At 68.5% G+C, this 55,777-nt stretch carries 58 protein-coding genes (2 of these 58 cut by a window edge); 36 read left to right on the top strand and 22 right to left on the bottom strand.

The annotated features are described in order from the left end of the window. A protein-coding gene (locus ABD197_RS01640) for a ParB/RepB/Spo0J family partition protein (protein WP_344050926.1) crosses the window boundary here: on the top strand, window positions 1-623 show its 3' portion. The gene continues 337 nt to the left of window position 1, outside the view; the window shows 623 of its 960 coding nt (coding positions 338-960); its start codon lies off the left edge, out of view; its stop codon occupies window positions 621-623. A gap of 56 nt (window positions 624-679) precedes the next feature. Next, window positions 680-1,024, top strand: a complete 345-nt coding sequence (locus ABD197_RS01635) for a tryptophan synthase subunit alpha (RefSeq protein ID WP_344050924.1) — start codon at window positions 680-682, stop codon at window positions 1,022-1,024. A 67-nt stretch (window positions 1,025-1,091) separates the two neighbouring features. Here the strand turns inward: ABD197_RS01635 and trxA are convergent, their stop codons facing one another. From trxA to ABD197_RS01615, 4 genes are all read right to left on the bottom strand, one after another. Next, window positions 1,092-1,415 (bottom strand): thioredoxin, encoded by a 324-nt coding sequence (trxA, locus tag ABD197_RS01630; protein ID WP_344050922.1) that lies wholly within the window; start codon window positions 1,413-1,415, stop codon window positions 1,092-1,094. A 77-nt stretch (window positions 1,416-1,492) separates the two neighbouring features. Then, window positions 1,493-2,515, bottom strand: coding sequence for a thioredoxin-disulfide reductase (trxB, locus tag ABD197_RS01625; protein WP_344050920.1), 1,023 nt, complete (start codon window positions 2,513-2,515; stop codon window positions 1,493-1,495). A 70-nt stretch (window positions 2,516-2,585) separates the two neighbouring features. After that, on the bottom strand, window positions 2,586-4,190 hold the full coding sequence (gene murJ, locus ABD197_RS01620) for a murein biosynthesis integral membrane protein MurJ (RefSeq protein ID WP_344050918.1): 1,605 nt from the start codon (window positions 4,188-4,190) through the stop codon (window positions 2,586-2,588). Continuing rightward, window positions 4,187-6,379 (bottom strand): DUF6049 family protein, encoded by a 2,193-nt coding sequence (locus tag ABD197_RS01615; protein WP_344050915.1) that lies wholly within the window; start codon window positions 6,377-6,379, stop codon window positions 4,187-4,189. The genes murJ and ABD197_RS01615 overlap by 4 nt, the downstream gene beginning before the upstream one ends. A gap of 170 nt (window positions 6,380-6,549) precedes the next feature. Between ABD197_RS01615 and ABD197_RS01610 the strand changes: the two genes are divergently transcribed. Then, window positions 6,550-8,070, top strand: a complete 1,521-nt coding sequence (locus tag ABD197_RS01610; RefSeq protein ID WP_344050913.1) for a DUF7059 domain-containing protein — start codon at window positions 6,550-6,552, stop codon at window positions 8,068-8,070. A 143-nt stretch (window positions 8,071-8,213) separates the two neighbouring features. Continuing rightward, on the top strand, window positions 8,214-9,677 hold the full coding sequence (locus ABD197_RS01605; protein ID WP_344050911.1) for a CCA tRNA nucleotidyltransferase: 1,464 nt from the start codon (window positions 8,214-8,216) through the stop codon (window positions 9,675-9,677). Here ABD197_RS01605 and ABD197_RS01600 read toward each other — a convergent pair. Then, complete coding sequence (locus tag ABD197_RS01600) at window positions 9,667-10,701, bottom strand: NAD(P)-dependent alcohol dehydrogenase (RefSeq protein ID WP_344050909.1); 1,035 nt, start codon at window positions 10,699-10,701, stop codon at window positions 9,667-9,669. The genes ABD197_RS01605 and ABD197_RS01600 overlap by 11 nt on opposite strands. 142 nt (window positions 10,702-10,843) lie before the next feature. Here ABD197_RS01600 and ABD197_RS01595 point away from each other — a divergent pair, with 142 nt between their 5' ends. The 8 genes from ABD197_RS01595 (at window position 10,844) to ABD197_RS01560 (ending at window position 21,569) form a co-directional block, all read left to right on the top strand. Beyond that, complete coding sequence (locus ABD197_RS01595; protein ID WP_344050907.1) at window positions 10,844-12,184, top strand: GAF domain-containing protein; 1,341 nt, start codon at window positions 10,844-10,846, stop codon at window positions 12,182-12,184. A 373-nt stretch (window positions 12,185-12,557) separates the two neighbouring features. After that, window positions 12,558-14,105: an acetaldehyde dehydrogenase ExaC gene (gene exaC, locus ABD197_RS01590; RefSeq protein WP_344050905.1), complete on the top strand. Its 1,548-nt coding sequence runs from the start codon at window positions 12,558-12,560 to the stop codon at window positions 14,103-14,105. Window positions 14,106-14,263: 158 nt separating this feature from the next. Then, complete coding sequence (locus tag ABD197_RS01585) at window positions 14,264-14,674, top strand: DUF779 domain-containing protein (protein WP_344050903.1); 411 nt, start codon at window positions 14,264-14,266, stop codon at window positions 14,672-14,674. A 49-nt stretch (window positions 14,675-14,723) separates the two neighbouring features. Then, window positions 14,724-15,872, top strand: a complete 1,149-nt coding sequence (locus tag ABD197_RS01580) for a cohesin domain-containing protein (protein WP_344050901.1) — start codon at window positions 14,724-14,726, stop codon at window positions 15,870-15,872. Window positions 15,873-16,072: 200 nt separating this feature from the next. Next, window positions 16,073-17,710 carry an ABC transporter substrate-binding protein gene (locus ABD197_RS01575; RefSeq protein ID WP_344050899.1) on the top strand — a complete coding sequence of 546 codons (1,638 nt, stop codon included), beginning with the start codon at window positions 16,073-16,075 and terminating at the stop codon, window positions 17,708-17,710. 105 nt (window positions 17,711-17,815) lie between these two features. Beyond that, window positions 17,816-18,892 (top strand): ABC transporter permease, encoded by a 1,077-nt coding sequence (locus ABD197_RS01570; RefSeq protein ID WP_344050897.1) that lies wholly within the window; start codon window positions 17,816-17,818, stop codon window positions 18,890-18,892. Beyond that, window positions 18,892-19,878 (top strand): ABC transporter permease, encoded by a 987-nt coding sequence (locus ABD197_RS01565; RefSeq protein WP_344050895.1) that lies wholly within the window; start codon window positions 18,892-18,894, stop codon window positions 19,876-19,878. Before ABD197_RS01570 ends, ABD197_RS01565 begins: the two co-directional genes overlap by 1 nt. Before the next feature lie 11 nt (window positions 19,879-19,889). After that, window positions 19,890-21,569, top strand: coding sequence for a dipeptide ABC transporter ATP-binding protein (locus tag ABD197_RS01560; protein ID WP_425561026.1), 1,680 nt, complete (start codon window positions 19,890-19,892; stop codon window positions 21,567-21,569). Between the two features lie 185 nt (window positions 21,570-21,754). Here the strand turns inward: ABD197_RS01560 and ABD197_RS01555 are convergent, their stop codons facing one another. Then, complete coding sequence (locus ABD197_RS01555; protein ID WP_344050891.1) at window positions 21,755-22,954, bottom strand: hypothetical protein; 1,200 nt, start codon at window positions 22,952-22,954, stop codon at window positions 21,755-21,757. 174 nt (window positions 22,955-23,128) lie between these two features. Between ABD197_RS01555 and ABD197_RS01550 the strand changes: the two genes are divergently transcribed. Both ABD197_RS01550 and ABD197_RS01545 read left to right on the top strand, forming a co-directional pair. Continuing rightward, on the top strand, window positions 23,129-24,322 hold the full coding sequence (locus ABD197_RS01550) for an acyl-CoA dehydrogenase family protein (RefSeq protein WP_344050890.1): 1,194 nt from the start codon (window positions 23,129-23,131) through the stop codon (window positions 24,320-24,322). Continuing rightward, on the top strand, window positions 24,319-25,437 hold the full coding sequence (locus ABD197_RS01545) for a CaiB/BaiF CoA transferase family protein (protein WP_344050888.1): 1,119 nt from the start codon (window positions 24,319-24,321) through the stop codon (window positions 25,435-25,437). The genes ABD197_RS01550 and ABD197_RS01545 overlap by 4 nt, the downstream gene beginning before the upstream one ends. Here the strand turns inward: ABD197_RS01545 and ABD197_RS01540 are convergent. Next, on the bottom strand, window positions 25,427-26,074 hold the full coding sequence (locus ABD197_RS01540; protein ID WP_344050886.1) for a TetR/AcrR family transcriptional regulator: 648 nt from the start codon (window positions 26,072-26,074) through the stop codon (window positions 25,427-25,429). The genes ABD197_RS01545 and ABD197_RS01540 overlap by 11 nt on opposite strands. Before the next feature lie 67 nt (window positions 26,075-26,141). Between ABD197_RS01540 and ABD197_RS01535 the strand changes: the two genes are divergently transcribed. From ABD197_RS01535 to rplI, 5 genes are all read left to right on the top strand, one after another. Then, complete coding sequence (locus ABD197_RS01535; protein ID WP_344050885.1) at window positions 26,142-27,437, top strand: glycosyltransferase; 1,296 nt, start codon at window positions 26,142-26,144, stop codon at window positions 27,435-27,437. 177 nt (window positions 27,438-27,614) lie between these two features. Continuing rightward, on the top strand, window positions 27,615-27,974 hold the full coding sequence (gene rpsF, locus ABD197_RS01530) for a 30S ribosomal protein S6 (protein WP_344055773.1): 360 nt from the start codon (window positions 27,615-27,617) through the stop codon (window positions 27,972-27,974). A 5-nt stretch (window positions 27,975-27,979) separates the two neighbouring features. Next, window positions 27,980-28,480 (top strand): single-stranded DNA-binding protein, encoded by a 501-nt coding sequence (locus tag ABD197_RS01525; RefSeq protein WP_344050884.1) that lies wholly within the window; start codon window positions 27,980-27,982, stop codon window positions 28,478-28,480. A 74-nt stretch (window positions 28,481-28,554) separates the two neighbouring features. Beyond that, the gene (gene rpsR, locus ABD197_RS01520) at window positions 28,555-28,809 is read left to right on the top strand and encodes a 30S ribosomal protein S18 (protein ID WP_091701232.1); all 255 of its coding nucleotides are present in this window, start codon (window positions 28,555-28,557) and stop codon (window positions 28,807-28,809) included. A gap of 8 nt (window positions 28,810-28,817) precedes the next feature. Then, window positions 28,818-29,270, top strand: a complete 453-nt coding sequence (gene rplI / locus ABD197_RS01515; RefSeq protein WP_344050882.1) for a 50S ribosomal protein L9 — start codon at window positions 28,818-28,820, stop codon at window positions 29,268-29,270. Between the two features lie 120 nt (window positions 29,271-29,390). Here rplI and ABD197_RS01510 read toward each other — a convergent pair whose 3' ends face one another. Together ABD197_RS01510 and ABD197_RS01505 are read right to left on the bottom strand one after the other, a co-directional pair. Continuing rightward, a complete protein-coding gene (locus tag ABD197_RS01510) occupies window positions 29,391-30,818 on the bottom strand; it encodes a chaplin family protein (protein WP_344050881.1) in 1,428 nt (475 codons plus the stop codon). An 86-nt stretch (window positions 30,819-30,904) separates the two neighbouring features. Next, window positions 30,905-31,882 (bottom strand): hypothetical protein, encoded by a 978-nt coding sequence (locus ABD197_RS01505; protein WP_344050880.1) that lies wholly within the window; start codon window positions 31,880-31,882, stop codon window positions 30,905-30,907. Between the two features lie 575 nt (window positions 31,883-32,457). On the opposite strand from ABD197_RS01505, the gene dnaB reads away from it, so the two are divergent. The 4 genes from dnaB (at window position 32,458) to ABD197_RS01490 (ending at window position 38,122) form a co-directional block, all read left to right on the top strand. After that, on the top strand, window positions 32,458-33,834 hold the full coding sequence (dnaB, locus tag ABD197_RS01500; RefSeq protein ID WP_344050879.1) for a replicative DNA helicase: 1,377 nt from the start codon (window positions 32,458-32,460) through the stop codon (window positions 33,832-33,834). A gap of 497 nt (window positions 33,835-34,331) precedes the next feature. After that, entirely contained in the window at window positions 34,332-34,991 is a 660-nt protein-coding gene (locus tag ABD197_RS01495) for a hypothetical protein (RefSeq protein ID WP_344050877.1), read from the top strand. 48 nt (window positions 34,992-35,039) lie between these two features. Then, complete coding sequence (locus tag ABD197_RS16700; protein WP_425560992.1) at window positions 35,040-35,246, top strand: helix-turn-helix domain-containing protein; 207 nt, start codon at window positions 35,040-35,042, stop codon at window positions 35,244-35,246. 404 nt (window positions 35,247-35,650) lie between these two features. Beyond that, entirely contained in the window at window positions 35,651-38,122 is a 2,472-nt protein-coding gene (locus tag ABD197_RS01490; RefSeq protein ID WP_344050875.1) for a hypothetical protein, read from the top strand. A 148-nt stretch (window positions 38,123-38,270) separates the two neighbouring features. Here the strand turns inward: ABD197_RS01490 and ABD197_RS01485 are convergent, their stop codons facing one another. After that, on the bottom strand, window positions 38,271-38,639 hold the full coding sequence (locus tag ABD197_RS01485; RefSeq protein ID WP_344050873.1) for a Rossmann-fold NAD(P)-binding domain-containing protein: 369 nt from the start codon (window positions 38,637-38,639) through the stop codon (window positions 38,271-38,273). A gap of 307 nt (window positions 38,640-38,946) precedes the next feature. Between ABD197_RS01485 and ABD197_RS01480 the strand changes: the two genes are divergently transcribed. From ABD197_RS01480 to ABD197_RS01470, 3 genes are read left to right on the top strand one after another with little or no spacing between them, the layout of a single operon-like run. Beyond that, window positions 38,947-40,059, top strand: coding sequence for an ABC-three component system protein (locus ABD197_RS01480; RefSeq protein WP_344050871.1), 1,113 nt, complete (start codon window positions 38,947-38,949; stop codon window positions 40,057-40,059). Further along, window positions 40,059-40,535 carry an ABC-three component system middle component 2 gene (locus ABD197_RS01475; RefSeq protein WP_344050869.1) on the top strand — a complete coding sequence of 159 codons (477 nt, stop codon included), beginning with the start codon at window positions 40,059-40,061 and terminating at the stop codon, window positions 40,533-40,535. The genes ABD197_RS01480 and ABD197_RS01475 overlap by 1 nt, the downstream gene beginning before the upstream one ends. Continuing rightward, window positions 40,532-42,406, top strand: a complete 1,875-nt coding sequence (locus tag ABD197_RS01470; RefSeq protein ID WP_344050867.1) for a hypothetical protein — start codon at window positions 40,532-40,534, stop codon at window positions 42,404-42,406. Before ABD197_RS01475 ends, ABD197_RS01470 begins: the two co-directional genes overlap by 4 nt. 212 nt (window positions 42,407-42,618) lie before the next feature. On the opposite strand, the gene ABD197_RS01465 is transcribed toward ABD197_RS01470, so the two are convergent. Both ABD197_RS01465 and ABD197_RS01460 read right to left on the bottom strand, forming a co-directional pair. Then, window positions 42,619-43,053, bottom strand: a complete 435-nt coding sequence (locus tag ABD197_RS01465; protein WP_344050865.1) for a YkvA family protein — start codon at window positions 43,051-43,053, stop codon at window positions 42,619-42,621. 114 nt (window positions 43,054-43,167) lie between these two features. Then, window positions 43,168-43,608: a MarR family winged helix-turn-helix transcriptional regulator gene (locus ABD197_RS01460; protein ID WP_344050863.1), complete on the bottom strand. Its 441-nt coding sequence runs from the start codon at window positions 43,606-43,608 to the stop codon at window positions 43,168-43,170. A 58-nt stretch (window positions 43,609-43,666) separates the two neighbouring features. On the opposite strand from ABD197_RS01460, the gene ABD197_RS01455 reads away from it, so the two are divergent. After that, on the top strand, window positions 43,667-44,035 hold the full coding sequence (locus tag ABD197_RS01455; RefSeq protein WP_344050861.1) for a VOC family protein: 369 nt from the start codon (window positions 43,667-43,669) through the stop codon (window positions 44,033-44,035). A gap of 167 nt (window positions 44,036-44,202) precedes the next feature. On the opposite strand, the gene ABD197_RS01450 is transcribed toward ABD197_RS01455, so the two are convergent. Continuing rightward, window positions 44,203-44,841 carry a TetR/AcrR family transcriptional regulator gene (locus ABD197_RS01450; RefSeq protein WP_344050858.1) on the bottom strand — a complete coding sequence of 213 codons (639 nt, stop codon included), beginning with the start codon at window positions 44,839-44,841 and terminating at the stop codon, window positions 44,203-44,205. Window positions 44,842-44,923: 82 nt separating this feature from the next. On the opposite strand from ABD197_RS01450, the gene ABD197_RS01445 reads away from it, so the two are divergent. Then, a complete protein-coding gene (locus ABD197_RS01445; RefSeq protein WP_344050856.1) occupies window positions 44,924-45,622 on the top strand; it encodes a DUF998 domain-containing protein in 699 nt (232 codons plus the stop codon). A 252-nt stretch (window positions 45,623-45,874) separates the two neighbouring features. Here ABD197_RS01445 and ABD197_RS01440 read toward each other — a convergent pair whose 3' ends face one another. Both ABD197_RS01440 and ABD197_RS01435 read right to left on the bottom strand, forming a co-directional pair. Further along, on the bottom strand, window positions 45,875-46,162 hold the full coding sequence (locus tag ABD197_RS01440; protein WP_344050854.1) for a hypothetical protein: 288 nt from the start codon (window positions 46,160-46,162) through the stop codon (window positions 45,875-45,877). A gap of 516 nt (window positions 46,163-46,678) precedes the next feature. Further along, complete coding sequence (locus tag ABD197_RS01435; protein ID WP_344050852.1) at window positions 46,679-47,041, bottom strand: iron chaperone; 363 nt, start codon at window positions 47,039-47,041, stop codon at window positions 46,679-46,681. 116 nt (window positions 47,042-47,157) lie between these two features. On the opposite strand from ABD197_RS01435, the gene ABD197_RS01430 reads away from it, so the two are divergent. Further along, window positions 47,158-47,694 carry an alpha/beta fold hydrolase gene (locus ABD197_RS01430; protein WP_344050850.1) on the top strand — a complete coding sequence of 179 codons (537 nt, stop codon included), beginning with the start codon at window positions 47,158-47,160 and terminating at the stop codon, window positions 47,692-47,694. Between the two features lie 53 nt (window positions 47,695-47,747). On the opposite strand, the gene ABD197_RS01425 is transcribed toward ABD197_RS01430, so the two are convergent. Then, window positions 47,748-48,782 (bottom strand): RNA polymerase sigma factor, encoded by a 1,035-nt coding sequence (locus ABD197_RS01425; RefSeq protein ID WP_344050848.1) that lies wholly within the window; start codon window positions 48,780-48,782, stop codon window positions 47,748-47,750. Continuing rightward, window positions 48,782-49,165 (bottom strand): YciI family protein, encoded by a 384-nt coding sequence (locus tag ABD197_RS01420; protein WP_344050846.1) that lies wholly within the window; start codon window positions 49,163-49,165, stop codon window positions 48,782-48,784. Before ABD197_RS01420 ends, ABD197_RS01425 begins: the two co-directional genes overlap by 1 nt. Before the next feature lie 143 nt (window positions 49,166-49,308). Between ABD197_RS01420 and ABD197_RS01415 the strand changes: the two genes are divergently transcribed. Then, on the top strand, window positions 49,309-50,151 hold the full coding sequence (locus tag ABD197_RS01415; protein WP_344050844.1) for a MerR family transcriptional regulator: 843 nt from the start codon (window positions 49,309-49,311) through the stop codon (window positions 50,149-50,151). Between the two features lie 24 nt (window positions 50,152-50,175). On the opposite strand, the gene ABD197_RS01410 is transcribed toward ABD197_RS01415, so the two are convergent. Further along, a complete protein-coding gene (locus tag ABD197_RS01410; protein WP_344050843.1) occupies window positions 50,176-50,316 on the bottom strand; it encodes a hypothetical protein in 141 nt (46 codons plus the stop codon). Window positions 50,317-50,383: 67 nt separating this feature from the next. Here ABD197_RS01410 and ABD197_RS01405 point away from each other — a divergent pair, with 67 nt between their 5' ends. Then, window positions 50,384-51,364, top strand: coding sequence for an alpha/beta fold hydrolase (locus ABD197_RS01405; RefSeq protein WP_344050841.1), 981 nt, complete (start codon window positions 50,384-50,386; stop codon window positions 51,362-51,364). A 35-nt stretch (window positions 51,365-51,399) separates the two neighbouring features. Next, entirely contained in the window at window positions 51,400-51,792 is a 393-nt protein-coding gene (locus ABD197_RS01400) for a DUF1801 domain-containing protein (protein ID WP_344050838.1), read from the top strand. A 58-nt stretch (window positions 51,793-51,850) separates the two neighbouring features. Here ABD197_RS01400 and ABD197_RS01395 read toward each other — a convergent pair whose 3' ends face one another. Both ABD197_RS01395 and ABD197_RS01390 read right to left on the bottom strand, forming a co-directional pair. Further along, entirely contained in the window at window positions 51,851-52,147 is a 297-nt protein-coding gene (locus ABD197_RS01395) for a hypothetical protein (protein ID WP_344050836.1), read from the bottom strand. Window positions 52,148-52,200: 53 nt separating this feature from the next. Next, on the bottom strand, window positions 52,201-52,668 hold the full coding sequence (locus ABD197_RS01390) for a DUF6326 family protein (RefSeq protein ID WP_344050833.1): 468 nt from the start codon (window positions 52,666-52,668) through the stop codon (window positions 52,201-52,203). Between the two features lie 124 nt (window positions 52,669-52,792). On the opposite strand from ABD197_RS01390, the gene ABD197_RS01385 reads away from it, so the two are divergent. From ABD197_RS01385 to ABD197_RS01370, 4 genes are read left to right on the top strand one after another with little or no spacing between them, the layout of a single operon-like run. Beyond that, entirely contained in the window at window positions 52,793-53,467 is a 675-nt protein-coding gene (locus tag ABD197_RS01385) for a TetR/AcrR family transcriptional regulator (protein WP_344050831.1), read from the top strand. A 32-nt stretch (window positions 53,468-53,499) separates the two neighbouring features. Further along, on the top strand, window positions 53,500-54,051 hold the full coding sequence (locus tag ABD197_RS01380) for a thermonuclease family protein (RefSeq protein WP_344050829.1): 552 nt from the start codon (window positions 53,500-53,502) through the stop codon (window positions 54,049-54,051). A 9-nt stretch (window positions 54,052-54,060) separates the two neighbouring features. Beyond that, a complete protein-coding gene (locus tag ABD197_RS01375) occupies window positions 54,061-54,288 on the top strand; it encodes an RNA-binding S4 domain-containing protein (RefSeq protein WP_344050827.1) in 228 nt (75 codons plus the stop codon). A gap of 38 nt (window positions 54,289-54,326) precedes the next feature. Continuing rightward, window positions 54,327-54,899 (top strand): YdeI/OmpD-associated family protein, encoded by a 573-nt coding sequence (locus tag ABD197_RS01370; protein ID WP_344050825.1) that lies wholly within the window; start codon window positions 54,327-54,329, stop codon window positions 54,897-54,899. Between the two features lie 12 nt (window positions 54,900-54,911). Here ABD197_RS01370 and ABD197_RS01365 read toward each other — a convergent pair whose 3' ends face one another. Together ABD197_RS01365 and ABD197_RS01360 are read right to left on the bottom strand one after the other, a co-directional pair. Beyond that, entirely contained in the window at window positions 54,912-55,529 is a 618-nt protein-coding gene (locus tag ABD197_RS01365; protein WP_344050823.1) for a hypothetical protein, read from the bottom strand. Between the two features lie 33 nt (window positions 55,530-55,562). Beyond that, on the bottom strand, window positions 55,563-55,777 hold the end of the coding sequence (locus tag ABD197_RS01360; protein WP_344050821.1) for an SDR family oxidoreductase. It continues 541 nt past the right edge of the window; 215 of the gene's 756 nt are visible here — the last part of the coding sequence; the start codon falls outside the window, past its right edge; its stop codon occupies window positions 55,563-55,565.

The following is a 55,777-nucleotide window of genomic DNA, read 5'->3' as shown; positions in this document are numbered from 1 at the left end:
AGCGTCGTACACGCGCCGCGCGTGAGGCCGGACTGGAGTCGATCCCCGCGGTCATCCGCGACACCGCCGACGAGCATCTCCTGCGCGATGCGCTCCTCGAGAACCTGCACCGCTCCGAACTGAACCCGCTCGAGGAGGCGTCGGCCTACCAGCAGCTGCTGTCGGACTTCGGGATCACCCAGGAAGAGCTCGCGACCCGCATCGGGCGGTCGCGACCGCAGATCAGCAACACGATCCGGCTGCTCAAGCTGCCGATCCCGGTGCAGCAACGCGTCGCGGCGGGCGTGTTGAGCGCCGGCCATGCGCGGGCGATCCTGTCGCTCGAGGACGCCGACAGCATGCAGCGGCTCTCGGACAAGATCGTGAACGAGGACCTCTCGGTGCGCGCGGCCGAGGCCGCGGCCAAGGCGCCGGAGTCGGGTCCGACACGACCGAGACCTCAGGCCGGTGCCCGCCGAGCGCACCTCGACGAGGTCGCGGAACGGCTTGGTGACCGCTTGAGCACTCGCGTGAAGATTTCGCTCACCGCAAGAAAAGGCCAGATCATCGTGGATTTCGCGAGCATCCAGGACCTCAACCGCATCCTCGAGGAGATCGGCGAGTCCGGCTACTCGCAACTCTGAGGCCCGGCTGTCCACGTCCCGGGCAGCGCACCGGAAATCCGACGTACGCTGGATTGATGGCGACGCACGACGAGAACCCGCGCAGACGCGCGAGCCTCGAGCTCCTTCGCGCGGAAGCCGCGGACGAGCTGTCGGTCCTCGTCGACGAGCGGCTGCGCGCGGGTGAGGATCCATGGGACTTCATGGAGGATCTGCCGACCGTCGACGAGTTGGTCGTCTTCATCCTCCGCGCGGAGAACATCGCCGCGAACGGCGGCGCGCGACCGAACTCGTCCCGGCACTACCGGGTGCTGCGGCAGATCGCGTTGGACTACCCACCGCTGACGAAGGCGGTCTGGCGCCTGATCGGCGACGAGACCACCCATCGGCGCTGGGACGCCGCCCGCACGGACGCGTCGTAGCGGCATCCGATCGCACGAAAAAGCCCCGATGAGACCGTGATCTCATCGGGGCTTCGATATTCGAGGATCAGCCGAGGTAGGCGGCGAGGTCCTGCTCGATCGCGAACTTCGGCTTCGCACCGATGATCGTGGTCTCGACCTCGCCCTTGTTGAAGACCTTCATCGCCGGGATCGACGTGATCTGGTACTTCATCGCCAGATCCGGGTTCTCGTCGACGTTGAGCTTGAGAACGGTGATCTTGCCCGCGTTCTCGGCCTGGATCTCGTCCAGCACGGGGGCGACCATGCGACAGGGGCCGCACCAGGCCGCCCAGAAGTCCACGAGGACGGGGCCCTCAGCCTGCAGCACGTCCTGCTCCCAGGTCGCGGATGTCGTCGCCTTGGCGGTCATGTCATTTCTCCTTGATTGAGGTAGGTATTGGGGAAAACGCGGGGGCATGCCGGATTGTTCCGGTGCCCGGGTGACTCTCAGGCAGCCGCAGAGCCGGTTTCGGGCTCGTCGGTCGCCGGGTCGGGGATGTCGGTCGCGACCTCGATGTCCTCGGCCACCTGCGGGTCACCGCCGGCCTGCTCGAGTGCGGCGAGGAAGTGCTCGGCATCCAGCGATGCCACGGTCCCGCTGCCGGCGGCCGTGACAGCCTGGCGGTAGGTGGGGTCGATCACGTCACCCGCGGCGAAGACGCCGGCGACGGACGTCCGGGAGGACCGGCCATCGACCCAGATCGTGCCCTCGGGGGTCAGTTCGAGCTTGCCGTGGACAAGATGCGTACGCGGGTCGTTGCCGATCGCGACGAAGAGCCCGTTCAGGGCGAGTTCGCGGGTCGATCCGTCGACCGTCGAGCGCAGCAGGACGCCGTTCACGGCCTCGTCGCCCAGGATGTCGGCGACCTCGGTGTTCCACAGGAACTCGATCTTCTCGTTCGCGAACGCGCGCTCCTGCATGATCTTCGAGGCGCGCAGCGAGTCCTTGCGGTGGATGACGTAGACCTTCGAGGCGAAGCGGGTCAGGAAGGTCGCCTCCTCCATCGCCGAGTCGCCGCCGCCGACGACGGCGATCGTCTGCTCGCGGAAGAAGAAGCCGTCGCACGTGGCGCACCACGACACGCCGCGACCGGAGAGACGCTCCTCTCCGGGCAGACCCAGCTTGCGGTACGCCGAACCGGTCGCGTAGATGACCGACGACGCCTGGTGCACAGCGCCACTGCCGAGGGTGACCGTCTTGACGGGGCCCTCGAGGTCGAGCGAGACCACGTCGTCGTACAGGATCTCGGCACCGAAGCGCTCGGCCTGCGCCTGCATCTTCGCCATGAGCTCAGGACCCTGGATGCCCTCCGGGAAGCCCGGGAAGTTCTCCACATCCGTCGTGTTCATGAGCTCGCCGCCGACCTCCACCGAGCTCGCCACCACGAGCGGGGCGAGGTTCGCCCGTGCCGCGTAGATGGCGGCCGTGAAGCCTGCCGGACCCGATCCGATGATGATGACCTGACGCACGAGCGCCTCTCTTTCGTTGCTCCGGATGCTTCAACACATGGTAGTCGCGCGGCATTCCGCCGCCCCGGCCTCAGCGGCGGCCGGGCAGCACGCGGCGCGCGATCTCGAGCGCCGGCTTCAGTTCAGGAGCGCGCAGCAGCGCGAGGAAGGCCCCGTAGACGACGAGGGACGCGATCCCGATGATCGCGGCGCCCACCGCGCCGAGGAGCTTGTCGGAGACGGTCCACCCGTCGACGCCGCCGAGCAACTGGAAGGTCAGCCAGCCCGCTCCGGCGGCGGGGACCGCGGCGAGGACGAAGCGTCCGAGCGACAGCATCCATGCACCCACCCGGAGTCCGCCGAGGCGTCGATTCAGCAGCCAGGTGGCGATGATCACCTGGACGATGCTCGCGAACGACTGACCGAGCGCCACACCCGCGGCGAGGAATTGCAGCGGGAGCGTCGCGGACGCCACGACCGCGGTCACCACGACCAGGACGCACTGGAGGAGCGTGAAGAAGAACGGGGTGCGGGTGTCGTTGTACGCGTAGAACGTGCGCTGGATCACGAACAGGACGGCGAGCGGCACGAGGCTCACCAGGAAGCACAGCAGGACGACGGAGGCCTCGACGGCGGCGTCGCGGGAGTTCGTGAAGATGCGGGAGGCCGGCACGGCCGCCACGGCCAGGGCGGCGGTCGCGATCACGATGAACAGACCGAGGGTGCGGATGCTGCGTCCGATGTCACCGCGGACCTCGTCGTCGCGGCCGGCGGCGGCGTGCTCGCTCAGCTGCGTGAAGTAGGGGGTGCCGATCGAGAGCACGATCACCGAGTACGGGAGCATGAAGATGAGCCAGGCGTTCTGCATCGCGAATATCGATGCTCCGGTGCCGGACGCCTCGATCACGATGCGCGTCTGCACCAGGCCCGCGAGCTGACCGGCGATCACCATGAGGAAGGTCCAGCCTGCGAGCTTGCCGATGTGGCCGAGCCCCACGCCCCGCCAGCGGAAGTCCGGCCGCACCCGCAGACCTGTGCGCCGCCAGAAGGCGAGCAGCACGGCGGTCTGCACCACGATCCCGAGCGTGGCCGTTCCGCCCAGGAGCGCGATCGAATCGGGCGTCCAGTCCGAGATGGCGGTCAGATCCGAGCCGAACAGCGCGATGACCACGAGGAAGCCGGCGATCGAGACGACGTTGTTCACGATCGGCGCCCACGTGAACGGTCCGTAGATCCGCCGGGCGTTCAGCGCTTCGCCGACGAGGGCGTACAGCCCGTAGAACAGGATCTGCGGCAGACACCAGTAGGCGAAGGCCGTGGCGAGCGCCAGTTGATCCGCCGGGGCGCTCGGGGCGTACAGCTGCACGAGCCACGGCGCGACGAGGAGCGCGATCGCGGTCGTCACGACCAGGACGACCGTGCCGAGCGTGAACAGCTTCGACACGAACGCCCGCCCGCCGTCGTCGTGCGCGGTGGCCTTGACGATCTGCGGCACGATCACGGCGGTGAGGATGCCGGCCGAGATGATCGCGTAGATGTTGTTCGGCAGCTGGTTGGCCAGGGCGAACGCGTCGCCGGCACGACTGCCGACAGAGCCGACCGCAGCGACGAGCACGACCGTGCGCAGGAGGCCTGTGAGCCGCGAGACGATCGTCCCCGCTCCGATCAGGACGCTGGCCCGTCCGATGCCGCTCATCCGGTGCCCTTGTCGTGGTCGGTCTCGGCGGACGCGGCATCCGGTGTCTCCGCCGCCCGGCGGGACCGTCGCCGGAACCGCAGGACGGTGCGCACCACGCCGAGGAGGAGGAACCCTCCGACGAGGACCGACAGGATGACCAGGCCGATGCCCTCCCAGTCGGCGCGGACGTTCACGTCGACCACCTGGGCATCGCCGATGGGCTCGAGCGTGCGGCTGCGCAGCTGGAGCTGCACGGAGACCTCACCGTTGCCCACGCGCGCCCGGACCGGCACCTGGACACGCGTGTTGCTGTTCGCGCCGGCGGTGACCTCGTTCGCACGCGTGACGTCCAGGCGCAGGTCGTCGGGGGTTGCGAACAGCACCACGTTCACCGGATAGTCCAGGTCGTTGCGCACCCAGATCGGGATCGGGGCGCCGGCGCTGAAGAGGTTGATGTCGCTCGGCGGAAGGATGCCGACACTGTCCAGCGTCGTCGCCGTCGCGGCGCGGTGCCCGGCGAGCGCGGTCGTCCACTTCTCCGGCTCGGGCACCCACGCGAGCCCGAGAAGCTGCAGGATCTCCGCCCGCTCCGGCCCGGTGAGCACCGTGGGATCGTCGAGGATCGTGGAGAACCGGTTCACCTGGGCCTCGTCGGCCACGAGCGCTGCGGCCGCGTCGACACGCACCTGGTCGACCGGCCCGTCGGCGATCTCGACGGATGCCGGGATACGGGCCGCGACACCGCCCAGCGTCAGCGGGGTCACCCCGGGCGCCTGCGACGCAGAGGTGATCGCGGTCCGCAGTGCCACGCGGGAGCGGTCTTCGCCGCGGTCGAGCGTCACGACGATGGGCTCGCCGCCGCTCTGCGCGGTCGCGAACGCGAGGTAGGCGGCCGCCGCGGTCAGCGGAGCGCCGCGCAGGCTCGTCTCCTCCTCGTCGGATGCGGCCCGCAGCTCGCGCGACACGTCGGCGTCGTAGACGAGCAGGTCGGCGTCGCCGGAGATCGCCCGGCCCGGAACCGTCCCGCCGGAGGCGCCCGCCACCGTCGCGGTCGACGGCACGAGGGTGAGCGAGTCGCGGCCGTCGATCGTGACCGCGCCGAGAGACTGGACGACTGCGGGAGTGGTCGTGCCGGTGCCCGGCCAGAACACGCTCTCCCGCGCGCCGCCGATGTCGAGCAGCTCGGGGAGTGTCGGGTACACCGGCTCGCCGGGCTCCGCCGTGGGGCTCGGCGACGGCGTCGCCCCGGTGGACGCCGTGAAGTCCGCCGGCACCATGTACGACTGCAGCGACAGGGGGCGCAAGGGCCTGGAGAGCCCCGCCTGCATCTGCGCGGCGACGTCCGCGTCACCGAACTGCAGTGCGAACCGGGAGTTGGGGAGCGCGTCCAGGCGGGCCAGCCAGGCCGTCGCCGTGGCGGGGGCGGCACTGCCCAGCACCTGGATGGCGGCCGGGATGGCCGGATCGACCGCCAGGATCGCCGCCGTGCCGTCCACGGCGTCGAGCTGGTCGGTGAGCGAGCCCTCGGGCGCGGTCAGTGCGGCGAGCTCGGTCGCGGTGAGCAGGCCCTCGGCGGTCGCTGCGGCGGTGATCGGGACGATCACGCCGATACCGACTTCGGCTGCGGCATCCGGAGGGACGATCATGACGCTGCGGGAGATGACCGGTCCGTCGCCGAGGTCGTACGAGGCGGACAGCGGGTAAACGCCGGGCGCGCGGGCGGCGAGAGACGGATCGGTCGGGGCGACGACGATGCCCGCGGTTTCGGTGCCGGCGGGGGCCACGACGGGGAGGGCCGCCTGGCCGACCGCCGCGAGTCCGGAGGACGACCCGTCCCCGTTCAGCCATGCGCTGAGCGCGGCGCGGCCGGTGAGCGCCTCCGAGCCGAGCGACAGGGTGACGGCGGTCGCCGGGGTGGCGGCATCCGTCCCGTTCTGCAGTGTCACCGAGACCGCGAGTCCGTCGCCGGGGCGGACGATGCCGTTCGCGATGGGCGACAGCGTGAAGACGGCCTCGCCGGGTGCGACGGCGGACGTGGGTGTCGGGGTAGGCGTCGCCGTGGATGCCGAGGCGGAGGGGACCGCGAGCAGACCCGTGATCAGCAGCAGGACCGTCGCGAGGAGCGCCGCCGGCGCCGTGCGGCGAGCGCGCGACGGCGTCTGCGGGCGTGGCGCGGTGGTTCCCGCGGGCGGGTGACTGACGGTCATGTGGGATTTCGCTCCTGTGCGATTCATGACCGCACGATCCGGTCGATTCTACGGTCCGACCCTCCGAGCATCCCGAGCCGCGCCCGAGAGCCGCTCCGCGGGCGCGAGCATCGGTACAGCCGGTGTCGACGCGCGCTCGATCCGGTGCGGACTCGCGGTTGAATGGAGACGTGCTCCCCGAACCCGATCCCGCGCTGTGCCGGGCGCTCGCCGATGACCTGCACGACGCCGGATTCTTCTCAGAGGCGCTGCGCTCGGCGTGGGGAGAGACGGCTGACAACGCGATCGCGCGCGGACTGCGCTCGCCGGCGATGCGCGCACTCGGCGACCGTGCCGATGCGCTCGCCGTCCTCGGTCGGCTGCTCGTGCTCGGGATGCCGCAGCCGATCGCCGCGGTCGACCAGGCGCTGCCGACACTCGGTGCGGTGGGCCTGGAGCGTCTCGGACTCTGCCGTATCGACGGCGATGTCGTGCCGCAGGCGATCATCCGTCCGCAGTCCTTCACGGACGATCGCGGCTCGGGGCAGTGGTGGATCGCGAGCGACCTGGACGAGGCGGCGCTCGGCGGACCCCTCCCCGAAGACCACGTGCTCGGCGTCGGCGGCGCGTCGCTCACACTCGCGGGACTGCAGTTGCCCACCCCCGCGGGCCGAGCACTCGATCTCGGCGCGGGGTGCGGCATCCAATCCCTGCGTGCCCGACGCGATGTCGCCGAGGTCGTCGCGACCGACATCTCGGATCGAGCGCTCCGGTTCACCCGACTGAATGCGCTGCTGAACGGCATGACCGGCATCCGGACGCTGCGGGGGTCGCTCTTCGAGCCCGTGCGCGGCGAGCGGTTCGACCGGGTGGTCTCCAATCCGCCGTTCGTGATCACGCCGCGGGTCGCGGGGGTTCCGGCGTACGAGTACCGCGACGGCGGGATGCAGGGCGACGACCTGGTCGCCTCGGTCATCCGCGGGGTCGGCACGCACCTCGAGCCCGGCGGCGTCGCGCAGATGCTCGGCAACTGGGAGAGCCGCGGCGGGGCGGTGGGCCTGGATCGCGTGCGCGAGTGGGTCGAGTGCTCCGACGTGCCGCTGGACTCATGGGTCATCGAACGCGAGAGTCTCGACCCCCTCGCGTACGCCGAACTGTGGGTGCGCGACGGCGGCACCGTGCCCGGGACACCGCAGCACGCCGCGCTGATCGACGCCTGGCTCACCGACTTCGACGAGCGCGGAGTGACCGGGATCGGCTTCGGGTACGTGCTGCTGCGCAGACCCGTCTCCGGGGGACCGAGCCTCGCGCGGTACGAACGGATCGGGCAGTCGCTCGGGGGTCAGGACGCCCTCGGTGCGCATCTGGCGCGCGCCCTCGCGGCGCACGACCGGGTGGCGGCGCTGGATGACGACGCGCTCGCCGCGGCGGTGCTCATCGTCGCCCCCGACATCACGGAAGCCCGCCATCACCTGCCCGGGGTCGAGGACCCCAGCGTGATCGAGCTGCACCAGGGCGGCGGCTTCGCGCGCGTGGTGGCCGCGGACCCGGGGCTGGCAGCCCTCGTGGGCGCGTGCGACGGCGACCTCGCCGTCGGCGTCCTCATCGACGCGATCGCGACGCTGCTGGAGGTCGACGGCCGCGAGCTGCGCCGGGCGCTGCTTCCCGAGGTGCGGGAGCTGGTGTTCACGGGGTTCCTCGCGTTCGCGTGAGCCGTGCGCGAGCGTCGCGTGTGAAAGCGCGGGGAGAAACCGACCTCTGACGCCCCTCGGACGCGCGAATCGGCCGGAACCACCCCGCGCTTTCGCCGACGGGCCCCGAAGTGGCCGAGACGCGCGTCGGTAGGCTGGAAACCATGCTCAACATGGCCGAGGGTGTGGCGCGCCTGGGCGCGCTCGCCGCGTCGCCGATCGTGTCGACCGTGGCCGACGCGTTCGCCGCGGCGGGGTTCGAGCTCGCGATCGTCGGCGGACCGGTGCGTGACGCGCTTCTGGCGCGCCCGGCGAACGACCTGGACTTCACGACCGACGCGCGGCCGGACGACATCCTGAGGATCGTCCGTCCGATCAGCACGGCGCAGTGGGACGTCGGCCGCGACTTCGGCACGATCGGCGCGCGCATCCGCGATCCGCACACCGGCGCGGCGCAGCAGGTGGAGATCACGACGTTCCGCGCCGACAGCTACGACGGACTGACCCGCAAGCCCACCGTCGAGTTCGGCGATTCGCTCGAGGGCGACCTCGCCCGCCGCGATTTCACGGTGAACGCCATGGCGCTCCGGGTGCCCGCGCGCACGCTCGTCGACCCGAGCGGCGGCGTCGAGGACCTCGTCGCGCGTCGCCTGCGGACTCCCGCCGACCCGGCGGTGAGCTTCGGTGACGACCCCCTCCGTATGCTGCGCGCAGCGCGCTTCAGCGCACAGCTCGGGTTCGACGTCGATCCCGCGACCGTCGCGGCGATGACCGAACTCCGCGACACGCTGTCGATCGTGAGCCCGGAGCGCATCCAGGGTGAGCTCGTGAAGCTCCTCCAGACCGACGACCCGGTGCGCGGCATCCGTCTGCTGGTCGAGACCGGAGTGCTGGACCGGTTCCTGCCCGAAGTGCCGGCGCTGCGCCTCGAGGTGGACGAGCACCACCACCACAAGGACGTCTACGAGCATTCGCTGACGGTGCTGCGGCAGGCGATCGATCTCGAGCAGCTGCGCTTCCCCGGTACAGCGCCCGACGTGCCGCTGCGCCTCGCCGCTCTCCTGCATGACATCGGCAAGCCCGCGACCCGCAAGCTGGAGCCAGGGGGCGGGGTGACCTTCCACCACCACGACGTCAAGGGCGCCCGCCTCGCCCGCAAACGCCTGCAGGCGCTCCGGTTCGACTCCGACACGATCGCCTCGGTCACGACGCTCATCGAGCTGCACCTGCGCTTCTTCGGCTATGCGGAGGGGGCGTGGACCGATTCCGCCGTCCGGCGCTACGTGCGGGATGCCGGCGCCGAGCTGTCCCGCCTGCACATCCTCACGCGCGCCGACGTGACCACGCGCAACAAGCGCAAGGCTGCGCGGCTCGCGGCCGCGTACGACGACATCGAGCGCCGCATCGACGAGCTCGCGGCGGCGGAAGAACTCGGCGCGATGCGTCCCGCCCTGGACGGGAACCGCATCCAGGAGGTGCTCGGCATCCGGCCCGGCCCGGAGGTCGGGAAGGCCTACCGATACCTCCTGGATCTGCGACTCGACGAAGGCATGCTCGACGAGGCCGACGCCGAGGCGCGCCTGCGCGCGTGGTGGGCCGCGCAGGGCGCTGCGGCGGCTACGGAGTGACGACCGCGCGGCCGCGCACCGTGCCCGCGTGGAGCTTCTCGTACGCCGAGACCGCGTCGTCGATGCCGAACCGCTCGGTGTGCACGGTGATCGCGCCGCTGCGGGCGAGGTCGAGCACCTCGATCAGCTCGCTGCGGCTGCCCCAGTAGGGCGCGCGCACGGACACGCCGAACGGCGTGGAGAAGAAGCCCGTGGGCATCAGGCCGCCGCCGATGCCGACGATGCTGACGTACCCGTCGACGGCGACGACCGCCCGCGCGGTGTCGATCGTGGGCTGCGCACCGACGAAGTCGAACACGGCCTCCGCACCGGCGCCGCCGGTGAGTTCGCGGATCTTCTCGGCCGCCTCAGGACCGGCGAGCACGGTGTGGTGCGCACCGACCTCGGCGGCGAGGGCGAGCTTCTCCTCGTTCAGGTCGACCGCGATCACGGTCGCCGCCGTCGTGGCACGGAGGATCTGGATGCCGACGTGCCCGAGCCCGCCCGCGCCGATCACGACGGCCACGGAACCCGGGAACAGCTTCTGCTGCGCGGCCTTGATCGCGTGGTAGGGCGTGAGGCCGGCATCCGTCAGCGACACCGTCTGGACGGGATCGAGATCGCCGAGCGGAACGAGGTGGCGCGCGTCGTCGACGATCAGGTACTCGGCCATCGCGCCGGGTGCGCCCAGGCCCGGAGGGGCGATGCCGAGCTCCGCGGCCCGCGTGCAGTAGTTCTCCCGGCCCTCCGCGCACGCCCGGCACTGGCCGCAGCCCCACGGGCCGTAGACGGCGTACGCGCCGCCGACCTCGATGCCCTCGACACCATCGCCGAGCTTGTCCACGACGCCGGCCCCCTCGTGACCGAGCGTGAGGGGCAGGCCGTAGATGTACTGGTCGGCGGGAAGGTCCATCACGAACCAGTCCGAGTGGCAGAGGCCCGCCGCGGTCACCCGCAGCCGGATCTGACCCGGTTCGGGTTCGGGGGTGTCGATCTCGACGACCTCGGGTCCCTTGCCGATCTCGCGATACTGCACGGCCTTCATGGCGTCCTCCTCCTGTGGTGGGTGTGATTCCACTCTGCGCCTGTGCGCGGGTGGACGTCAGGGGCCTTGGTCCCACGCTCGGCCTGTGATACCCCTCGCGTGCCTAGACTGATCGTGCTCCCCGACGTCGAACGGAGCTGCCATGCCATCGCCGTGGTCGCCGCGCCGCGAGGTCTCACCGCAGAACTCGCGCCTGCTGATCGAGCGCGCCCACGAAGAGCTCGTCGCCGGGAACGGCGCCGACCCGCGCCTGCACGACGTGCGGCCGCTCGTGCAGGATTCCTGGCGCCGCGCGCTGGCGAGTCTCGTCGGCGCCGAGGCGCTTCCGCCGCTCGACCTCGCGAGCGCCGAGCTCGAGGAGTACCGGCGCACGCACCCGCTCGCGAGCGTGATGGACATGATCCGGGCGCTGCTGCTGCCGGGAGAGGCGAGCGAATCCGGAGTCGTGGTCGCGGTCGGCGACGCGGCGGGGCGACTGCTGTGGGTCGAGGGAGACCATCACATCCGGGCGCTCACCGGCGATATGGGCTTCGTCGCCGGAGCGAACTGGTCCGAGCAGGCGGTCGGCACCTCCGCGCCGGGCACCGCGCTGGCGCTGGACCGCTCGGTGCAGATCCGCGGGGCCGAGCACTTCAACCGGCTCGTGCAGCCGTGGTCGTGCACGGCGGTGCCGGTGCACGACCCGGAGTCGCGGCGCATCCTCGGGGTGATCGACGTCACCGGACGGGATGAGACCATCACCCCGCAGGCGCAGCTCCTCGTCGACGCGACGGCTCGGGCGATCGAGGGTGAACTGCTGGTCGCCCGGCTGCGGGCGCGGGCGGAGCAGCCGGCGGCGCCGCGGCGGGCCGCGGCTCCGGTGGAGCGCATCACGCTCCGGGTGCTCGGACGCGATCGGGCGCTGCTGGAGGTGGCGCGCGAGGGCGCGGAGTCCGTGTCCGAACTCGGTCAGCGCCATGCCGAACTGCTCCTCATGCTCGCCACCCACCGGCAGGGGGTCTCGGCCGACCAGTTGGGGGCGCTCGTCTACGGCGATGCGGATGCCGGGGCCTCGGCATCCGTCACCGTCACGCTGCGCGCCGAGATGGTGCGCCTGCGCAGAGTGCTCGAGAAGCAGGCGCCGGCGCTCGTGCCGGAGTCCCGGCCGTACCGGCTCGGCGTCGAGCTGGAGACCGATGCACAGCAGGTGCTGTCGCTGCTGGATCGCGGCGCGCACCGGGTCGCGCTCGCGGCGTACCGCGGCGACGTGCTGCCCGATTCGACCTCGCCGGGCGTGGAGGAACTGCGCGACACCGTGCGCACGGCCCTGCGCGAAGCGCTCATCGCCGAGGCGAGCGTGGACGTGCTGCTCGCGTTCGCCGAGACGGATGCCGGCGCGGAGGACGAGGAGCTGCTCACGCTCTGCCTGCGGATGCTGCCGGCGCGCTCGCCCAAGCGCGCCGCGCTCGTCGCGCGGATCGAGCGGCTGCAGTCCGCCGACTGATCCGTCGCCCGGGTTCCTGCTCCGTCCCTCTTCCCCGCCGAGATGGTCCCTTTTCGTCCGAGATGGTGCCTTTGTCGCCGAGATGGTCCCTTTTCCGCCGAGATGGTCCCTTTTCCGCCGAGATGGTGCCCACCATCTCGAGGGAAGAGCCACCATCTCGGCGAAGGACCCACCATCTCGAGGGGAAACCCACCGTCTCGGCGAAGGACCCACCGTCTCGAGGGGAGAGCCACCGTCTCGAGGGGAGAACCACCATCTCGAGGGGACGGGCGGAGAGGACGAGGACCGACCCATGCAACGGGATGCAACCTTGCCCGACCTACCGTCGACGCATCGCGACACCGGACGTCGCGGACACGTCGAAGGAGACACAATGACAATCGTCGAAGAGGGCGTCTCGAGCGTCTACGCCAACCCCGGCACCCGCGGCGCGGTCGCCGATTACCGCCCGCGCTACGGCCACTACATCGGCGGCGAATTCGTCGAGCCGATCAAGGGGCAGTACTTCGAGAACATCTCGCCCGTGAACGGCAAGCCTTTCACGGAGGTCGGTCGCGGCACGGTCGAGGACATCGACCGGGCCGTCGACGTCGCCTGGCAGGCGTTCGAGTCCTGGAAGCGCACGACCCCCGCCGAGCGCGCCAACATCCTGAACAGGATCGCCGACCGCATCGAGGCGAACCTCGAGAAGATCGCGGTCGCCGAGACATGGGACAACGGCAAGCCGGTGCGCGAGACGCTCGCGGCCGACATCCCGCTCGTCGTCGACCACTTCCGCTACTTCGCGGGCGTGCTGCGGGCCCAGGAGGGCTCGCTCAGCCAGATCGACGAGGACACCGTCGCGTACCACTTCCACGAGCCGCTGGGTGTGGTCGGGCAGATCATCCCCTGGAACTTCCCGATCCTCATGGCGACCTGGAAGCTCGCCCCCGCGCTCGCCGCCGGAAACTGCGTCGTGCTCAAGCCCGCCGAACAGACCCCGGCCAGCATCCTGTTCCTGTTCGAGATCATCGGCGACCTGCTTCCCGCCGGCGTCGTGAACATCGTCAACGGCTTCGGCATCGAGGCGGGTGCGCCCCTGGCGCAGCACAAGCGCATCCGCAAGGTCGCGTTCACCGGCGAGACCACGACCGGCCGTCTCATCATGCAGTACGCCTCGCAGAACCTGATCCCCGTTACGCTCGAGCTCGGAGGCAAGAGCGCGAACATCTTCTTCGAGGACGTCGCCCGCGCGAAGGACGACTACTACGACAAGGCGCTCGAGGGCTTCACGTTCTTCGCCCTGAACGGCGGCGAGGTCTGCACGTGTCCGTCGCGCGCGCTCATCCAGCGCTCGATCTACGACCAGTTCCTCGGGGACGGACTCGAGCGCGTCGGCAAGATCGTGCAGGGGAACCCGCTGGATCCCGCGACCATGATCGGCGCGCAGGCCTCGAACGACCAGCTCGAGAAGATCCTGTCCTACATCGACATCGGCAAGCAGGGCGGCGCGAAGCTGCTCGCCGGCGGAGAGCGGGTCGACCTCGGCGGCGACCTGAGCGAAGGCTTCTACGTGCAGCCGACCGTGTTCGAAGGCACGAACGACATGCGCATCTTCCAGGAGGAGATCTTCGGCCCCGTCGTCTCGGTCACGTCGTTCGATGACTTCGGCGGCGCGATCGACATCGCCAACGACACGCTCTACGGTCTGGGCGCCGGCGTCTGGAGCCGCTCCGGCGACACCGCCTATCGAGCCGGCCGCGCGATCGAGGCCGGCCGCGTCTGGACCAACACGTACCACCAGTACCCCGCGCACGCGGCGTTCGGCGGATACAAGCAGTCCGGGATCGGTCGCGAGAACCACCTGAAGATGCTTGATCACTACCAGCAGACCAAGAACCTCCTGGTCTCGTACGCCGAAGGCGCGATGGGCTTCTTCTGAGCCGCCGAGCGGAGGGCGCCTTCCCCCCCGGGGCGCCCTCCACTCCCCCGACCTGACCCGTGAGACGCCAACTGCACGTCGAGACTGTGGGCGATACCCATGGTCTCGACGTGCAGATGGCGTTTCACGGGAAACACGAGCGAAGGACGCAGACAGCGATGGTGCAGACACCCGAACGCGTCGCGGTGACGGATGCCGCGGCATCCCTCATCCGCGACCTGACGAAGCAGCACGGCAGGCTGATGTTCCACCAGTCCGGCGGATGCTGCGACGGCAGCGCACCGATGTGCTACCCGGTGGGCATGTTCCTGACGGGGCCGAGCGACGTGCTGCTCGGCTCGATCGAGGTCGGCCTGGACGACCCCGTCGAGGTCTACATGTCCGAGTCGCAGTTCGAGTATTGGAAGTACACGCACCTCACGATCGACGTCGTCCCCGGCCGCGGCGCCGGCTTCAGCGTCGAGGGACCCACGGGCATGCGCTTCCTCATCAGATCCCGGATGCTGGACGAGCGCGAACTGGCGCACTTCGGGCTGACGGGCACCACCGAGAAAATCGGCGAAAACTGACCCATCGTGGGGGATACGCCCGACCCGCGCCGTGCTCGATGCTGAGGGCATGACTCCGTCTCGCTCCGCCCGGGCCGTGCGCTGGGCGATCGCCGCCGTTCTCGGACTGCTCGCCACCGTCGCCGTCGTCTCCCCCGCGCACGCGGACGACCTTCCCCCGGCGACGGGCGGCATCGTGGTGGATGCCCCGCTGAGTGCGCAGGTCGGCGAGACGTTCGAGGTGGTGGTCCGGGCCGAGGCGGCGCGGACGATCGGCGACTTCAGCATCAAGCTCCGCTTCGACACGGCACGATTCGCGATCGACAACACCACGGTGGGTCAGGGCATCGAGCTCTACGAAGGCGGTGACGGCGACGCGGTGATCGACGGCGATGTCGTGCAGATCGATCTCGCGGAGGACGGCGCCTCGATCAACGGGGTCGCCAACCTCGCCGCCGTCGAGTTCCGGGCGATCTCTCCCGGTGCGGGCGCCATCACCTACACCTACGGGTTCTACGGGTCCTCGATCGACGGACAGACGATCGAGGAGTTCACGCCGGTCGGCACGACCGTGACGGTCCTCTCACCCAACCCCGGACCCGCCCCCGCGACGATCAGCCAGATCGTCTTCGACACGCCCGCGCAGGCGTATGCCGGATCGACGTTCCCCATTCCGGTGCGGGCGATCGGTGCGAACGGCGTCGCGGGATTCGGACTGGAGTTCATTCTCGATCCGGGCCTGCAGATCCTCGATCCCGACACCGCGGTGACCTTTCCCGCGGGCAGGACGGGCAATGTGCAGTGGGATCCCGATCTGCGACGTCTCTACGTCGACGGGTACAGCAACGGCACCGTGCTCAACGGCGACGGCGTCCTTCTGACGATCACCGTCCGCGGGTGGGAGATCGGCGTCGCCGGCATCGATCTGACGTCCGGGCAGCTCCAGAACGCGGCGTCCGCGTTCAGCCCCGCGCCCGCTCCCGCACGCGGCACGGTGAACCTGCTCGACCCGTCGGTGTCGGAGCCCGAGCCCGAACTGCCGCCCACACCCCCGGTGGTCGTCCCGGCGACACCCGCCACCTCCGCGCTGCCGCGACAGCTCGCCGCCTCCGGCGCGACCGGCGACGCCGGCCCGCTCGCGGTCGTCGGGCTCGTCCTGCTGGCGGCGGGCGGGATCATCGGGGCTCTGCGCCTCCGACGCGGCGCGCGATCGCGCTGATCCGCACCCCTCTCCGTCGGCGGGATGCCGGACCCGCCCGTCCGGCATCCCGTGACGCGGCATCCGGTGTCATTTCACGCGGATCTCAGTTCCGTTACGAAACGTTCACCGGATTGCCGAACGCCACCGGCAGGCGTTAGATATGCGGAGGACCGCGCCCTCCCGGCGCGGTCGACTCCTTCACAGCAGAGGTAGCACTAATGACACTGCACTCCAGCGGGCGCGGCCGTCTCGGCCTGGCCCTGGGCGCCTTCGGCGCGACGGCAATCCTCCTCGCCGGCTGCGCCGGTGGCGGGGGCGACTCGTCCAGCGATGGCGGCGATGCATCCGGCGAGCCGATCCTGGTCGGCACCACCGACAAGATCACCTCGATCGACCCGGCGGGCTCGTACGACAACGGCTCGTTCGCCGTGATGAACCAGATCTACCCCTTCCTGTTCAACAGCGCCTACGGCACCGCCGATGTCACCCCCGACATCGCCGAGTCGGGCGAGTTCACCTCGCCGACCGAGTACACGGTGAAGCTCAAGGAGGGTCTGACCTTCGCGAACGGCAACGAGCTGACCTCCTCCGACGTGAAGTTCACGTTCGACCGTCAGCTGACGATCGCCGACGAGAACGGCCCGTCCTACCTGCTCGGCAACCTCGACAGCGTCGAGGCGCCCGATGACCTGACGGTCGTGTTCACCCTGAAGAACCCCAACGACCAGACGTGGGAGCAGATCCTCTCCAGCCCCGCGGCTCCGATCGTCGACGAGGATGTCTTCTCGGCCGACAGCGTCACCTCGGACGACGACATCGTGGCGGGCGAAGCCTTCGCCGGCCAGTACACGATCGACTCGTACAAGGTGAACGAGCTCATCTCCTACGTCCCGTTCGCCGACTACAAGGGCGCGCTCCCCGCGGCCGAGAACGCCGGTGTCACGGTCAAGTACTACGCCGACCCGTCGAACCTCAAGCTCGACATCGAGGGCGGCGACATCGACGTGGCATACCGCAGCCTGTCGGCCACCGACATCGACGACCTGTCGACCAACGACGCCGTGAAGATCGTCGAGGGCCCCGGCGGCGAGATCCGCTACATCGTCTTCAACTTCGACACGCAGCCCTTCGGCGCGACCACGACCGAGGCGGATCCCGCCAAGGCGCTCGCCGTCCGCCAGGCCGCAGCCGACCTGATCGACCGCGACGCGATCGCCGAGGACGTGTACAAGGGCACCTACACCCCGCTGTACTCCTACGTCCCGCAGGGTCTGACCGGCGCGACCGAGCCCCTCAAGGAGCTCTACGGCGACGGCAACGGCGGCCCGGACGTCGACGCGGCCAAGGCCCGCCTCGAGGAGGCCGGGGTCCAGATCCCGGTCGCGCTGAACCTGCAGTACAACGGCGACCACTACGGCCCCTCGTCGGGTGACGAGTACGCCGCGGTCAAGTCGCAGCTCGAGGAAGGCGGCCTGTTCACCGTCAACCTCGCGCAGACCGAGTGGGTGCAGTACTCCAAGGACCGCACGGCCGACGTCTACCCGGCGTACCAGCTCGGCTGGTTCCCGGACTACTCCGACGCCGACAACTACTTGACTCCGTTCTTCTCCGAGGACAACTTCCTCGTGAACCACTACAGCAACGCGGAGGTGCAGCAGCTGATCACCGACCAGGCGTCGGAGACGGATGCCGCCACTCGTCAGGCCGACATCGAGCAGATCCAGGCGCTCGTGGCCGCCGACCTCTCGACCCTGCCGCTCCTCCAGGGCACGCAGGTCGCGATCGTCGGCGCGGACGTGGACGGTGCCGTGCTCGACGGCTCGTTCAAGTTCCGCTACGCACCGCTGACGAAGTAACCGCCCGCGGGCCGGAGGTCGTCCCGGCGGCAGGTCATCGCACCTGCCGCCGGGCGGCCCCGGCCCGTGACGCGTTCTCCCCGCACAGCTCTCGAAGGCTCACTCATGGTCACACCGGTCGAAGCCGGCAACGTCGGGACGCCGCTGGTCTCCCCCCGCAGCGGCGGTCTCTGGCGCTACATCCTGATCAGGTTCCTGCTGATCTTCCCGACGGTCATCATCCTGGTCACCGTCGTGTTCTTCCTGATGCGGATCACCGGCGACCCCATCACCGCGGCCCTCGGCGGCCGCCTCCCCCCGGACGCCCTCGCCGAGCGCATCGCGCAGGCGGGCTATGACCGTCCGCTCCTGATCCAGTACTTCGAGTACATCGCAGGCGTCTTCCGCGGCGACTTCGGCACGACCCTCACCGACAACCGCCCGGTCACGCAGATCCTGCTGACCTACGGATCGGCGACGATCGAGCTCGCGTTCTACGCCCTCATCGTGGCGTTCCTGATCGGCATCCCGTTCGGGCTCATCGCCGCCGCCCGCCGCGACCGTCTGCCCGACGCGTTCCTGCGGATCGGCGCGATCCTCGCGTACGCCACCCCGATCTTCTTCGTCGCGATCCTGCTGAAGCTCGTCTTCGCGGTGTGGCTCGACTGGCTGCCGGTCGCCGGCCGCGCCTCGACCCGCACCGAACTGCGGCTGCAGGGCCTGGACGGCCCGACCGGCATCTACCTGATCGACGCGATCCGGCTCGGGAGCCCCGCCGCGGTCGGCGACGTCCTGTGGCACGCGGTGCTGCCGGGCCTGGCCCTCGGGCTGCTGACCGCCGGCATCTTCCTGCGGCTCGTGCGCACGAACGTGATCGGAACCCTCGGCGCGCAGTACGTCACCTCCGCCCGCTCGCGCGGCGTCGGCGAGTACCGCCTCCTCACCAAGCACGCCTACCGCCCGGCGCTCATCCCGATCGTGACGGTGATCGGCCTGCAGATCGCGGTGCTGCTCTCGGGCGCGGTCCTGACCGAGACCTCGTTCGAGTGGAAGGGCATCGGCTTCATGCTCTCCGAGTACATCAAGGCGCGCGACTTCGTCGCCGTGCAGGGCATCGTGATCATGATCGCCGTCGTGGTCGCGGTCACGAACTTCATCGTCGACATCGTCGCGGTGATCATCGACCCGAGGGTGAGGTACTGATGTCCGCTCCCGATCTCGAGAAGACCCCGGATGCCGCTCCCGCGGCCGTGACCACGCGCAAGCGTCCGCTGCTGGACCGCATCCCCGTCATCTCGCAGCTGCGCCAGAGCGTGGGGCTGCAGCGCTTCATGCTCGTCCTCGGACTCCTGATCGTCGGCGTCTTCGTGATCGTCGCGGCCTTCGCGCCGTGGATCGCTCCGTACGGCTGGGCTCAGCGCAGCGTCGACGGCGTCTCGTTCGGCACGCAGCAGCCGCCGAACCCGATGAACATCCTCGGCACGACCGTCAGCGGGTTCGACGTCTTCTCCCGCGTGATCTGGGGCGCGCAGACCGCGCTCCTCGCGATCATCTGCGCGATCCTGTTCTCGATCTTCCTCGGCATCGCCCTGGGCCTCGTCAGCGGCTACTTCGGCGGCTGGCTCGACCGGATCCTCGTCGTCTTCGCCGACGCGATCTACTCGTTCCCCTCGCTCCTGCTCGCGATCGTGATCGCGATCGTCGTCAGCGGCGGGCAGTCCACTCTGTGGGGCGGCATCCTGTCCGCAGCAATCGCGATCACCGTGGTCTTCGTGCCGCAGTACTTCCGCGTGGTCCGCGCGGAGGTCGTCCGCATCAAGGCGGAGCCCTTCGTCGAGTCCGCCCGCGTGATCGGAGTGCCGACGCACCGCATCCTCACGCGCCACGTGCTGCGCAACGCGACCCGCTCGATCCCGGTGATCGTGACGCTGAACGCCTCGGAGGCACTCCTGACGCTCGCGGGCCTCGGCTTCCTCGGGTTCGGCATCGAGGCGACCGCCGCGGCCGAGTGGGGCTACGACCTCAACCGCTCGGTCGCCGATGTTTCCAGCGGCATCTGGTGGACCGCGATCCCCCCGGGCGTCGCGATCGTGCTCGTGGTGCTCGGCATCACGCTGGTCGGCGAGAGCCTGAACGATCTGAGCGACCCGCGGCTGCGCCGCCGTCGCCGCGCCGGAGGTGCCGCATGAGGGATACCGCGATCCAGGACGTCGCCTCGATCAGCGACCTGAAGGTCACGTTCGCGACCGACGGCGAGCCCGTCGCCGCGATCACCGGCATCTCCCTCGAGGCGCGCGCGGGCGAAGTGCTCGCGATCGTCGGCGAGTCGGGCTCGGGAAAGACCGTGACCGCGAACACGCTCCTCGGGCTCCTCCCCGAGACCGCGACGCTCTCGGGCGCCGTGATCGTGCGCGGGCGCGACGGCGAAGAGACCGACATCGTGCACGCCTCGCATGCGCAGCTGCAGCAGATGCGGGGCCGGGATGCCGCGATGGTGTTCCAGGAGCCCTCCACCGCCCTGAATCCGGTGTTCACCGTCGGCTTCCAGATCGCCGAGGGCCTGAAGGCGCACGAGAAGCTCTCGAACGCCGAGGCCAAGAACAGGGCGATCGAGATCCTCCGCAAGGTCGGCATCCCCGAGCCGGAGAAGCGCGTCGACGACTACCCGCACCAGTTCTCTGGTGGGCAGAAGCAGCGCGTCGTGATCGCGATGGCCCTCGTGCTCGACGCGCGGCTCATCATCGCGGACGAGCCGACGACCGCGCTCGATGTCACCGTGCAAGCCGAGATCCTCGAACTGCTCCGCGCGTGTCGCGACGAGTTCGGCGCGACGATCGTGCTCATCACCCACAACATGGGGGTCGTCGCCGATCTCGCGGACCGGGTGATCGTGATGTACCGCGGCGAGATCGTCGAGCAGGCGCCGGTGCGCGAGCTGTTCGCGAACCCGCAGCAGGAGTACACGCGCGAGCTCCTCGCCGCCGTCCCTCACGTCGGGCGCGGAAAGAGCTCGCGGCAGGACCCGGCCGTCGCCGCGCCGACCGAGCCGCCCGCCGACGCGCTGGTCGTCGCCCGCGGGGTGCAGATCGGCTACCCCGGACGCCTCGGGTCGCCGGGCGTGGTCGCGGTCAAGGGCGTGGACTTCTGGATCGCCCCCGGCGAGGTCGTGGGCCTCGTCGGCGAGTCCGGATCGGGCAAGACCACGATCGGGCGGGCGATGGTGGGCCTCACCGACATGCTCGGCGGGTCGCTGAAGGTCCTCGGTCAGGAGCTGCGCGGAGCGAAGACCCGGCACCTCGTGAAGCTGCGGCCGGACGTCGGGTTCGTGTTCCAGGATCCGGCGACGAGCTTCAACCCGCTCCTGACGATCGCGGAGTGCATCGCCGAGCCCCTCGTCGTGCACCGCTCGTCCATGTCGGCGCGCGACACCCGCGCGCGGGTGGACGAGCTGCTGGATGCCGTCCGTCTGCCGACCGCGTTCGGGGACCGGTTCCCGCACGAGCTGTCGGGCGGTCAGCGCCAGCGCGCGTCGCTCGCGCGCGCCCTCGCCCTGAACCCGAAGCTGCTGATCGCGGACGAGCCGACGAGCGCCTTGGACGTGTCCGTGCAGGCGCGCGTGCTCGAGCTGTTCGCCGAGTTGCAGCGCGAGTTCGGCTTCGCGTCGCTGTTCATCAGCCACGATCTCGCGGTGATCGACGAGGTCGCCGACCGGGTGATCGTGCTGCGGCACGGCGAGATCCGCGAGCAGGGCACGACCGTGCAGGTGCTGCTGAACCCGACCGACGACTACACGAAGCGGCTCCTGGTCTCGCTCCCCGTGCCCGATCCGGTCGCGCAGGCCGAGCGCCGGGAGGCGTGGCGGCTCACGCGCGGGAGCTGAGCCTGTGCGCCGGTCACGGCCCGGCCGCTCGGTGGACGGCATCCGCTGACTCGCGGCTGATGAGGTGACGGGATTCGTCCACCGAACCGGCCGCGCCGCGCCTCGGTGGACGAGATCCGCGGGCTTGCGTGGCGGGATGCCGCGCCCGGTGCCCACTGAGCCCGCGGGCGCTGCCGCCCCTGTGCTCAGCTGCGGAAGATGCTGCCGAAGAACAGGTCGAACACACCGAACTGCGTGCCGAACCAGAACAGCACGACGAGGGCGAAGACGACGATCGCGGGCCAGGAGATGCCGCGCTTCAGGCGCCGGCCCGAGAGGGCGACGCCGGGCGGCGGACGCAGGGCAGCGGCCGGCGGTGCGAAGGCGACGGCCGTGGGTGCGTCCGGGGCGGATGCCGGAGCGCTCGCCGCCAGTGCGGGAGCGGCATCCGCGTGGAGGCGTTCGTCGCGCCACCGCGCCCACTGCGCGAACTTGTCCAGGAGCGCCCCGACGACGGAGAACAGCCACGCCCACGTCGCCGGGTCGAGGCTGGAGAACTCGCGCTTGCCGTAGAGGAAGAGCCAGTCGTCCACGATCTCGACGTCCAGGGCCGCGGCGTGGTCGATGAAGCGGGCCATGATGTCGGGGGTGAACAGGTACAGCGCGTCCTGCTCGTAGCCCTCGGGGCAGTACAGCGCGAAGTACCGGTCGAAGTCGCCCTCCAGGCTCAGGCGCTGGTCTTTGTCGAACGTCGTCGGCAGGTTGGAGCCGAACAGGCCGTTGTTGCTCGTCGCGTCCAGGACGATGTTCGGAAGCGGCACGTCGAGCTTGATCGCGACGTAGCCCCACCGGTGCGTGGTGCGGTTCTTGCCGGAGCCGGTCGTGTACTGGTAGTTCGCGAACTCGACGAAGCGGGGCTCGGTGCCGCGCACCAGGTCGGTCGAGGAGCGGGAGCTGCCGGTGCCGAAGATCATGCCGGGCAGGGCGGGATTCTGCAGCGCCGGGACGTAGGACATGCCGTTCGCTGCCGCGAACCGGTCCAGCCGGTAGCGCCGTTCGCTGCGCCCGAGCGCACCGCGCGTGAACACGATCGCGATCGCGGCGATCACCCCGCCCATCACGAGTATCGGCAGGAACGAGGCGATCACGCTGAAGATGACCGACGCTCCGCCGTCGCCGCTGCCGAACGACGCGAAAGCGCCGATGATGGAGGCGGCGACCGATACGAAGACGCTGCCGAACGTGACGACGACGAAGATGCCGATGATGATCGGGATCACGGCGGCGGCCGAGCCGAATCCGGTCCCCGCGGTGCGATGCTGTCGCGTGTACTCGCGCACGGCGTTGCGGTCGACCGGCTCGGTGAGAGACCGGGGATCGAACGGAGTCGGGCTCGGAGTCGCCATGCGGCCACGCTATCCGGTCTGCTCCCGGGCCTCCGCGTGTGCACAACTCCTGCGATCCGTGGGCTCGGACGCCGCAAACGAGCCGACGGAGCCTCTCGCGTCGCGTTTTGCAGGAGTTATGCGCGGCCGGAGGCGGCAAGATCGAAGTACCCGAGCACGATCGAAGGAGCCGGCATGGGCGCGAGAGACCCGGAAGACCTCGAGGCGCTGCGCGCGGCCTCCGACGTGCTCGGCCTCGACGCGCTGCTGAGCGCCGACGAACTCGCCGTCCGCGACCGCGTGCGCACATTTGTGGACGCCGAGATCCGCCCGCACATCGCCGACTGGTACGACCGGGCGCACTTCCCCGTCGAGCTCGCCCGCGCGTTCGGCGAGCTGGGCGTGCTGGGCATGAGCCTGCCGGGCTACGGATGCCCGGGCCGCAGCGCCGTGGAGTACGGACTCGCGGCGCTCGAGCTCGAGGCCGGCGACTCGGGGCTGCGCACCTTCGTGTCGGTGCAGGGCTCGCTCGCGATGGGCTCGATCCATCGCTGGGGCAGCGAGGAGCAGAAGCAGGAGTGGCTGCCGCGCATGGCGACCGGCGACGTGATCGGCAGTTTCGGCCTCACCGAGCCCAGTGCCGGATCCGACCCCTCGAGCATGAAGACCTTCGCCCGGCGCGACGGCGAGGACTGGATCCTCACCGGCTCCAAGCGCTGGATCGGCCTTGCGACCGTGGCGCAGCTGACGGTGGTGTGGGCGCAGACCGACGACGGGGTCCGCGGCTTCCTCGTCCCCACCGACGCCCCCGGATATCACGCTCACGTGCTCGAGCCGAAGGGCTCGATGCGGGCCTCGGTGCAGTGCGAGCTGCACTTCGATGAGATCCGGCTGCCCGCATCCGCGCTCCTCCCCGGCGCGAAAGGACTCCGCGGTCCGTTCTCCGCGCTGAACGAAGCCCGCTACGGCATCGTGTGGGGCGCGCTCGGTGCGGGGCGCGACAGCTACGAGGCGGCGCTGCACTACGCCCTGCGCCGCGAGCAGTTCGACCGTCCGATCGCGGGCTTCCAGCTGACGCAGGAGAAGCTCGTCGATATGGTGCTCGAGCTGCAGAAGGGCGCGCTGCTCGCGCTCCACCTGGGCCGGTTGAAGGATGCCGGCACCCTGCAGCCCGTGCAGATCTCGGTCGGCAAGCTCAACAACGTGCGCGAGTCTCTGAAGATCGCCCGCGAGGCGCGCACGATCCTCGGCGGCAACGGCGTGCTGCTGGAGCACTCCCCGATCCGGCACGCCGCGAACCTCGAGTCGGTGCGGACGTACGAGGGCACTGATGAGGTGCACACGCTGATCCTCGGGGAGCACCTGACCGGGCTCGGGGCGTTCCGGTGACGCACGGCCCGCTCACCGGGCTCGTCGTCGCGGACTTCACCCGGGTGCTCGCGGGGCCGTACTGCACGATGCTGCTCGGCGACCTCGGCGCGACCGTCGTCAAGGTCGAGGGCCCGTCGGGCGATGAGACCCGGCAGTGGCTGCCGCCCGCGCGCGACGGCGAAGCGACCTATTACCTGTCGGTGAACCGCAACAAGCGGACCATCACCCTCGACCTCGAGGATGCCGACGACCTTGCGACCGCGCGCCGTCTCGCTCGCCGGGCCGATGTCGTGGTCGAGAACTTCAAGCCCGGCGGGCTCGCGCGGTTCGGCCTGGACCACGCCGCGGTGCGCCGGGACAACCCCGGGGTCGTCTACGCCTCGATCACGGGCTTCGGCGCGGATTCCGAGCTGCCCGGTTACGACGTCCTCGCACAGGCGCTCTCGGGCCTGATGAGTGTCACCGGGACACCGGAGGGCGAGCCCGCGAAGGCGGGCGTCGCGATCGTGGACGTCGTGACGGGCCTGCACGCGGCGGTCGGCATCCTCGCCGCCCTGCGTCATCGCGAGGCGACCGGAGAGGGCCAGCACGTCGAGGTGAATCTGCTGTCCTCCGCATTGTCCGCACTCGCGAACCAGTCCGGCGCGTTCGCGCTCGCCGGCGTTGTGCCGCGACGGCTGGGCAACGACCACCCGAGCATCTACCCGTACGGCCCCTTCCCCACTGGAGACGGGCACATCGTGATCGCGGTCGGCAACGACGTCCAGTACGCACGCCTCGCCACAGCACTCGGCCTCGAGCCCGACGACCGGTTCGCGACGGCGCGCGAGCGCACAGCCCGACGCGACGAGCTGCGCCCCGTGCTGCACCGTGCGCTCGCCGGCGCGTCCGCGCACGAGTGGTACGCCCGGCTGTCCGCAGCCGGCGTCCCCTGTGCGCCGATCCTCGACATCGCCGAGGCGTTCGCCTGGGCGGCCGATCTCGGGCTCGACCCGGTCGCCGAAGCCGGGGTCGAGCGGATGCCGGGGGTGCGGCATCCGATCACGCTCTCGTCCACGCCCGCGGCGTACCCCCTCGCACCGCCCGCCCCCGACGCCGACCGGGCGTGGGTGGAGGCGCTGCTCAGCGAGTGAGCTCGGCCAGGATCGCCGCGCGCACCCAGGCGGCGTAGCGCTCGGTGCTCCATCCCGACTGCGTGACCAGCTGCTGATATCCCTCCGGCGAGAGCAGGAACGACAGGGTGGCGGCGGTGGCCTCGGGATCGGTGACACGTGCGGTGTAGCCGCGCGCGAGAAGCTCATCGACGAGGCGGCGGTAGTCCGCGGCCCGTCGTTCGAGGATCCCGCGGAGGGCGGCATCCACCACCGGATCGGATGCCGCGGCTCCGACGAGCACGGTCCACAGGGCGTGGCCGCGCGCATTGGCATCGCCGATCTGTCTGATCACCACATCGAGGAACGCGGCGTCAGGCACCGAGAAGACCTCCGCGGCCACCTCGGTCTCCGTGAGTGTCACCGCAGCCTCCACGCCGGCGAACGTCACCTCGAACGCGGCGATCAGCAGCTCCGCCTTCGAGGCGGCGGTCTTCACGGTCTCGGTCGACACGCCCGCCGCCCGCCCGATCGCCGCCAGAGTCGCGGCCTGATACCCCTCGGAAGAGAACAGCTGCGCTGCCGCTTCGACGATCCGGCGGCGGGTCTCGGCGGCCTGCTGGGCGCGCAGTGCGGAACGGTAGACGCGTGGCGGCGCGGCAGCCGATGCGGAATCCACTATTGACTTGCCTTTCGGTGGGATGAATACTTCGTGAGTACATTCAAACTACGCGAAGGATCCGAGCATGTCCACCTACCTGATCGCCAGCACGCCCGCACATGGCCACGTCGTCCCGCTGGTGCGCATCGCCCGCGACCTCCTCGCACGGGGTCACGAGGTGTCGGTTCTCACGAGCGCGCGCTACGCCGAGCGCGTGCGGGCGGCGGGGGCGCGCTTCGTACCGCTCCCCGCGGACGCAGACGTCAACCTCGACGATGCGGACGCCGAGTTCCCCGAGCGCGTCGGTCTTCGCGGACCGGCCGCGATCCGGTTCGACATGTCGAACCTCTTCATCCGTCCGGCGGCGAGTCAGTTCGCCGCGCTCCGTGCCGAGCTCGCCGGCTCCGAGGTCGATGCGGTGCTGGCCGAACCCTTGTTCTTCGGTGCGGCGCTGCTCGCGCGGCTTCCCCGGGAGGAGCGGCCCGCGGTGGTCGCACTCGGTATCTTCCCGCTCGGGGTGAAGAGCCGCGACACCGCGCCGTTCGGACTGGGGATCCCGCCGCTGGGTGGAGCGATCGGGCGTGTGCGCAACGCGGCGCTCTCCGTCCTGGCCGAGAACGTGATCTTCGGCGGCGTGCAGCGCGAGGCCGATGCCGTCTGCCGGCGCGAGACGGGCTCCGGTCTTGCAGGCTTCATCCTGGACTGGGCCAGTGCCGCCGATGCCCTCGTGCAGTTCACGGTGCCCGGCTTCGAGTACCCGCGCAGCGATCTGCCTGACACGGTGCATTTCGCCGGTCCGCTCACGGCGCCTGCACCCGATACCGCCGTGCCGGAGTGGTGGGACGACCTGGACGGGACGCGGCCGGTGGTCCACGTGACCCAGGGCACGATCGCGAACTCGGACTTCGGCCAGCTGGTGCTGCCGACGGTCGCCGCGATGGCGGCATCCGAGTGCCTCGTCGTGGTCTCCACGGGTGGTCGTGCCCGCGACAGCCTGCCGGCGGAACTTCCGGCGAACGTCCGCGTCGCCGAGTACCTGCCGTACGACCGCTTCCTCCCGCTCGTGGACGTCATGGTCACCAACGGCGGCTACGGCGGGGTGCAGCAGGCCCTCGCTCACGCGGTCCCCCTCGTCGTGGCCGGTCAGACAGAGGACAAGGTCGAGGTGTGCGCGCGGGTCGGCTGGTCGGGAGTGGGCATCAACCTGAAGACGAACCGCCCGGCGGCTGCGGCGGTCGGGGCGGCGGTCTCGCGGGTGCTCTCCGAGCCGTCGTTCCGGGCACGCGCGGAGGCCCTCTCGGCCGAGCTCCGCGCGTCGTCCGGGGTGGACGGACTGAGCCGGGTGCTCCAGCAGATGTCGGCGCGGGAAGGAGCCCGGTGAACTTCGGGTTCGGACACCCGCGCCGGATCCGGTAGCATAGGAGGGTTGTCCGCATGCGCGCACCTGCGCGCCTCTCGCGGACAGCGTGCACACACCCTCCTGCTACCGGGAAATGCCCGGCAGCCGTTCTAGTCCGAAGGAGGTGGGTTAGTGACGCACACACACCAGTACGAACTCATGGTGATCCTCAACCCCGAGATCGATGAGCGCCAGGTTCCGACGATCCTCGACAAGTTCCTGAAGGTCATCACGACCGACGGCGGCACGATCGACAACGTCGACGTCTGGGGCAAGCGCCGTCTTGCGTACGAGATCCAGAAGAAGAACGAGGGCATCTACGCCGTCGTCGCCTTCACCGCCACCAGCACCGCGACGCAGGAGCTGGACCGTCAGCTCAAGCTGAGCGAGCAGATCATGCGCACCAAGGTGCTGCGTGCCGAAGAGGCGATCGCCCTGATCGAGTCCGAGCGCGTCCGTGCCGAGGAGAAGGCCGCCCGCAAGGCCGCCCGCCCGGCGAAGATCAAGCAGGACGCGTAACGACGATGGCCGGCGAGACGATCATCACCGTCGTGGGAAACCTCACGGCCGATCCCGAGCTGCGCTACACGCAGAACGGTCTCCCCGTCGCGAACTTCACGATCGCGTCGACGCCGCGCAACTTCGACCGTCAGGCCAACGAGTGGAAGGACGGCGAAGCGCTGTTCCTCCGCGCGAGCGTGTGGCGTGAATTCGCCGAGCACGTGGCCGGTTCGCTGACGAAGGGCTCCCGCGTCATCGCGACCGGTCGCCTGAAGCAGCGCTCCTACGAGACGCGCGAGGGCGAGAAGCGCACCGCGATCGAGCTCGAGGTCGACGAGATCGGCCCGTCGCTGCGTTACGCCACCGCTCAGGTGACGCGCGCGGCCGGCGGCGGCGGTCAGTCGCGCGGCCAGGTCTCGGACGAGCCCTGGTCGACGCCCGGCACGCAGTCCGCTCCGGCGGCCTCGTCCGGTGGCGACTCGTGGGCAGCCCCCGGCGCCTACGGCGACGACACCCCGTTCTAAACACTGATTCCGGATGCCGCGCCTCGCGCTCAGCGCCGAGTACGGCATCCGATCTCGAACCGTAAGGAAGAAACATGGCTGGAAAGTCAAGCGGCGACCGCCGCAAGCCGCGGAAGGGCGCGAAGAACGCAGCCCCCGCGAAGCCGACCCGCGTCGGCGTGATCGACTACAAGGACGTCGCCACGCTGCGCAAGTTCATCTCGGAGCGTGGAAAGATCCGCGCCCGTCGCATCACCGGTGTCTCCGTGCAGGAGCAGCGCCTCATCGCCCGCGCGATCAAGAACGCGCGTGAGATGGCACTGCTGCCCTACGCCGGCGCCGGCAGGTAGGGGCTGATATGTCGAAGCTGATTCTCACGAACGAGGTCGCCGGGCTCGGTAGCGCCGGTGACGTGGTCGAGGTCAAGAACGGGTACGCCCGCAACTACCTCATCCCCCAGGGATTCGCCGTGGCCTGGAGCCGCGGTGGCGAGAAGCAGGTCGCCGCGATCCGCGCCGGCCGCGAGGCGCGCGCGATCCACGACCACGAAGAGGCCGTGGCCCTCAAGGACGCCCTCGAGTCCACTAAGGTCAAGCTGACCGTCAAGGCCGGCGCCGAAGGCCGCCTGTTCGGCTCGGTCAAGACCGGTGACGTCGCGGACGCCGTGAAGGCCGCAGGCCTGGGCGACCTGGACAAGCGCAAGATCCACATCACGTCGGCGATCAAGTCGGTGGGCGAGCACGAGGCGACCGTTCGCCTGCGTGACGACCTCACTGCCGTGATCACCCTCGTGGTCGTCGCCGCCAAGTAAGGCGCGAACGGCACGACGGATGCCGCAGCCCGGCCCCTGAGGGGTTCCGGTCTGCGGCATCCGCCTTTTCCGGGTGCGGAGGGGCGGACCGGGCCAGGCGCCGCCCGGTCCGCCCTCGCCTCACGCGACCCGTCGGCGCGCGACGGCGGCTCCGCCGACCGCGATGAGCGCGAGGCCCATCAGCAGCGCGGCGAATCCGTCTGCCCCACCCGTCGCGGCCAGGCGTGCGTAGCCGGTGGCCGCGGTGGCGCCGACCGTCTCCATGGCGTGGTGGTGACCCGGGGTTCCGGGGGTTCCGGGGGTGCCGGGCGTGCCCGGGGTTCCGGGGGTTCCGGGCGTTCCGGGCGTGCCCGGGGTGCCAGGGGTTCCGGGCGTGCCCGGGGTTCCGGGGGTTCCGGGCGTGCCCGGGGTGCCGGGCGTGCCCGGGGTTCCAGGCGTGCCCGGAGTACCCGGGGTTCCGGGGGTGCCCGGCGTTCCGGGGTTGATCACCGTGCTGTCACCGATGACGGAGACGGCGTTGCCGCCGATCGTGATCGGCAGGTTGATCACCGGGATCAGCTGGTTGCCGCTGAGGATCCCGTCCTCGCCGGAGGTGACCGGCGAGAGGATCGTGCCACCGCCGGTGGTGCCGTGGTGGCCCGAGCCGGCACCGCCGATGACGGTGCTGTCCCCGATGACGGAGACGGCGTTGCCGGTGACGGTGACCGGGGCGTTGAGCACGGGGATCAGCTGGTTGCCGCTGAGGATCCCGTTCTCACCGGACGTGACCGGGGCGACCCAGGTGTCCCCGCCGGTCGTGCCGTGGTGGCCCGAGCCGGCACCGCCGATGACGGTGCTGTCCCCGATGACGGAGACGGCGTTGCCGGTGACGGTGACCGGGGCGTTGAGCACGGGGATCAGCTGGTTGCCGCTGAGGATCCCGTCCTCGCCGCTCGTGACCGCAGCGGCCGCGGTGTCTCCCCCGCCGCTCGTGCCGTGCGAGGCGCCGCCGACGACGGTGCTGTCCCCGATGACGGAGACCGCGTTGCCGGAGATGTTCACCGGCACGTCGATGTCGCCCAGCAGCTGGTTGCCGCTGAGGATCCCGTCCTCGCCGCTCGTGACCGGTGCGGACACGGGCTCGGTGACCGGCTCCGACGACGCGACCGGCGCCGCCGGCTCCGCGGGAGCGGAGTTGACCACGGTGCTGTCCCCGATGACGGAGACGGCGTTGTCCTCGACCGTGACCGGGACGGAGACGTCGACGATGGCCTGGTTGCCCGAGCCGATCCCGTCCTCGCCCGAGGTGGTGGCTTCGACGGGGGCCGACTCCGGAGCCGAGGCGGGCTCGGAAGCCGACCCGGATCCGATGACCGTGCTGTCGCCGATCAGCGAGACGGCGTTGCCGACGATGCTGACCGGAGCCGACACGTCGATGAGGGCCTGGTTGCCGGACAGGAGTCCGTCCTCGCCCGTGGTCTCGGCCGCGTTCGCGACCGTCGCGCCGCACAGCGTGATGCCGCCGGCCAGAAGCGTGCCGATCAAGGCGCGCTTGATGAAGGTGTTCATGATCTCTCCTTGAGATGTCGATCTGATTCGGAAGACGCGCGGATGCGCGCCGATGCTCAGCCGTCGCGGGGACGGCGAGGATCCGGTCAGTCGGGAGAGACGTCGGTGGCGAATGCGGGCGCGAGGGGTGCGGTGTCGTTCTCGATTCCGGTCCGTCGCACCCAGGCACGGTATGCGACGACGAAGCCGAGGGCGACGAGCACCCAGGCGCCGGGACCCGCACCACCGGGTCCCGAGAGGACGGAGTCCGCCTGAAGGACAACTCCGAGAAGAGACAGGAGGCCGCCGGTGACGGCTCCGAGCAGCGAGACCCCATTGACCGCCGAGGTGGCGGTTGCGGCGGGCACCGGCGCGAACACGACCGACGACATTCCGGTGGTGGTGCCCGCGAGGGCGGCCGCGAGCGACAGCGTCGGCGCAGCGCCGGGCGCGGCATCCGTGGGCGTCGTCGGAAGGATGCCGGACACGGCGCCCTCGACGTCGTCCACGATCGGCACGTCAGGTGTGGGGCTGCTCGGGATGAGCGAGGGAGGAGAAGTGACGGTGGTGGCCACGGCGCCGGTCGTGGCCTGCAGGACGCCGTCCGCGGCCGTGCCGACGGACGTGAGCGCGTCGTCCGCGCCGAGCGAGGTGGCGACGTCGCCGACGACCGGCACGGCCGCGACGAGGTCGACGGCGGTGTCGGTGACGGCGCTGACGATGCCGGAGCCGGCCGTGTCGGCCACTGCTGTGACGACGGGGGCGGCGACTTCCTGCACGACCTCGACGACGGGTGCGACCGGTTCGACGACCGCCGCGACGGGGGCGGCGATCGGAGCGACGACCTCCGTCGCGGTGTCGGCGACACCGCCGAGGAGGTCGCCGGCCGTGTCGGTGACGGCGGTCGTGGAGCTTTCGAGTGTGGAGCCGACGGCCCCGAGGAGGGAGGAGTCATCGTCGGCGTGGGCGGTCGTGGAGGACCAGCCGAGAAGGAGGGTGAGGACGACCCAGGCGAACGCGACGCCGACGGCGGCGAGCAGCAGCGTGGAGATTCTCGACAAGCGCTGCGAGTGCGTGGTGTCCATGTTCACCTCCTATGCGACGTCGAACATCGACGTGTCATCCGCCGTGGATGTACCGCTTTACAGAGTGCGAGGTGTGCCTGGACCCCCGACGCTAGCCCAGCAGGGCGCCGATGTCCAGCATTTTTCTTTTCGAAAGAGGCGGGGTGTACCCGAATCTGTACACAGGAACCGGTCTATCATGCACAACCTTCAACCCCCGGTTCAAGCACATCTGTGGGATGGTGCATAGGAAACAAAAAGCCCAGATCAGAAACCACATAATAGGGTTCACGAGCCGGGTTTTCCCCCGTTCTCCACAGGTGTTGTACACAGCCTGATCGGCGTTTCGCGCAATCTCTCCACAAAGTTATCCACACCCCTTGTTGCAGGTGCGGAACCCGATGCCTAGCGTGGGGTGCGGCCCTCGGGGGGTTGCGCGCGACAGTCGAGGCAGACGCATGTCGGGGGCGTGTGTTCTGCTTACGACGGAACGGGAAGTGGTGCTGCGGCATCCGGGCTCGTGAGTGTGCAGGCTGCCCATCGTGCATCGATCCCGACGATATTCGTGGTGCCCGTAAGACGTGAAGGAAGTGCATATGTCGATCGCCGACATCTCGGACGAACGCCTCGGAGGCCAACGTCGGGAGCACGAGCGGACGCCGCCCCATGACCTTCTGGCCGAGCAGAGCGCCCTGGGCGGAATGCTGCTGTCGAAGGATGCCGTCGCCGACGTGATCGAGGCGCTGCACGGCGTCGACTTCTACGTGCCCAAGCACGAGCTGATCTTCGAGGCGATCCTCACCCTCTACTCGCACGGCGAGCCGACCGACGTCGTGGCCGTCACCGACGAGCTGATCAAGACCGGCGAGCTGCAGCGCGCCGGCGGCGCCGACTACCTGCACACCCTCACCTCGATCGTCCCGACCGCGGCGAACGCCGGCTACTACGCATCGATCGTGTCCGAGCGCGCGCTGCTGCGCCGTCTCGTGGACGCCGGAACCCGCATCGTCCAGATGGGCTACTCGGGGCAGGGCGAGGCGCTCGACCTCGTGAACAACGCGCAGGCCGAGATCTACGGCGTCACCGGCGCGGATGCCGCCGAAGACTACGTGCCGCTCGAGGTCGCGGTGAGTGCGGCCGTCGACGAGATCGAGGCCGCCCGTGGTCGCGATGGCCAGATGACCGGCATCCCCACGGGATTCTCCGGTCTGGACCAGCTGACGAACGGTCTGCACCCCGGGCAGATGATCATCATCGCGGCACGACCCGCCATGGGTAAGTCGACGCTGGCGCTCGACTTCGCCCGCGCAGCCGCGATCGGCAACAACTACCCGACGATCTTCTTCTCGCTCGAGATGGGGCGCAGCGAGATCGCCATGCGCCTGATGAGCGCCGAGGGTGCGGTGCCGCTGCAGAACATGCGCAAGGGAACGCTCGATTCGCGCGACTGGACGACGATCGCGTCGACCCGCGGCCGCATCAACGACGCACCCCTCTATATAGACGACAGCCCGAACATGACGCTCGTCGAGATCCGCGCGAAGTGCCGGCGTCTGAAGCAGCGACAGGGTCTGAAGATGGTCGTGATCGACTACCTGCAGCTGATGACCAGCGGCAAGCGTGTCGAGTCGCGCCAGCAGGAGGTCTCGGAATTCTCGCGTGCGCTGAAACTCCTCGCGAAGGAGCTCCAGGTGCCGGTGATCGCGTTGTCGCAGCTGAACCGTGGCCCCGAGCAGCGCGCCGACAAGAAGCCGGCTCTCTCCGACCTTCGTGAGTCGGGCTCGATCGAGCAGGATGCCGACATGGTGGTGCTCCTGCACCGCGAGTCGGCGTACGAGAAGGACAGCCCGCGCGCGGGCGAGGCCGACCTCATCGTCGCCAAGCACCGCAACGGCCCCACCGACACGATCACCGTGGCGTTCCAGGGTCACTTTTCGCGGTTCACCGATATGGCCGTCGGCGACTTCGGGTAGTCGCGCCGCCATCTTCTCGTTGGCTCGTGCAGTCCCTGCGTTGAGCGCGCCCTGATCGGGCGCGGTGGCGGGCGGGTCTTACGCGCATCACTGTCGTTGCTATCGCGGGCGAGCGGCGGCGGGTGCTTTAGTGGGCGATGAGGGACCGTGCTTCGGGCAGGTGCGTCGGGTGCTGGGTATCCGCGACCGCGTGGCTGCTGAAACGTCGATCGATAAGCGCAGAATCGCAGCTCGGATGAGGGTCGCTTTCGAGAACTCAGAGTGGGTGGATTCCGCGATCTGAACAACTGGGCAAGGCGGACCGACTCCGGTCGTGATCGCGCCGAGCGGATTCAACACACTTGAAGCACACCGAGGCGAGTACACATCACCCGCGATGCCGACTCCTCAGTTGCGATGCTCCGCGCGGTCCGAGCGCTCTCGAGATGGCGGCAAATGGCGGGAACTGGTGGAGCAGTGAGCCATAACTGAAGAACCAACGAATCTATAATCGAATCATGCGACAGTGCGAGCAGAACCAATTCGCGGGACCGGCCATCCGGTTCCCGGCGGTTGACGCTCGCGCAGTCAACGTTCTCCGCGGTTCCCGGCCGAACGCTCGAGAACTCTTCGTCGCTGCACGCTGGCAGGAAGTCATCGATCCTGCGCTTCTTGGGAGCGGCGGTCAGCGGCACGACCCGATCCTTGCGCCAACCTTTGAGCGCGTCGAGATCACCCCGGACGACCTAATGATGGCGTTCCTCGAGTTGGGCGACGTCGATACATTCGGCCACTCGTCTTCCGACGAGAATCGGGACGCTTCGTTCAGCGTCCCGACGCGCGAGGCGATTCTAGATGCCGTAGCGATTCTCTCCTCCCGCTCTGGGCGGACTGACGACGAGAGTCGACGTCTGTTCAAGAAAGTTCTGCGTACCCTGCGGGATCACTGGGCAAGCCTCGGCGAGCGATCCGAAGGACGCCAGACTCGAAGGACCCTCAGCCTGCTTATCGTTCGGGCCCAGTCCTCGCTGCGTGCGCACTCGAATGCCATCCGGTCGCTCGGTTCGCGAGTGCGTGCGGTCTTTTCGCACTCGAGCGCTGTGTTGATTCTTACGGCGCCCCTTCCCCCCACCCCTGGCCCGATCGCGATTCTCTCCGCGACCGGGTCTGCTGCTTAGAAGTCGGCGTTCGGGCCTGGTCGATCAGACCACTTGAAAGGCCACGAAATGCCCACTAACGAGCCGAGCCCCGAGCTCCTCACTTACACCGAAGCCGCCCAGTACATTCACCTCTCGGTGCGTCAGCTCGAGCGTGCCGTCGCCAGGAAGGCGCTGGCGCACTATCGGGTTAATGGACGGAATATCCGATTCACGAAGTCGCAGCTCGACGCATACCTAGCTGATGCCCTCGTGCTACCGGTAGGCGTGTCATGAGCGACTTGATGCACATTCCGCCGGAGTCCGTCGGGACCGTCATGATCGCGGTGATCGTATGGTCCATCGGGCCACCCCTCATCGTTCGAGCGGCGCGGGCGTGTTATCCCCGTCGTCATCCTCATCGCGTTGGACGGCAGCTTCTTGAGGACCTCTGGACACGAAAGCCTGTTGATCAATTGCCGTGGGCTTTGCAGCAGCTCGAGCGCGGACTCATCGACGAGCTGCTACCGCGAATTGTCTCAACTATCGGGGCCGCAATTGATCGCGCTCGCAAGCGATAGTCAGAAGACGCGATCGAACTGGCTCACCAGACTGTTGTTTAGTCGCAGAGGCTAAGGAGCGCACTTCAAGGGAGACAGACCACCACGGCGAGCGATCGACCGCGGGCCCGGTGTCGCGTGATGTCGGCCCATGACGATAAGTTCTCGCCAGGACCCAACCTGCTGATCGAGGAACTTGAGTTGACAAGCGAACTTCCAACTGACATTGCCCGTGCGCTGCCGAGCCAGCCTCAGAAGGAGAGATTCGTCGAGTTCGTTGACCTGATGCGAGTCCTCGCCGACTGCGTGATCGCCAATGATTACACGATTTCCGACGAGCTCAACTCCGCCATTCACCTGGCACCCGCGGGCGACCAGGTATTCACGAAGGCGGTGACCGCCCGAGCGGACAAGATTCCACCGAAGGAGGCTCGACTGCTCTGTGCGCTGGCGATTGGTCAACAAGACCTCTTCATCGATCTTGAAAAGACTGACCTCACTGCGCTTGCCGCCGCCATAAGCGAGCAGATCAGGAAGGACGAGATCAGATTCCCTTACGAGTTCGGCCGCAAGTCCTACGACGTCTACGCCGAGATGTTCGAGGAGGGGCAGGCGGTTCTCACCTACAGCGAGACTCAGAGGTTCCTCGACGCAACACCGGCGGGAGTCCAGCAGTACGGCAGGTTCGTTACCGGTCCATTCGGGCTGCTTCGTTCGAGGTCCACGCGCCAGGTTCACTCAGGGCGCCGGATCCAAGCATTTCATTGCTCGGACACGATGTGCGACCTCGTCCATCGTGTTCATCTGAGCACAAGCGACGCAGCGGGAATCAATGCGCATCGCGATCGCTTCAACAGCTTCCTTGGCGATGACGACAAGAAGCCCAATGACTGGTTTAGCGCGGCCGACGAGATCCGCGACGTACCCGCGATCATGTTCAGCGACGCCCACGTCGGGGTCGCGGCGACGCTCGTCGGGGACGGCCTCAGCACAGATGAACTCCGAGCGCTCGTGGCCCATCTGCTCGATACCACGTCCGGCGAGCTGCGCTCGGACGTGGAGGACTTCCTGCGCGTGGACGCAGCCGTGGAGACGGTAGGCGCTCTTGACCACGCCCAACTGATGCAGTTTGCGCTACTCGCGCGTGAGGTCCCCCTGCGCGAGGCACTCGATGCACTAGTGGAGTCAGGCGAGATCACGGTCCCTTCTGGCGAGGTGCGCCGACCGGTTGTAAACCGAGATCGCAGGTCGGGCGCGTTTGGGTTGATGCCGGAGCTCGGCGTCCACGGCCTTCGATTCGCCTCTCCTGACGAGGGGTTCGCGATGCTTCGCCTCCGCCACGAACTAGGCAGCCTGACAAATCTCGAGGACTTGGAAGAGGCTGAGGAACTGGCGTGGCAGATCCGAGACATAGAGGGTGAGACGCTCGCCGAACGACTTGACACCTTCTTTCGGGTCACCGATCCGGCGGAGTGCATCGAGCGCCTTGTAATGCCACGGAGAGTGCATGTCACGGAGCTCGCCAGGCGGCTTGGCGTCACGCAAGGGCTCTCGGGAAGTGACGAGGAGCTCGTCGCGCGGTTTCTGTGGAAGCTCGGGTACCCGCTACACGATGAAGAGGATCCGCGAGCTGAGTTCTGGCGCCTGCACCAGCGGCTATCGGGGCTCGCCAAGGCGTCGCACACTCCGGGTTCGCGCGAAACTGAGGAGTTCCTCGGGACTGCGAGCAAGTTCTTTCGCGAGCTCGAAAGGTATCTGGCCGAATCGCTTGCGTTCTCCGCCTGGGCACTTCGTCACGATCACGCCACAGACCCAAACCCATTCGAGTATGGCTTGGAGGCCGATCACGCGCGCGGGATGTCGTTCGTTCAGGAGGCGGCGGATCAGGCTGATTCCGTCATGACTTTCGACTACCTTTCGGACAAGCTCGATCTCTACACGCTAATTCGCGGCTTTGAGTTCCTCGCCAAGTCGCTTGTTGCGATCGAAGCGCGATCGGATGATTACCTTCGTTCAGAAACAGACTTCCCTGCCTACGCAAGGGGCAGCGAGCTAAAGAGATTCCCCTTCAAGTACTCGGTTCCGTATCTGAATCTGACGGCCAGGGCGCGGGAGAGACTCTCAGAGCAAATGCGCGAGATTTCCCGGTCGCTCCAGCGCGGCAAAGTCAATGACATCCGCAACGAGCATCACCACTATCGGAAGACGGCGAGCGGCGTTGAGCAAATTGAAAGCGCTCTTCGCGAGATAGAGATTAGCCTGCGGACCCTTGAGGCGGCTGGCCTGTCTCTGGTGGAGTTTCGGCTTGAAGACGCGATTCATGACCGCTGGGGAAGAAGCGAGTACTACTTCGCCGCGCCGCGCGGCGCGCGACACGTCGTCACCCGACCGTCAGGTTACGACTGGCTCGGACTACCGGAACTGGATCTTCCGCAGTATGTGGCTCCAGGCGCTGTCTTCGCTGAACCTAACGAGGTCTTGAGGTTTCGACGACGGATCGACAGCCCCTACACACAACTCTGGGGAGACTACCCAGTTCGTCGCCGGTCGCGCAGTAGCGCCTTGAGCCAGAGCGGAGTCGAACACTCTGGAGCGGAGGTCCGAAACACCTAGATGTATCGTCCGGCTCGAGCCGGACTGGACGCCGACCGTCCCAGTCGTGCGCTGCACTCAAGCGGACCGGCGCCGAGCAGGGCGCACGCCCGCAACGCCGGGCCTTCTAAGCCGCGACGCTGCCTGACTCTGGCTCAGTGACAGCGGCTCAATTGAGACCGTCGAGACCCTCGGGTTCGTGGACGCGCCTGACGACTCCTTGGACGACGGGCTTCCGCGGTCGCCAGTCGATGCCGCTTCCGCGCCAGTACCGGTCGAATTCCGCCTCTGTATCGGCCCTCAGCTCTTCCAGCTCCGCGTCGACCGCCAGATCCGCCTGAGTCAACTTTGGGCCCTCGCCCTTCATGCGCTTTCTCAAAGCGTCGAGCTCATGCTCCACGCGGCGCAGAGTTATACCCGCGGCACTGGTGAACCCTTCTCGGTGGGCGCTGTCGCGGATTTCGGCTTTCGCCGGCCGCGCACCCTCCTGCAGGGCGTCTCCAACGAACTCGCGTACACGTCGAATGCGCTCATCCATCCGTTGCCCCATGCACTGGGAAGGTGTCAACGTCCACCGTAGCTCCGCCAATTAGCGCTTCCACTCTCGAGGAGCGGACACGGGCCCGACCGCTCGATGGCGACGCCGGATCCGCGCAGCCATCGAAGCGGCTCCGACTCGAAGCTCGAAGTACACGCGCGCCAGTACTGCCTGAAAGGGACTGCCGAACGCGCCGCCCAACACCTGAGCCAGCGCGCACCGCCAAGTAGGCTGAACCGAACTCGGCGTGGGGCCGAGTGGAGCTTCGGGTTACCGACCTGCGGAAGACAGACAGGAGGCTGCCGACTTGGTAGACGAGCAACCCCTTGCTGCCTCCTTGTATGCCGGTCCGCCCTCGCTCAGTGACCTTGACGCCCCTGAACCGCCAAGCGCGCCCGCTTCCGTAGCGGGTCCTCCCGTCACGCCTGCGCAACGAATCGCGTTCTACTCTCCAGAAGAGTGGGAGCACTTCATCCGGGAGTGGGCGACAGCACTGCACCCAAGTTACGTCCAGATCAAGCGGCTCGGTGGTTCGAACGACAAGGGCGCGGACGTCGCCGCCTTCAAGACGAGAGATGGCTTTGAGGGAGGCTGGGATTGCTTCCAGGGGAAGCACTATGCGAAACCCCTGGCGTGGTCCGATGCGTTCCCGGAGATGCTCAAGGTCTTTGTCGGGATTGAAGAAGGTCACTACCAGCGCCCCGACCGCTACGCGTTCCTCGCGCCGAAAGGGTGCGGCACCGCTTTCAACCGTCTTCTCAGCAGGCCTACCGAGCTGCGTGAGAAGTTTCTGAAGGAGCTGGACAACGCGAAGAGCGCCGCGGCGGGCCTCGAGCAGGAGTTGCGGGAGCGAGTACGAACGCTCGCCGCCGCAACTGACTTCGCGATGTTTGTGTCAATTGAGCTGGTCGACGCCATCGAGACGCATCGGGCGACCGCATACTACGTCGCCAGGTTTGGCGGGCCGCTTCCGCCGCGCCCGGCAACCAAGCGCGCTCCCGAAGCCATTCACGAATCGGAGACGCGATACGTTGCACAACTCATGGAGGTGTACCGCGAGTCCCGACCATCCGATGACCTAACGCTCGAGACGATCCGCACGCAGCCCAGGCTGGCCGTACATTTCCAACGTCAGCGTGAGTCGTTCTACTCGGCCGAGTCTCTCCGACTGCACGCGCGTGACGCTGTCCCACCCGGAACCTTCGAGGCCCTGCAGGACGACGTACATTCCGGGGTCATCGAAGTTGCCGAGGCAGACCACGCCACCTCGATGGAACGACTCACGCAGGTCCTCCAGGCCTCCACGCAGGTCGATTTGAGCTCGCACGCTCTCACCACGATCTCTCAGACTGATGACCGCAAAGGAATCTGCCATCAACTCGCGAACGAGGATCGGCTGACCTGGATGCGAGTCGAGTGATGCTCAGCCCCCTCAATGGACCTCTGGAGACAGCCGTTCGAGTCCTGACCCTTCTCGCCGAGGCATACCCGGACAGCCTGGGTCTGAACCAGCTGGTCCTGCTGGATCACGGGCTACTGCATAGCGAGGATCTCGGGGGGCCGCCGAGCCTCCACCCGCCAGTCCCGATTCGGTCCAGTGAGCTCGGAGTGAAGCGGCAGCAGCTCACGCACGGCCTCGAAGTGCTCACACGTGTTGACCTGGTGGAGATGGGCGCAGTCGCCGGCGGGATTCACTTTATTGCGGCGGAGGGTGCACACCCGTTCCTCAGCCTGCTGGAAACGTCATACGCTCGTGCACTCGCCGAACGGGCGCGATGGGTGGTTGGTCGATTCAGGGGGCTGTCGGACGAGGAGCTTCGTTCGGCGATCCGAGAAGTGTCCGGCCGGTGGGCGGAGGAGTTCGAGAACTTCGCAGGTGAGGAACAACACACATGAGTCGGCTGAGGCTAGTCCACATCACGCTCTGGGGCCCAAACGTACCGCTCTCGACGGTGGAGTTCGGCGTGGGGCTTACACTCGTGCGCGGTCCGTCAGACACCGGCAAGTCCTTCATGGTCGAGGCGATCGACTACATGCTCGGTGCGAAGTCGCTAAAGGAGATCCCCGAGCGAACCGGCTACTCAACAGTTCTGCTCGGTCTCGCGCTCCCATCAGGGGAGGTCGTGACGCTGTCGCGGGGCACTGCCGGGGGCGCATTTTCGCTCTTTCACTCGGACATCAGAAGTGGCCCGCTCCCGGTCGCCGACGAAGACCTGGCGGCGAAGCACAACCCGAAGAACGAGACCAACCTCTCGATGTTCCTTCTCAAGCAACTCGACCTTGAGCAGGCACTGATTCGCAAGAACGCTCAGGGCGTCACGGTCTCGCTGAGCTTCCGAGACCTCGCTCACTTCTGCATCATCGACGAAACGACGATGCAATCCGATGTGCCGCCCGCGATCACCGGTCAGTACACCACCAAGACGAAGGAGATCTCCACACTCAAACTCCTCCTAGAGGCCGAGGATGATTCCTCCATCGTGGCCTCAAAGGGCGCATCCGCGAGCGCTCGTACCAACGGGGCGAAGGTTGAGGTGATCGACCAGCTTCTCAGTGACCTTGAGGCGAAGCTCGCCGAGATCCCAGAGGAAAGTCAGCTGCGCGATCAGCTGGCACGCTTGAATGGCTCGATCCAGGACCAGACCTCTTCCGTCGAAGTGCTCCTCGCGGAGCGCTCCACCCTCGCAGATCGGCTCCGCGCATTGCAGGAGAAGGCGCGGGGTGCGCGGACGGAGCTCGCCGAGGTTGGGGCACTTCAGAGTCGGTTCGCCTTACTCAGCGCGCAGTATGACTCTGACCTGGAGAGACTCGCGACGATTCGAGAGGCCGGCGTACTTCTTGGCTTCTTCACGCCGGGGACGTGTCAATTCTGCGGCGCGGAGCTTTCCGACCAGCACTACAACGATGCACACGGCGCCGATGGGACCGCATTCGAGGAGTCTGTCGATACTGAGATCGCCAAGACCATGGCGCTCCGGGCAGATCTCACAATCACACTCGATGAGCTGGCACGACGCGGTGACGAGGCCCGATCCACTCGACATGACGCTTCCGTCGAGTCGGAAGCGCTGGCAGACAGCTTGCGGGCTCTCGATGAGGACCTGAGTCCCGGTAACGGCGCGCTGCGTGAACTGATCGCGGTCAAGAGCGACGTCGAGAAGTCGCTGGCGCTATACGCGCAGTCTTCAGAACTGATCCGACTAAGAAGCGCGATCATCGACACAACCCAGGCCGATGCCAGTGTCATATCTGACGGGCTGAACCTCACGGCTCTCCGCGAATTCTCCAGCGAGATCGCCAAGAGACTCGAGGCCTGGGGATACCCAGATGCGGCCTCCGTCCACTACGACCGCGCAGTGCAGGACGTCCTCGCGGACGACCAATATCGTTCCGCGCATGGCAAGGGCGTTCGCGCGATTCTCCACGCCGCGTTCACAGTCGGTCTCGCGCAGTACTGCTTCGACCGCGACATCGCTCACCCCGGTTTCGTCGTGCTCGACTCGCCGCTCGTCACCTACCGACCGCCCGACGTGGACTCGCCGGCGTTGCTCGATGAATCGCTGCCGACAGGGATCGTCGGCGACTTCTATCGCGACATCCAGCGAAACTTCGACGGCCAGATAATCGTGATGGAGAACCTCGATCCGACTGAGCCGCTTGGTCCTGAGGCGGTGGATGTCGTCTTTACAAAGAAGCGCGGTGTCGGCCGATACGGTTTCCTCCCGCCGAAACGTCCTGTGACGGCCGCGCTCGAGATTGGGTCTTAACGCGTCCGCGAAGCCGACCCGATGACGACGGTCGCCCGACTCGGCAGTGCCGTTCCAGATCGCGAACACTCACAATCCGGGTCGGCTGCGCCTCGGCGCCAGGGACGAACCGAACGAAGCGGCCCCCGATCCGCGCAATGCCCGTTCGGGGATCGACGAGAGTGATGACGGCCGCCGCATCTTGCACCACGGCAGACGCGCCGATCGAGCTGCTACGCCTCCGGAGCGGATTCGGTGGCCAGTCCCGTGAGGGTGAGCAAGCTCGCGAGGCCCTCTCGCGTACCGGGCCAGTGGCGGCGGATGGCAGCCATGCCGGCGCGACGGATCGCGAACCGCAACACGATCGCAACGACGATGGCGTCGTCGGCGTAGCCGAGCACCGGGATGAAGTCCGGCACGAGATCGAACGGCAGCAGCAGGTAGCCCATCAGCGCCAGAAGCCACCACCGGGTGCCGCGTGGCACGGAAGGGTCGGTCGCGAGGCGCTTCACCAACCGGATCACATCGGGGACGAGCCGCATCATCGCCCGCCAGTCCACCGTTGAACTCGTCCGACGCTGCTGAACCCACAGCACCACGATCAACCCGGCCCACAGCACCACGATGCCGCCGGTCGTACCCAGCAAGACGGTCAGCCAGTCAGGCATCGCACCCCTCCGATCGGCCTCCAGTACGCCCCAGTTAGTCTCCGTGCGACGGTCCGCGCCTCACAAAGGATCCCGCTCCGAAAGATCGCCTAATGGAGCCCATCCGAACTTCGGTCAGTCGTTGCGCAGAGAATCGATCATGCTCCGCAGCGACGTGAATGCCGCCGATTGATCATCTGCTGTCATCCCGGACAGCATGCGAACTTCGACGGCGCGGACCGCTGCGGACGCCCGCTCAAGGTTCTGCCGGCCCTGTGCTGTGAGTCGGGTGGGAAGTGCTCGACCGGTCGGGGCTTGCGCGGGTCGGGTCACGTCGCCGTTCTGCTCCAAGGTCTGGAGCAGCACATTCATCGACTGCCTCGTCACGAATGCGCCTCGCGCGAGCTCGGAGTTTGACAGCCCCGGGCGCTGGGCCAACAACTCAAGACAGGAGTAGTGCGTCACCGTCATGCCGAGCGGCCGCAGCACCTCCTCCATCGCGGTCCGTAGCGCGGTGGCCGCCTCTTTGAGGAGGTAGCCCAGCGACGTCTGCAGATCGATCCGGTCTTGACTCATGTCTGTATTCTGACATACGCTCAATGTCAGCAAACTGACATCATCCTAAGGAGAAACCATGCCCGCCATCGGCCCCGATTTCATCTCCCTTCAAGTGCGCGACCTGGCTGCCTCGGAAGTTTTCTACGAGACGTACCTGGGTCTGGTCCGCTCGCCGGCCGGCCCGCCGCATGCAGTCGTCTTCGACACCAAGCCGACCACGTTCGCGCTCCGCGACATCATCCCCGGAACCGACCTGGCTGCCGCCGCTCAGCCAGGGATCGGTATCGCTCTCTGGCTGCAAGCAAGCGAGGTCCAGGACATCCACGACGCACTCCTGGCCGATGGCCACACCATCACTACCGCGCCTTTTGACGGTCCGTTCGGTCGCACTTTCACCTTTGCTGACCCCGACGGTTATCAGATCACCCTCCACGACAAGAGCTGACGCGAACCCGGAGCTTCCAGCCAACGAAAACGTACAGGAGCCAATGCCCACCCATTGCGCGAGCAGATGGATGCGATGCGCGCCGTGCTCGACGCGATGACTATCGCGACCGAGCAGTATCGGAAGGTCCCCGCCCGTAGGGTGCCCCGAGGGTCGCCGGCATCCGATCACGCACCGTCACGGACGTCAGGGGCGTACGCGCGGAGGAAGGCGTTCGCGCCGAGCAGTGCGCGTTCTCGCACACGCGCGGCTAGTGCTCTCTCGCCCGTGAAGGTCCCTCTGTCCAGATCGGCGCCCATGATGAGGAACGCGAAGTGCTCTGCCGCGACCTGGGGGTCACACGGCCGCAGGTGCCCGTCTTCCGTCATCCGCGCGAAAGCGTCGCTGAGTGCCGTCATCACCGCTTCGGGCGCCCCGGCGCGATACCGGTCGACCAGGTCAGGGAATCGGACCGACTCCATGATGACCAGCCGTCTCAGCGCGATTGCGGGGCCCAGCAAGGTCGCCTCCGCCAATCGGACCGCAACGTCTGACAGATTCAGGGGAGCGTTCTTCTCCGCGCGGAACTCCGATGTCAGGGTCTGCGTGAAGGAGGCGGCGATGGCGATCGCGCTGAGGACGGTCTCCCGGAAGAGCGTCGTCTTGTCGATGTACAGGTTGTAGATCGTCCGCTTCGCCAACCCGGCCTCCGCCGCCACCCGCTCCAACGTCGCGTCGTGGAATCCCTCGGCCAGGAACACCTTCCGCGCCGCATCGAGGATGAGTGCCCTCGAGCGGCCGACGCGCGGATCCTCCACAGTGGTCACGATTGCTCCTTGCACGGGGTCCGCGGTGTGCCGCTAGATTACTCCCGAGTGCACTTCTGCACTCCGAAGTGCAGGAGATCTCATGGCAGGAAACCCGGACCTCGACCGCGACGCGGCGATCACGCGCAGCCTTCTCGGATGGGGTGTCGTCGCCGGTCCGTTCTACCTCGTGGTCGGACTCGTGCTCGCGATCACCCGCGCCGGCTTCGATCTCACTCAGCACGCGCTCTCGCTGCTGACGCTCGGGGATCTGGGATGGCTGCAGCGCACCAACCTGATCCTCACCGGCCTGATGGCGATCGCCGCCGCGGTCGGAATCCTCCGCGCCATTCGCAACGGCCGGGGACTTGCGATGGGCGTCCTGGTCATCGTCTACGGGGTCGGGCTTATCCTCGCCGCCGTCTTCCCGCCGGACCCCGTCGCCGGCTTCCCTCCAGGCTCCGAGGGAGGCGAGTTCTCGGTGAGCGGCATCCTCCATCTGCTGTTCGGCGCGATCGGCTTCATCGCCGTCGCAGCCGCAGCCTTCGCTCACGCGGCATGGAGCCGAAGCATCGGTGCGCCGCGTCGCGCCCTGGTCAGCGCGATCCTCGGCGCCGTCGTGCTGCTGGCATTCGGCGGCGGTGTCGCCCTGTCGCCGAGCCCGACCGGCATCCTGCTCATCTGGATCGCCGTCCTCGCGCAGTTCGTCTGGCTCGCCCTCGCCAGCGCACACATCTACGCCTGGTCACCCCACCCGCTCCGAAACGCCTCCACGACGCGCGGATCGTCGCAGCCGGGATGACTCGCGCACGCCGGTGCCCGATTCACGGAGGCGTCGTCAGCGGCTCGTGAGTGAGGGAGTGGGCCGGCAGCATCTGGGGATGAGTCCTCTGCCGCCGGCCCGGCGCTCTTGGGGGAGCGCCACATCGACACGCGTCCTCGTGAGCGCCTAACCACGACACCCACGGCTGGCGCGCCCATGCATGTGAAGGACGCGATGATGCGTCATCCATTACGTCGCCCGGCGCAAACGCTCCGTGTGTTCGTCGATGCGTCAGGCGTGCAGCAGGAGGTCGAAGAGGAGGATGCCGGACAGTGTGGTGTAGACGGTGAACATTCCGATGAACCACCACTGCCAACGCCGCAAGCGTTTCGCGGCCGCCTCATGACGTCGTTGCGCGTCGGCGATCTCCGACCAACTCGGCCGAAGGAGCTGATCGAGAACGACGCCCCGGACGCTCTCCGGCGCAACCTCTGCAGCCGGGGGCCGGAAGATCAGCGAGTGCAGGGCACGCGGCGCACTCTTGCCCTGGTCGTGCCCGAGATCGCTGACAGTATCCACGCCCTTCATTGCGCGACCTCACCCGTCCGGCGATGCGCGGATGGAGGTCCCGCGAGAGCACGCAACGGGCCGTGCTCTCGCGGGATTCCGATGCGGCGAACGCGTTCCCTCGGGAGAAGGGAGTCGATCACACCATCGCATCCGTCCGGGCAGCCTGTGTCGGAGTGCGTCACCGGCCGGGAACCCCGATCGGCCACCGGCCGTGAAAACCGGGGAATGCCACGGCCGCCGACGTCGACCACGCCGAAATCGAGTCTCGTCACCATGGGGCCCTCCGCTCCACACGCGCACGCCATCAACATGCTGCCCGGACACGTCGGCCCCAACCGACCCGAACAGTTTCCGCCCCGATGACCAATTCGCGGCCGGGCTTGACAGCTGCCACACGAACACGCAAGCGTCCCGGACGGTGAAACGACGAACTCAGACGCTCACGAGCGCCCGCGAGCAACCTCATCCGGGCGCAATCCGCACCGGGAATCTCCGGTTCCTGCCAGGTGCGAGGTGCTCAGACCCTCAGCTTTCGGCGTCGCGGCGTCGCGCGACGACCGCCGCGGCGATGCGTCCGACGAGCTCATACGGAATGGGGGCGCGATGCGAGAACACCACGGAGTCCTTCTCCGCCCGAAACGGAGCGACCTCCGCTTCGAGTTCGTCATCGAGTGGCGGCACGGGGTACAGGCCGATGTGCTTCTTCCAGCCGGCGAAGTGGAGCGCGTACCGCCCGCCGAGCATGATCGCCGGCATCCCGTACCGGATCTTCTCCTCGGGATCGGGCACCTGAGCCGCGATCTCTTCGCGAATGCGCTGCAGCCTCTCGGCCACTGACTTGTCATCGAAGCTCGCGATGTACGCATCGATCGATTCCGGTGTCGCCACGGGGCAAGCGTACGGCTGTGCAGTGAGAGCGTCTGCGACCCGCCCGTACCTGGCGTGCGAACGGGGCCAGATATCCCCGCGACCGGCGTCCGCAGGCGGGCCGTTAGCATCGACCGATGAGCAGGAACGCGATCATCTTCCACGGCACCGGCGGCCACCCGAATGCGGTGTGGTACCCCTGGCTCGACCGTCAGCTCACCGCCCGCGGGTACCGCGTGGAGCGTCCCCACTACCCGGGCGTGAACGTCGAGCCCATCGCCGAGTTCCTGCCGAAGGTCCTCGCCGGCCACACCTTCGACGCCGAGACAGTACTGGTCGGCCACTCGGGCGGAGCTGCTCTACTGCTTGCGCTGTTGGACCACCTGCCCGGTCCCGTGGCGCAGTCGATCCTGGTCGCGGGCTACGCCGTGAGGCCCACCGGGGCGGAGGAGCCGGTGCTGCAGGAGGTCTACGACTGGGATCGGATCCGTGCGAACGCCGGCGACCTGTACTTCATCAACTCGATCACCGACCCGTACGACTGCGATGCCGACCAGGGGCGGCTGATGTTCACTCATCTCGGCGGCACACAGATCGTGCGGGACGAAGGCCACTTCGGGGACTGGAACCAGCCCTACGACACATTCGACCTGCTGGACCAGCTCATCGACTAGACGGGTCGCTCGAACGTCGGTGGCTCTGCCTCGGATGTGAGTGTCCGACGGCGTCACCCTTCGCGCCGCACGGCGTCGAGCGCGTCGAGGGCGCCGCGCGTCGGCGCGACGGCGACCAGCCCCTGATGCAGGGCGATGAGCGCGTCGCGGTCGACCACGCCGGTGCGCGCCCGCTCGCAGTGCACGGATTGGATCGCCGCCTCGAGCTGGAAGCGACCGAGGGGAGCCCCCAGCGATGAGGCCCGGCGGAGGAGCGCCTCGCCTTCGGCGATCAGCGCGGCGTCCCACAGCGTGGTGTCCTGTGCGTCGATCCCCGGCCAGGGGTCGCCGACGCGGGCGGGCGCGCGAGATTGCGCGAGTGTGAGGAGGGCGGCCAGCCCCCAGGCCTCGGCATCCGAGCGTCCTTCGCTCTCGAGCAACGTCGCCAAGAGCACCGCGAGCCATCGTGACTCGTCGGACAGCGAGTCGCGGTACCCGTCGGACTGATCGAGCCAATCGATCGCGTAGGCACCGTAGATCGCCTCGAGCACGGCTGGGAGGCGGCCCGGCATCTCGCTGCGGGTCGGGATGCGGAATGCGATGCCCGCGTCACGAATACGCCGCTTCGCGCGCACGAGGCGCTGCGCCATCGCATCCGCCCCGACGTCGAAGGCGGCTCCGATATGGGCGGCGTCGAAGCCGAAGACGGCCTGCAGCATGAGCGGTGTGCGGATGCCGGCATCGATCGCGGGATGCGCACAGGCGAACAGCAGCTCGAGTCGCCGATCCGGGATGCTTTCGGCGCGGGTGACCCACGCGTCGAGGTCGCGTTCGTCCACGGCATCCACCCCCTCCTCCAATGCGACCGAGGTCTTGCGAGCGGCGGCGCCCAGCAGGTCGCGCAAGCGGTTGCGCGCCACGGCGAGGAGCCACGCCTCCGGGTTGTCGGGAATTCCCTCCACGGGCCACCGCGTCAGTCCTCGTTCGAGCGCGTCGGCGAGGGCGTCCTCAGCCAGGGCGATGTCACGGGTGCCCGCCGCCAGGAGCGCGACGAGCCGGCCGTACGACCTGCGCACGACCCGCTCGATCGCACGGTCCGCGTCGGGCATCAGTGATGGTCGTACGACGTCCAGTCCCCGTCGACGACCCACGTGGCGACAGGGCGGATCTCGACGTGGCCGTACGCCGCGGGCGGCGCCTGCTGAGCCCAGTCGATCGCGGCATCGAGGTCGGCCACATCGATGTCGACGACACCGCCGAGCTTCTCGTGCGTATCCGCGAACGGGCCGTCCTGGACCACGAGCTCGCCGCCCGCGAGGGTCAGCGTCGTCGTGGCGGAGACCGGTCGCAGCACCTCGGCCCCGACGAGCACGCCGGCCGCGTCGAGAGCCTTCACATAGACGTCGAACGCCCGCATGCCCTCGGCGAGAGCCTCGGGTCCGAGCTGCTCGGCGGTCATCTCGGGGTAGTGGAGCAGAAGCGAGTAACGCATGATCGTATCCTTCCGTTTCGTGTCGAACCGACACCAGGATGACGATCGACTCGTCGCCCGATCGACACGGGCACAGGAGCCGGACGCATCGCGCAGGCGCCGACTTCCTTCCGCTTGACCTTGTCACTGTGTCAGGGTCGATCGTGGTCTCCATCATGTACACCATCGGAGAGTTCGCAGCGTACGGACGCGTGAGCGCGCGCATGCTGAGGCACTACGACGCCATCGGGCTGCTCAAGCCCGCGCGGGTCGACCCGTCCACCGGATACCGCAGCTACGACTCGTCGCAGCTCGCGGACCTCCTGCGGATCGTCGAGCTGCGCGGGTTCGGATGCTCGCTGGACGACGCCGCCGAGGTGCTGTCGTCGAGTGATCGGGATGCCGCCACCCGCGCGATCCTGACCCGCCGACGCACAGATCTCGAGGATTCGATCGCCGCAGATGCCGCCCGCGTGGCCCGGATCGATGCGCGACTCTCCCGTCTGGAAGGAGCTCCCATCGTGAGCGGAATCACCTACACCTCCCTGCCCGCCGTCACCGTCTACGCGGCCAGCGAGATCGCGCCCGGAAGTGGACCCGAGAACGTCTCGCCCGTCGTCGACCGCATCCTGCCCCCGCTTCTGCACGCGCTCCAGGAGTCGGGTGTCGACTTCCGGGAGCCGGGCATCTTCTGGTACGAGCCGGTCGACGGGAGCGACGACATGCGCGTGTGGGTGTCGTGGATCGCCGGCGGTGATCCGGTCGAGAACCCGGCATGGGAGGTCGTCTCTCTCCCCGCGGTACCCGCTGCCGCTGTCTTCGACTACCGCGGCGACATGCCCGGCATCGGCGACGCCTGGCACGAGTTCATGACCGGTCTCGCCGAGGCGGGGGTCACGATGACCGGCGCGGGACGCGAGGTGTACCTGGAGTCGGAGCCGCTCCCGCAGTCGCAGTGGCTCACCCAGCTCCAGCAGCCGATCGTCGGCATCCCCACGCCGAGGTAGCCTCGCGGTCCGCGGTCGTGCCGTTCAGGCCGGCTCGGTGGTGCGGATGAGTCCGCAGTTCACGCACGACCAGGCGACGAGGAACTTCTCGTCGTCGAGGATCTCGAACTTCAGCTGATCGCCGCAGGTCGGACAGACCCACGGCTCCACCCCCGGCGGCTTCACGTCTCCAGCCTAAAGAGGGAGCCCGCACGGACGGACCGCGGAGTACCGTGAGCGGCGGGGGCGGCTGATGAACGGATGCCGGGCGGGAATCGCGATCTCGGTGCTGATGGCGTGCGGGCTGCTCGCAGCCTGCGCGCCGTCCGGCAGCGGCTCACCCAGCGGTCCGACGCACGAGGCGGTCGACGTGAGCGGCACGTTCGACATCGGCGACGGTCGCCGGATGTTCCTGGAGTGCACCGGATCCGGGTCGCCGACCGTGATCCTGGTCGGAGGGCAGCGGGCGTCGGCGGAGGACTGGGCGATCGTCGCGGAGGACGTCGACTCGCCGTCGGTGTACGCGCTCGTCGGTGCCGACACCCGGGTGTGCGCGTACGACCGCCCCGGAACTCCGGTCGGCGAGGCGCCGAGTCGAAGCGATCCCGTGGATCAGCCCACGACCGCCGCGGACATGGTCTCCGACCTGCGTGCCCTCGTCGGCGCGGCCGGCATCGAGGAGCCGTTCGTCATCGTCGGACACTCCGCGGGTGGGTTGGCGGCGCGCCTGTACGCGGCGACCTATCCCGACGACGTGTCCGGGATGGTGCTCGTCGACGCACTGGGCGAGGGTCTTCGCGACCACATGACCGCTGAGCAGTGGGCGATCCAGAAGCCGATGCTCCGCGGCGACATCGATGCGTCGATCGCCGAGTACCCGGCCCTGGAGTGGATCGAGCCCGACGCGAGCTTCGACCAGATGCGCGCCGCCGGAGGACTGAAGCGGATGCCGCTCATCGTGATCTCGGCAGACCAGCCCATCGGCCCGACCATCCCGGCGCTGAAGGCCGCGGGCGTGCTCGGTCAGGAGGTCCCGGACGACTTCGGCTACGTCACCGATGCGGCGCAGGTGAAGAGTCAGGCGGACCTGGCCGCGTCCGTTCCGGGGTCGATCCACGTCACCGAGACGAACAGCGGGCACAACGTCCACATCGAGCAGCCCGCCCTCGTGGCCGGCGCCATCCTCGACGTGGTCCGCCTCGTGCGCGACGGCATCGATGTCGCCACGGGGTGACCTCGATCCGGCTCACCGGGAGATAGCCTCGGCACGTGCCCGCCGCGTTCGCCACCGTCGATGACTACCTCGCGTCGCAGACGCCCGAACGACGCACCGACATCGAGGCGCTGCGTTCCCTCGTCCGGGCGGCGGAGCCCGAGCTGATCGAGATCGTGAAGTGGAACTCGCCGAGCTACACGCTGCGCGGAGTCGACCGGCTCACGATCAACGCCGCCGGCAAGGGTCCGGTTCGCCTCATCCTGCACTTCGGCACCGGTCGCGCCGAAGACAAGAGTGCTCGACCGATCTTCGACGGCGACCCCGACGGTCTCCTGACGTGGCACTCCGATCTTCGCGCCAGCCTGGTCGTGCCGAGTGCCCGTGACCTCCCCCATCGGCGCGACGCGATCATCGCGGTCATCCGCGCGTGGCTCACCCAGACCTAGCTCCCCGGCGGGCCAGCTCGGAGACGCCTGCAGCCCGCGACCGGCCGCCGTCAGGGTCTCAGCTCGTGGCGGGGGTCCCGCGGCGGGCCTTGAACTCGCGGATCCGCTGCGAGGACCGGGCGAGGCCGACCGCGCCGACGATGGTGAAGAAGAGGCCGATGACGGCGATCAGCAGGGTGCCCACGACGTTGGCAGCCGGGTCGGGCCACAGCATCAGCATGGAGATCAGCAGGAAGTAGATCCCGAAGGCGAGGCCGGCGATCGCGATTCCGCGGCCGTTCTTCGAGGCCCGCTCCTCTCGCGCCAGTTCTGACGGCATGGCGGGGCGGGCGGAAGGGGCGGTTGTGCTCGTCATACATCGATTTTCGCATCTTCTCGGGCGGTGCCGAGGCTCTGGCCGAGATTACGTCAGCGGGTCGACGCGAGCGGCATCCGCGGGCCGGCTTCGACGGGGACCCGCGGCCACGTCCAGGCGGACCGCAGGATGAACGCCAGCAACAGCAGCTCGAGTCCGATCGAGAGCGCGTAGAACGCGGCCCACTCCCACGACTCGCCGACCGCGTTGAAGACCGTGACCGGGATGTACAGCGATGCCGCGACGAGGTTCACGACCCGGCTGACCCGCGCGGGCAACGCCATCGACAGCACGACCATCAGCGCCGGGACCGAGACGAGGGCGAGGAAGCCCGTCATCAGTGCGGGGCTGATGTCGAACTCGAAGACGATTCCCGCGGCGATGTCGTCGAGGATGCCGGGACGATACAGGTGGTAGTAGTCCACGTAGATGTACAAGAACATGAAGCTCGTCCACGCCGCGGCGAGCTTCGCGCGGACGGGCATGCGTGGGTCGTCGAGGGGTCGGGTTCGATCGCTCATGGAGGCGGTCCTTTCTCGGGTGCATTCGCGCCAGTTGTTCGTACACTGTACGTCGTACGCTGTACTATGAGTCGTACACCGTACGCTTGTCAAGTCGATCCGACGAGCGAGGAGACCCAGGACAGTGAGCGAGCGACGCCGGCTGGCGACGGAGTCGGGGCTCAGCACCCCGCGCGTGGTCGAGGAGGCCATCCGCCTCGCCGATCGCGAGGGCGTGGACGGGCTGAGCATGCGTCGGTTGGCGACCGTGCTGGGCGCGGGAGCGATGTCGCTCTATCACTACGTCGCGAACAAGGATGAGCTGCTCGACGCGATGATCGACGTCGTCTTCGCGGAGATCGAGCTTCCGTCCGCCGAGGCCGACTGGCGGACGGCCATGCGCGGGCGCGCGGTCTCTGCGCGGGACGTGCTCGCCCGGCATCCGTGGGCCATCGGCCTGATGGAGTCGCGAACCTCACCCGGTCCCGCGAATCTGCGCCACCGCGAGGCGGTCACCGCGTGCCTTCGGCGAGCCGGCTTCTCCGTCGTGATGGCGACGCACGCGAACTGGCTCCTCGACAGCCACGTGTACGGCTTCGCCCTGCAGGAGGCGAGCCTGCCCATCGACACGGCGGAGGAGTTGCCCGACGTCACGCAGGACGTCTTCCTCCCGCAGCTGCCCCCCGAGCAGTTCCCCTATCTCCACGAGGCCGCGCTCGCGCTCGCCGCGTCGGGCTACGACCCGTCCGAGGAGTTCCTCTTCGGGCTCGACCTCCTGCTGGACGCTCTCGAGCCGCTGAGGGATGCCGCCCCGCAGTGAGTGCGGGGGACCGGTCCCCTAGGCTCAGGCAGATGGGGAAGGTCGGGGGAGCCGCGCTCGCCGTGGTGTTCGCGGTCCTCCTCGCGGGGTGCGCGCCGGCGGAGCTTCCCGAGGTGACCCCGCCGCCGGCGGCAGCCCAGGCCACCCTGGTGTCGGTGATCGACGGCGACACGATCGAGTCGAGCGCCGGCACGGTGCGCATCATCGGCATCGACGCCCCCGAGAGGGACGAATGCGGATACGCCGAGGCCGCGGCGCAGGTCTCGGCCCTGCTCAGCCCGGGGGCGGCGATCACGCTGACCCTGCCCGACGGCGAGAACGACACCGATCGGTATGGGCGGCTCCTGCGCTACGTCGACACCGCGGACGGCGTCGACGTCGGCATGTCCGTCCTGACCGCCGGTCTCGCGGTCGCCCGCTACGACTCGCTCGACGGCTATCCCGCGCATCCCCGGGAGGCGCAGTACCGCGCGGGTCAGACCGCGACCCTCACTGCGGATGGAGCGGTGACGACAGTCGCGTGCCAGGCCGCGGCCGATGCGGCTCGGGGGCACCTCGATCCCGATCCGGCCCCTACCGGCTAGCCTGTCTGGATGGCCACGCCCGCCCCCATCACCGACGTCTCGATCGGCGGTGACGGCATCCGCCTGGGACAGTTCCTCAAGTTCGCCGGGCTGCTCGATTCGGGCGGCGACGTGAAAGAGGCGATCATCGACGGGTTCGTGACCGTGAACGGCGAGGTCGACCGCCGCCGCGGACGCCAGCTGCAGCTCGGCGACGTCATCGGGTTCGAGGGTCGGCGCGTCCGCGTCTGCGCCTGAACCTGTCGGGTGTCGGCGGACCGCACTAGCCTCCCGTCATGGCCAGCTTCGACGACAAGCCTGTGCTGCACGTCGACACGGTCGCGCAGTGGGAGGCCTGGCTGGATGCCGATCCCCACACGGACGGTGTCCGACTGCGCCTGAGGAAGAAGGCGAGCACGCGGCCCGGCATCCTCTACGGCGAGGCGCTCGACATCGCCCTCTGCTTCGGCTGGATCGACGGGCAGTCGAAGTCCCTCGACGCGGACTACTTCCTGCAGGCGTTCACACCGAGACGGGCCCGCAGCCCATGGTCGAAAGTCAACATCGGCCACGTCACGCGGCTCATCGAAGAGGGGCGGATGCGGCCCGAAGGGCAGCGCGAGATCGACCGCGCGAAAGAGGACGGGCGATGGGATCGCGCCTACCGGCAGAGCGACGGCGAGCTCCCGCCCGAGTTGCAGGCGGCGCTGGATGCCGACCCGCTGCTCGCCGAAGCCTTCGCCCGCCAGACGGCGCAGAACAGGTTCGCGATGTCGTTCCGCGTCGCCAACCTGAAGCGACCGGAGTCGCGAGCCGCACGGGTCGCCGAGTACGTCGAGATGCTCAAGCGGGGCGAGAGCCTGCACTGAGACGCGGCGGGCTCAGCCGCGCGCGGCCCGAGCTTCCTCGAGCGCTTCGCCCGCCCACTGGACCTGCTGCGGGGTGCCCCACCGGACGGCGGCCTGCCGCGCGCGCTCGAACGCGGCGATCGCCTCATCGATGCGCCCGGCGTCGAAGGACGTCCAGCCGGCGTTGTTGTGCAGGGCGACGTTCCACCGCAGGGTGCGCTCGTCGGTCACGTCGGCGAGCACCTCCTGCGCCCGCGCCGTCCACCGACCGGCGTGGGCCGGCTCGGCGATCGCGAGCATGTGCAGCGCGTCGACCTGCAGGAACACCAGGTCGGCGGCTGCGGCGACCTCGGCGGCCGAGCGGAAGAACGGCACCGCCGCGTCGGGCTCACCGCGGGAGTTGCGGACCCGACCGCGTTCGAGCACGACCCGCGTCCGCACGGCGGGCGCGTCGGACGTGATGGTGTCCAGAAGCGCGTCCGCCTCGGCGAACCGGTCCTGCAGACCGAGGGCGCGCGCCACCTGCGTCTGAAGCTCTGCCCGGACACCGGGGTCCACCGCGCTCTCGGCGGCCTCGCGCAGACGCTTCTCTGAGGCGGGGGCGTCGGAGAAGTCCCACAGCAGGTCGAGTTCGGGCTGGGCGAGCGGCATCGGCTCGAAGGTACTCCCGCGCGCCGCCGACGATCAAGACTCCGCGAGGGGCCTCGCGCGGAGCCAATCGTCGAAGCCGATCGTCGCCGTCTCGGCCGAGCCGTCGCCGCGCAACGCGCCCGACGCGAGGCCGCGCCCGTACGCACCGGGGAAGCGCATCTCGAGGACGCGACGACGGATGCCGCGCTCGGCATACATCCGGCGCACCATGTCGGCGAGCACCTCGTCACGCGGTCCGACGAGGTCGG

The organism is Microbacterium lacus (genome assembly GCF_039531105.1).
Taxonomy (GTDB): Bacteria; Actinomycetota; Actinomycetes; order Actinomycetales; family Microbacteriaceae; genus Microbacterium; species Microbacterium lacus.
Note: the sequence above shows the minus strand (reverse complement) of the source record. Positions and strands in the feature narration are given on the sequence as shown.

Coding starts and splice junctions, on each gene's coding strand:
- ABD197_RS01580 (WP_344050901.1), top strand. CDS start 14,724: ATGACTCCGTCTCGCTCCGCCCGGGCCGTGCGCTGGGCGATCGCCGCC.
- ABD197_RS01405 (WP_344050841.1), top strand. CDS start 50,384: ATGAACGGATGCCGGGCGGGAATCGCGATCTCGGTGCTGATGGCGTGC.
- ABD197_RS01395 (WP_344050836.1), bottom strand. CDS start 52,147: ATGACGAGCACAACCGCCCCTTCCGCCCGCCCCGCCATGCCGTCAGAA.
- ABD197_RS01370 (WP_344050825.1), top strand. CDS start 54,327: ATGGCCAGCTTCGACGACAAGCCTGTGCTGCACGTCGACACGGTCGCG.
- ABD197_RS01485 (WP_344050873.1), bottom strand. CDS start 38,639: ATGGATGAGCGCATTCGACGTGTACGCGAGTTCGTTGGAGACGCCCTG.
- ABD197_RS01470 (WP_344050867.1), top strand. CDS start 40,532: ATGAGTCGGCTGAGGCTAGTCCACATCACGCTCTGGGGCCCAAACGTA.
- ABD197_RS01365 (WP_344050823.1), bottom strand. CDS start 55,529: ATGCCGCTCGCCCAGCCCGAACTCGACCTGCTGTGGGACTTCTCCGAC.
- ABD197_RS01555 (WP_344050891.1), bottom strand. CDS start 22,954: ATGGCGACTCCGAGCCCGACTCCGTTCGATCCCCGGTCTCTCACCGAG.
- ABD197_RS01490 (WP_344050875.1), top strand. CDS start 35,651: ATGTCGGCCCATGACGATAAGTTCTCGCCAGGACCCAACCTGCTGATC.
- ABD197_RS01550 (WP_344050890.1), top strand. CDS start 23,129: ATGGGCGCGAGAGACCCGGAAGACCTCGAGGCGCTGCGCGCGGCCTCC.
- ABD197_RS01445 (WP_344050856.1), top strand. CDS start 44,924: ATGGCAGGAAACCCGGACCTCGACCGCGACGCGGCGATCACGCGCAGC.
- ABD197_RS01455 (WP_344050861.1), top strand. CDS start 43,667: ATGCCCGCCATCGGCCCCGATTTCATCTCCCTTCAAGTGCGCGACCTG.
- murJ (WP_344050918.1), bottom strand. CDS start 4,190: ATGAGCGGCATCGGACGGGCCAGCGTCCTGATCGGAGCGGGGACGATC.
- ABD197_RS01565 (WP_344050895.1), top strand. CDS start 18,892: ATGTCCGCTCCCGATCTCGAGAAGACCCCGGATGCCGCTCCCGCGGCC.
- ABD197_RS01585 (WP_344050903.1), top strand. CDS start 14,264: ATGGTGCAGACACCCGAACGCGTCGCGGTGACGGATGCCGCGGCATCC.
- ABD197_RS01575 (WP_344050899.1), top strand. CDS start 16,073: ATGACACTGCACTCCAGCGGGCGCGGCCGTCTCGGCCTGGCCCTGGGC.
- ABD197_RS01375 (WP_344050827.1), top strand. CDS start 54,061: ATGGCCACGCCCGCCCCCATCACCGACGTCTCGATCGGCGGTGACGGC.
- ABD197_RS01595 (WP_344050907.1), top strand. CDS start 10,844: ATGCCATCGCCGTGGTCGCCGCGCCGCGAGGTCTCACCGCAGAACTCG.
- ABD197_RS16700 (WP_425560992.1), top strand. CDS start 35,040: ATGCCCACTAACGAGCCGAGCCCCGAGCTCCTCACTTACACCGAAGCC.
- ABD197_RS01570 (WP_344050897.1), top strand. CDS start 17,816: ATGGTCACACCGGTCGAAGCCGGCAACGTCGGGACGCCGCTGGTCTCC.
- ABD197_RS01605 (WP_344050911.1), top strand. CDS start 8,214: ATGCTCAACATGGCCGAGGGTGTGGCGCGCCTGGGCGCGCTCGCCGCG.
- ABD197_RS01430 (WP_344050850.1), top strand. CDS start 47,158: ATGAGCAGGAACGCGATCATCTTCCACGGCACCGGCGGCCACCCGAAT.
- ABD197_RS01465 (WP_344050865.1), bottom strand. CDS start 43,053: ATGCCTGACTGGCTGACCGTCTTGCTGGGTACGACCGGCGGCATCGTG.
- ABD197_RS01390 (WP_344050833.1), bottom strand. CDS start 52,668: ATGAGCGATCGAACCCGACCCCTCGACGACCCACGCATGCCCGTCCGC.
- ABD197_RS01535 (WP_344050885.1), top strand. CDS start 26,142: ATGTCCACCTACCTGATCGCCAGCACGCCCGCACATGGCCACGTCGTC.
- ABD197_RS01615 (WP_344050915.1), bottom strand. CDS start 6,379: ATGACCGTCAGTCACCCGCCCGCGGGAACCACCGCGCCACGCCCGCAG.
- ABD197_RS01495 (WP_344050877.1), top strand. CDS start 34,332: ATGCGACAGTGCGAGCAGAACCAATTCGCGGGACCGGCCATCCGGTTC.
- ABD197_RS01505 (WP_344050880.1), bottom strand. CDS start 31,882: ATGGACACCACGCACTCGCAGCGCTTGTCGAGAATCTCCACGCTGCTG.
- rpsF (WP_344055773.1), top strand. CDS start 27,615: ATGGTGATCCTCAACCCCGAGATCGATGAGCGCCAGGTTCCGACGATC.
- ABD197_RS01510 (WP_344050881.1), bottom strand. CDS start 30,818: ATGAACACCTTCATCAAGCGCGCCTTGATCGGCACGCTTCTGGCCGGC.
- trxA (WP_344050922.1), bottom strand. CDS start 1,415: ATGACCGCCAAGGCGACGACATCCGCGACCTGGGAGCAGGACGTGCTG.
- exaC (WP_344050905.1), top strand. CDS start 12,558: ATGACAATCGTCGAAGAGGGCGTCTCGAGCGTCTACGCCAACCCCGGC.
- ABD197_RS01475 (WP_344050869.1), top strand. CDS start 40,059: ATGCTCAGCCCCCTCAATGGACCTCTGGAGACAGCCGTTCGAGTCCTG.
- ABD197_RS01380 (WP_344050829.1), top strand. CDS start 53,500: ATGGGGAAGGTCGGGGGAGCCGCGCTCGCCGTGGTGTTCGCGGTCCTC.
- ABD197_RS01600 (WP_344050909.1), bottom strand. CDS start 10,701: ATGAAGGCCGTGCAGTATCGCGAGATCGGCAAGGGACCCGAGGTCGTC.
- rplI (WP_344050882.1), top strand. CDS start 28,818: ATGTCGAAGCTGATTCTCACGAACGAGGTCGCCGGGCTCGGTAGCGCC.
- ABD197_RS01420 (WP_344050846.1), bottom strand. CDS start 49,165: ATGCGTTACTCGCTTCTGCTCCACTACCCCGAGATGACCGCCGAGCAG.
- ABD197_RS01425 (WP_344050848.1), bottom strand. CDS start 48,782: ATGCCCGACGCGGACCGTGCGATCGAGCGGGTCGTGCGCAGGTCGTAC.
- dnaB (WP_344050879.1), top strand. CDS start 32,458: ATGTCGATCGCCGACATCTCGGACGAACGCCTCGGAGGCCAACGTCGG.
- ABD197_RS01460 (WP_344050863.1), bottom strand. CDS start 43,608: ATGAGTCAAGACCGGATCGATCTGCAGACGTCGCTGGGCTACCTCCTC.
- rpsR (WP_091701232.1), top strand. CDS start 28,555: ATGGCTGGAAAGTCAAGCGGCGACCGCCGCAAGCCGCGGAAGGGCGCG.
- ABD197_RS01635 (WP_344050924.1), top strand. CDS start 680: ATGGCGACGCACGACGAGAACCCGCGCAGACGCGCGAGCCTCGAGCTC.
- ABD197_RS01525 (WP_344050884.1), top strand. CDS start 27,980: ATGGCCGGCGAGACGATCATCACCGTCGTGGGAAACCTCACGGCCGAT.